This is a genomic window from Bradyrhizobium sp. 197 (genome assembly GCF_023073375.1).
Classification (GTDB): Bacteria; Pseudomonadota; Alphaproteobacteria; order Rhizobiales; family Xanthobacteraceae; genus Bradyrhizobium.
Genome location: NZ_JADPJJ010000129.1, coordinates 115,073 through 159,899 on the forward strand (window position 1 = coordinate 115,073; position 44,827 = coordinate 159,899).

A 44,827-nucleotide genomic window follows, 5' to 3' on the forward strand; every position below is an offset into this window, starting at 1 on the left:
TTCGCCCCCCACAGCTAGCGACTTTTTGGGGCCGGGCCACCGGTTTTGCATTCCGGGTGGGGAGGACCCGCGCTCACCTCCGCCACTCGATCCTTTGCACGTCATCGTTTCGTACGAAATTCAATGCGTCGCCCTCCGGCAGATAAATGAGAACGCCTCGATCACCCGCCATCAACAAAAATCCCTTGATGGACGCAGCGGACTTAAGAAAAACTTCCTGTCGAAAGTCACTGAGAGATCCGTCCTTCATTGCGTTTATCGTTCGCCGCGACTGATCCACCGAAGCCGCCATCGCAAAAACAATCGCCGTTCCTGCGAGCAACGAAAGTATCGAACTGCTCGCGACCGGTCGCTTAAACACAAACTGGTTGGCCAACACGATCGTGACCAGGGCGGCGATAGGAATGATGGAGAAGGAGACCGTGCTGATGTGTTTGACAATGTAATAGATCATCGCGCAAAGCGCCGCGATCAACGCAACGAGCGAGACGACAGCAATCGTACTCCAGACTCCGATGTGCCCGCCGACCTTTTCTTTCGTGAAATCAACAGATGTTCTTGCCGCCACACGGACCTTCGGAAGAACTATCACAATACCTACGAAGTAGACCGTGAAAGCCAACGCAATAGGCAGTGCGTTCATGGCGGCTAGCATGTGCTCGGAAAACGTGAATAAAAGAAAGCCGCCAAATGGTAGAAACCGACCGACTTCCCAGGCAATGGCCAGTGAACTGGCCATAAGTGGCACCAAAACTACAGCGTCCTTCAGCGGCACCTTCTCAGCATCCGTCATAATAACCACTTCCTAGAGGCGGAAGAATGACCGCTTACAACCGCAACAACATCTCAGCCTGATAGCTCCGGAGTGTTAGCCAGAATTGCGATCTCTTCCGGGCTTTCTACCACTGTCATCGTCTGCTGATTGATGAATTCGATCATTGTAATGTGGCCGTATTGGCCACCGTCGGTTCTTCGCATTTTGAGTATGTGACTGAGGTTGACCCAGACGACCGGTCCTTCCGGTGTTGTAAGCTGCTGCAGCACGGCTTTCCTTTCTCGGTGAACCTTCGTGGCGGCCGAAGGACGCCATCGCGCTAATCGACTCAATTTCCGCGGTACGCCTCGAAACGGCCAGGCTGGGCAACTCCTCTTATATGATTGCGGGGAGTTGTTCACTCCCTTACTAGTTGTTTCCCCACATTCTGGAGTCCGATAAGAGCCCTTAACGGACTCCAGCACTTCCTCGAGAATGCCAGATTAAGCGGCGAGCCCGGATGACAGACCGTCCCCATCTAACTAAGGAAGAACTTGAACTGCTAGCAACGCCGAGCAGCGAGCTCGCGACAAAGCACTTCGTGTTCTCTTTCGACCGCCCGAAGTTCGAGGGCCGCATATCTACCGGAGAGCGTTGGCAGCAACTTCTGCAAGCTCATCTATATTACGACCACGTCGTGACTCAGATATTGCTAGACGCGCTTCCGAACCCCGAGGCCGTTAATCTTCGTCGAATGGGTTTCGCGCAGAAGCTTCAACTCATTTCAGCGATGGCTCTATTGCCTGAAGAGTTGATCGCTCCGATAGAAAGCATCAATGGGCTACGAAATAAGATCGCGCACGCTCTTGACTTCGAAATCCAGGACTCCGCCCTGACCGACTTGGCCAATTGCACTCCGAAGAAGCTACGGGGAATTGCGGAAACCGAGGATGGTCGGCCGGCCGGTCCGCTGTTGTTTCACGAACTGCTGCGCATCGTGCTGCTTCAGTGTGAAGTGTACCGACAGCGGAGCCAGCTCAACCGCGCGGAAGAGAGAAAAAGCATGCTTCGGCTCAGGGCGGTATTAGACCGGGCAAACATCCCGATGGCTGACTGACAAATCGTGGAGTCCGATAACAGCCCTTAGCGGACTCCAGCTAATTGTGGGATCACGCTCCGGCCGCCCGCTCAACTGCGGCGAGGCCCGGCATAGCCCGGACGGGGGGACGACAGCTGAACTTGCGGCACGAGCTTCTAGCCACACCAGCCTCAGTGCCCCATCATGGCAAAATGCTCCTGTTTTGCTCGACGAGTCAAACCGCTTCGCTGCCTGCGTAAGCCGTTGATTTTGCTGTCATCGGCTACTGTGCATGGGGTTGTTTTCGCCATTTTAGTTTGGGAGACCGTGTTCGCTGCTGTCACGGGCATTTCGGCGAGAGCGCCGGCACGTTTGGCCACGGCCAGTTCTTCCAGCTCCCGTCCTCTCCGACGCAGGCCGATGGCGCAGGGCCGTTCGTCGGAGCACTCGTCGTCTTGACCGGCGTGGTGAAGCGCTGGTCGACATAGGTCGTCGAGACATATCCGGCGACGATGACGCCCAGCAGGACCGAAGACCCCTTGGCCAGATCGCTCAGTTTCATCGGTCATCTCCATCCGCCTGCAATCGGCACAACGAATAGCTGGCGTCTTGGGATCCCGACGTGACGGGCGTCACGCCCGCCATGCCATCTTCAGCACCGGCCGGCCCGAGGTCGGGTTCACCTCGTCGCCGGCATGGGCAAAGCCGTTGCGTTCGTAGAAGCGGATGGCGCGGGTGTTGTCCTTGTTGACGAGCAGCGTCACGCCCGTCGGCGACAGGCGCTTGGCCTCATCCACCAGCAGCCTTGCGGCGTCCGAGCCCCAGTGACCGGGATCGACCACGAGCTGGTCAAGATAGCCGTCGCCGTCGATGGTGACGAAGCCGGTCAGCGCGCCATCCTGCTCCGCCACCACGATCGAGGCTTTCGGCACCAGATCCGTGCGCCAGCGCTCGCGCCACCATTCCAGGCGGGCGGCGAAGTCGATCTGCGGATAGGCCTGCTGCCAGGTGCGATGCCAGAGCTCGATCGAGGCTGCCTCGTCCTCGGGACGGTAAGGGCGGAGGTGGACGGCGCTCACTACCGCTCCGTCAGCTTCAGCTCGATGCGGCGGTTGCGCTTATAGGCTTCTTCCGTGTTGGCGGTGTCGAGCGGCTGGAATTCGCCGAAGCCGGCGGCGACCAGGCGCTGGGCGGGCACGCCGAGCGAGATCAGATACTGCACCACCGAGATGGAGCGGCCGGCCGAGAGGTCCCAGTTCGACTTGAAGTTCGGCCCGTTGACCGGACGCACGTCGGTATGGCCGTCGACGCGCAGCACCCAGGGGATCTCGTTCGGGATCTTCTTGTCGAGGTCGATCAGCGCGGTCGCCAGGGTGTCGAGCTCGGCGCGGCCTTCAGGCAACAGCACCGCCTGTCCGGTGTCGAAGAACACTTCGGACTGGAACACGAAGCGGTCGCCGACGATGCGGATGTCGGGGCGGTTGCCGAGGATGGCGCGCAAGCGGCCGAAGAATTCCGAGCGGTAGCGCGACAATTCCTGCACGCGCTGCGCCAGGGCAACATTCAGGCGAGACCCCAGATCGGCAATTCGATTTTGCGATTCCTTGTCACGCTTCTCGGAGACGTCGAGCGCTTCTTCCAGCGCCGCCAATTGCCGCCGTAGCGCGCTGATCTGCTGGTTCAGCACCTCGATCTGCGCCAGCGCCCGCGCCGAAACCGCCTTCTCCGAGTCCAACGCCTTGCCGAGTTCGGAGGACTTGCCTTGCGCGTCGTTGCCGGCGGCGGCTAAGCCCTCATAGAGGCCCTTGATGCGGTCGCGCTCGGACTCGGCCGAAGCAAGGCCGGCTTTCAGTGACGAGACCTGGTCGTCGAGCGTGAGCTTGCCGAGCTTTTCCAGCGACAGCAGCTCGTTGAGCTGCGCGATCTTGGCGTTGAGCAGCTCCAGCGCCTTGTCCTTGCCGGTGACCTCCTGCGACAGGAAGAATTGCACGACCAGGAACACCGACAGCAGGAACACGATCGACAGCACCAGCGTCGACAGCGCGTCGACGAAGCCGGGCCAATAGTTGAAAGAGGTGTCGCCGCGACGGCCGCGCGCCAGAGCCATGTTGCTAGCCCTTCTCGGGTTGACGCGCGATGCGCTCCAGCAGGCGCCGGATCTCGCGGTTCTGCTCGCCCTGGCCGTCGGCCCATTCGCGGATCATCTGCTGCTCGGTCCGCATGTGCGAGACCAGCGCCTGGATGGCTTCGGCAAGGCCTGCCATTGACGCGGTGGTGCTGCGGCTGGCCGTGCCCTCCTCGAGCACGATGCGCAGCCGCTCGACCGCGGCCTGAAGTTCGCCGCTGGCAACACCGCCGCCGCCGGAGGCCGCCGCGACCTCACCGCTTCCGTACTCGCGCACGGTGGTGGCGAGCCAGTCTTCGAGGTCGGTGTAGAAGCGGTTCTGCGCCTGGCTCGATTGCAGGTCGAGAAAGCCGAGGATCAGCGAGCCGGCGAGGCCGAACAGCGAGCTCGAGAACGAGATGCCCATGCCGCCGAGCGGCGCGGCGAGACCCTCCTTCAGCGTGTCGAACAGGGCGCCGGAATCGCCACCGACCTTGAGCCCGTCGATCACCTTGCCGACTGAGCCGACCGTCTCGATCAGGCCCCAGAAGGTGCCGAGCAGGCCGAGGAATACGAGAAGGCCGGTCATGTAGCGGGAGATGTCGCGGGCCTCGTCGAGGCGGGTCGCGATCGAATCGAGCAAGTGCCGCATGGTGGTCTGGGTGATCGACATCCGCCCGGAGCGCTCGCCGCCGAGGATCATCGCCATCGGCGCCAGCAGCTTGGGGTGGCGGGCGGGCGCCAGGCCGGGATCGGCGATGCGGAAATTGTTGACCCAGGAGACTTCAGGATAGAGCCGGATCACCTGGCGGAAGGCCAGGATGATGCCGATGAACATCACGCCGCCGATCAGCGCATTGAGGCCGGGATTGGCGAAGAAGGCCTGGATGATCTGCTTGTAGAGCACCACGCCGACCAGGGTGCAGAGCACCAGGAAGACCAGCATCCGCACCAGGAAAACGCTGGGCGAGGAGAGCTTGGTGTATTCGATGTCGATGGGGGAGCGAGGCGAGGCGCCTGACGGCATGGTCGGTATCATCCGTTACGAAACTTGCTTGCGGGCGCACTATGGCACAGCGCCAGCCCAAAAAAAGCGCCGGATGCGGCGATTTCGGGGAGGGTTGTGGAACCCAATGCCGAAACGGGGCTTTGATACCCGCGCATCTTGCAGAACTTCGGTATTCCACAGGCTTAGCTCGGATTTTTGGCCCCCTGCCGCCCAGAGACGGAGTGATCGCATGAGCGTCGTTTCCGCGATCATCGGGACTGCCGAACGGGTGCCGCTGCCCGATGTCGTGATCCGCGCGGCGATCCAGCGCCTGTGTTCGCGCACGGCGACGCGCCTGTCCGCGCTGGACGCGGCCGACGATGCCGCCTTCGCAGGAAGGATGATGCTGCGGCCGATCGCCGAGGACGCGGATGCCGGGCATGACGAGATGCCCGCTTCGTTCCTTGCGAAGGTGCTCGGTCCCAACCGCAAATACTCGTCCTGCTTCTACAAGACCGGCGCGACCACCTTGCGGGAGGCCGAGGAGGAGGCGCTGCGCCAGACCGTCGAGCATGCCGCTCTCGCCGACGGTCAGACCATCCTCGAACTCGGCTGCGGCGGGGGTTCGCTGTCGTTGTGGATGGCGCGTCAGTTTCCGCACGCGAAGGTGACGGCGGTGTCGAGCACGCAGGCGCAGCGCGCCTATGTCGAGGAAGAGGCGCGCCTGCGCGGTCTCCTCAACCTGTGCGTGGTCACTGCGGACATGAACGTGTTCGCGCCCGACGGGCAATTCGACCGCATCGTCTCGGTCGAGACCTTCGAGCACGTGATGAACTGGCGCAAGCTGATGACGCGCCTGCGCGCGTGGCTCGCGCCGGAGGGGCGGTTCTTCATGCACATCGTTGCCCATCGCTCCGGCTCACACCTGTTCGACCGGGCCAATCGCGAAGACTGGATTGCGCAGCATGTCTTCACGGGCGGGCTGATGCCGAGCCACCACCTCGTCAGGCAATTCGGCGACATCTTCACGATCGAGAAGGAATGGTGCTGGAGCGGCACGCATTATCAGCGCACCGCCAGCGACTGGCTCGCCAATTTCGACGCGCATCGCGGTTCCATCGAGACGGCCTTGCGCAACATCCATGGCGAGGAGACCGGCCTGTGGCTGCGACGCTGGCGCTGGCTCTTCCTCGCGACGTCGGGCCTGTTCGGCCACGCCGATGGAACCGAGTGGGGTGTCAGCCACTACCGGATGAAGGCCGCCGGGTAATTGCGATCTTCTGTCGCAGCACGCCGCGATGGAACCCGATTCACAATCGGGTGAGGCGTGAAAACCGCCATGACCTCAGCATGATAGGCCGTGTGACATTGAGCCGCCGCAACGTGCGTTGCGTCGCAGCAAGTCCCCTTTATGTTGACGACATCGGCCGCGCGGAATCACCCAGAACAGGCCCCGCGGAGCGTGATCGGTTTCAACAATATCGGGGCACCCCACTTCATGTCAGGACTTCGCGCGCGATCGGCATGCGTTGCAATGATGCTCGCGGCCTTTACGCCGCTGTTGGCAGGCTGCGACGAATCCAGCTCTGCCATTTCAGCCGCCCAGCCCAACGACCCCGACGTCAGCATTGTCATCGTCAAGCCGCAGCCGCGCGCCGTGGTGCGCGAACTGCCGGGCCGCATTGCGCCGACGCGCGTGTCCGACGTCCGGCCGCGCGTCTCCGGCATCGTGGTCGAGCGCCTGTTCCGACAGGGCAGCGAGGTGAAGGCGGGCGATGCACTGTACCGCATCGATCCGCGTCCGTTCGAGGTCGAAGTGATGGCCAACGACGCCGCGCTCGCCAAGGCCGAGGCTGCGTTGATGCAGACCCAGCAGCAGGCGCGCCGCATCGCCACGCTCACCGCCCAGCGCGCCGCGCCCGAAGCCGAGAACGAGAAGGCGATCGCGGCCGAGCGCCAGGCCCATGCCGAGGTCGAGGGCCGCAAGGCCGACCTCGCGCGCGCAAAGCTCAATCTCGACTATGCCACCGTGCGCGCGCCGATCGACGGCGTCGTCGGTGCTGCCCTGGTCAGCGAGGGCGCGCTCGCGGTCCAGAACGAGACCAACCTTGCCACGATCCAGCAGCTCGATCCGATCTATGCCGACTTCACCCAGTCGGTGAACGAGCTCAACCAGCTCCGCCGCGCCTTCGAGAGCGGCGACCTTGAGCGCATCGCGCCTGATGCCGCCAAGGTGCATCTCGTGCTCGACGACAACACCCTCTACTCGCTCGACGGCAAGTTGCTGTTCTCGGACGCCAAGGTTGATGCCAACACCGGTCAGGTGACCTTGCGCGGTGAGTTCCGCAATCCCAAGCGCGAGCTGCTGCCGGGCATGTATGTCCGGGTCCGCATCGACCAGGGCCTCGATAGCGACGCGATCGCGGTGCCGCAACAGGCGATCCAGCGCAACGGCGGCGGCGGCAGCGAGGTGTTCGTCGTCAAGGACGACAACCACATCGCGGTGCAGCCGGTGCGTACCGGCTCGGCACAGGACGGAATCTGGTTCGTTACCGACGGCCTGAAGGCGGGCGACAAGGTCGTGGTCGAAGGTTTCCAGAAATTCGCCGCCGGCGACAGGGTCAAGCCGCAATCCTGGTCGGAAGCGGATGCAACCGCGGACAATCGGCACGCCCAGAAGCTCACGCGGTAACAGGCCATGGCGAGTTTCTTCATCGACAGGCCGATCTTCGCCTGGGTGGTCGCGCTGTTCATCTGTCTGGTCGGCGCAATTTCGATTCCGCTGTTGCCGATCGCGCAGTATCCGATCATCGCCCCGCCCTCGATCTCGATCTCGACCAGCTATCCCGGCGCCTCGCCCGAAAACCTCTACAACAGCGTCACGCGGCTGATCGAGGAGGAGCTCAACGGCGCTTCCGGCATCCTCAATTTCGAATCCACCAGCGACTCGCTCGGCCAGGTCGAGATCATCGCCAATTTCCAGCCGGGCACCGACACCAGCGCCGCCTCGGTCGAGGTGCAGAACCGCATCAAGCGCGTCGAGGCGCGGCTGCCGCGCGCGGTGATGCAGCAAGGCATCCTGATCGAGGAAGCATCCAGCGCGGTGCTCCAGATCATCACGCTGAACTCGACCGACGGCAGCCTCGACGAGGTGGGCCTGGGCGACTTCATGATCCGCAACGTGCTCGGCGAGATCCGCCGCATCCCCGGCGTCGGCCGCGCCACGCTTTACTCGACCGAGCGTTCTTTGCGCGTCTGGGTCGATCCGGCAAAGCTGGTCGGCTATGGGCTGACCGCGGACGACGTCAACAAGGCGATCACCGCGCAGAACGCGCAGGTGGCATCGGGCAGCATCGGCGCCGAGCCGTCGACGTCGAGCCAGCGCACCTCCGCGCTGGTGCTGGTCAAGGGCCAGCTCTCGTCACCGGACGAATTCGGCTCCATCATCCTGCGCGCCAATGCCGATGGCTCGACCGTGCGTCTGCGCGACGTCGCGCGCATCGAGGTCGGCGGTCTCAGCTATCAGTTCAACACGCGTCTCGACGGCAAGCCGACCGCCGGTCTCTCGGTGCTGATGTCGCCGACCGGCAATGCGCTGGCGACTGCGAGCGCCGTCGAAGAGAAGATGAAGGAGCTGTCGCGCTTCTTCCCGGCCAATATCTCCTACGAGATTCCCTACAACATCACGCCGGTGGTCGAGGCCTCGATCAAGAAGGTGCTGACAACGCTGGTCGAAGCCATCGTGCTGGTGTTCGTGGTGATGTTCGTGTTCCTGCAGAACATCCGCTACACCATCATTCCGACCATCGTGGTGCCGGTGGCGTTGCTGGGCGCCTGTACCACGCTGCTGCTCGCCGGCTACTCCATCAACATGCTCTCGATGTTCGGCATGGTGCTCGCGGTCGGAATCCTCGTCGACGACGCCATCGTCGTGGTCGAGAACGTCGAGCGCATCATGGCCGAGGAAGGGTTGCCGCCGAAGGAGGCGACGCGGAAAGCGATGTCGCAGATCACCGGCGCCATCATCGGCATCACGCTGGTGCTGATGGCGGTGTTCGTGCCGATGGCGTTTTTCCCGGGCTCGGTCGGCATCATCTACCGCCAGTTCTCGGTGACCATGGTCGCCGCGATCGGCTTCTCCGCCTTCCTGGCGCTGTCGCTGACGCCGGCGCTGTGCGCGACCTTGCTCAAGCCCGTCGCGGCCGGCCACGGTCATGCCAAGAAGGGCGTGTTCGGCTGGTTCAACCGCATGCTCGACGGCAGCAAGGAGGGCTATTCGCGCACTGTCGGCTTCTCGCTGAAGCGCACCGGCCGCTTGATGCTGGTTTACGTCGCGCTGCTCGCCGGCCTGTCATGGGCCTTCGTCAACCTGCCCGGCGGCTTCCTGCCCGTCGACGACCAGGGCTTCGTCACCACCGACGTGCAGACACCGTCGGATTCGTCCTATGCCCGCACCGAGGCGGTGATCGAGAAGGTCGAGAAATATCTGGCGGAGCGGCCGGGCGTCGACAACGTCACCTTCCTCACCGGCTTCAGCTTCTCCGGCCAGGGCATGAACACCGCGCAGGCCTTCATTACCCTGAAGGACTGGTCGGAGCGCGGGCCGAAGGATTCGGCAGCGGCGATCGTCGCGGACATCAACCGCGATCTGTCGTCGTCAATCCGCGACGCAAAGATCGCCGCGCTGCAGCCACCGCCGATCGACAATCTCGGCAATTCCTCGGGCTTCTCGTTCCGCCTTCAGGACCGTGGCCAGAAGGGCTATCCGGCCCTGATGCGTGCCGCCGACCAGTTGATCGCGGAGGCCAACGCGAGTTCTGTGCTGCAGAAGGTCTATGTCGAGGGCCTGCCCGAGGCCGGCGTGGTCAATCTCGTGGTCGACCGCGAAAAGGCCGGCGCCTTCGGCGTCACCTTCGAGGACATCAACAACACGATCTCGACCAATCTCGGCTCGAACTACATCAACGACTTCCCGAACCGCGGCCGCATGCAGCGCGTCGTGGTGCAGGCCGATGCCCGCGACCGCATGCGGACCGAGGACATCCTCAACTACAATGTCAAGAACAGCCGCGGCCAGCTCGTGCCGTTCTCGTCCTTTACCACCGTGGAATGGGCACGCGGACCAACCCAGATCGCCGGCTTCAATTATTATCCGGCGGTGCGCATCTCGGGCGAGGCCAAGCCCGGCTTCACCTCGGGCGACGCCATCGCCGAGATGGAGCGGCTTTCCGGCAAGCTGCCGCGCGGCTTCGGCTATGAATGGACCGGACAATCGCTGCAGGAAAAGCTGTCCGGCTCGCAGGCGCCGTTCCTGCTGGCGCTGTCGGTGTTCGTGGTGTTCCTGTGCCTGGCCGCGCTGTACGAGAGCTGGACCATTCCGCTCGCGGTGCTGCTCACCGTGCCGCTCGGTATCGTCGGCGCCGTGATCGCGGCGATGCTGCGCGGCCTGCCGAACGACGTCTATTTCACCGTCGGCCTGATCACCATCATCGGACTAGCGGCAAAGGACGCGATCCTCATCATCGAATTCGCCAAGGATCTGCGGAAGGAAGGCAAGCCGCTGGTGGACGCCACCATCGAGGCCTGCCGCCTGCGCTTCCGCCCGATCCTGATGACCGGCCTCGCTTTCATCTGCGGCGTGCTGCCGATGGCCATCGCCCACGGCGCCGGCGGCGCCAGCCAGCAATCGCTCGGCTCCATCGTGATGGGCGGCATGATTGCGGTGGTGATCTTGGCCCTGCTGATGGTGCCGGTGTTCTTCGTCTCCGTGCAGCGCGTGCTGGGCGGGGATCGGGAGAAGGTGGCGGAGGAGGCCGAGATGTATGGGCCGCCCGCGCCGGCAAGGGCCGGCCACTGAACGCCAGATCGGTTTGCCTTCGGCTTGCTTTCTTGGGAGCATCAATCCAGACTGCATCCCTGGATTGAAAAAACCGTCATTCGCGCTGCACCGCGAATGCACGGTAGCCTGCCGATTGAGAGCATGCGATGCGTCCGATTGAAATTGCGATCTCGAACTATCGCTCCATTCGGCGGCTCTCCGTACCCATCCATCCCCTGTCGGTGTTTGTCGGCGAAAATGGAGTGGGCAAATCCAATCTCTACAAGTCCTTGTCGCTGTTGCGCGACGCGGCGACCGGTCAAATCACCCGCACGATCGCCGATGAAGGCGGATTGAATTCGGTCTGCTGGTCCGGCATTCGCAAGCGAGGCGAAGACGGGCGGCTGCGCCTCTCGGCCACATTCGACAGCATGAGGTATTCCATCGAGCTGGGGTTTCCAAGCCCGGCTCAGGCCGCGTTTTCCGGCGAGCCGATGATCAAGGCCGAAGGTATCGAGGCGACGCACGGCAAACGGACGGTCAAGCTGATGGAGCGGATTAATTCGCTCATCAGCGTCCGCGGCGAGAGCGGCGCCTGGAACGCTCACAAGGATGCGGTGCTGCCGTCAGAGACCGCGCTTGCGGCTTTTTCCAATGGCAAGCAATGCCCGGAAATCGACCTGATCAGAAATGCGATGCTGGGCTGGCGATTCTATCATGACTTTCGCACTGATCCGGCGTCACCGATACGAAAGCCTTGTCTGGCGATCGCAACGCCCTCACTCAGCGCCGATGGAACCGATTTGGCTGCCGCCCTCGCGACCCTTTATGTCATTCGGGAAGACGCCAACGACCTGCAGGACGCAATCCAGGATGCATTCCCGGGCGCCGAACTCCGCGCATGGGAGGAAAACGGCTTCTGTCAATTTGATCTGCAATTGGCGGATATGCCGCGGCCGTTCAGGGCTCATGAACTATCCGATGGCACGCTGAAATATATCTGCCTGCTCGCGGTGTTCATGGGTTACCGGCTGCCGCCGTTCATCGCGCTGAACGAACCCGAGACAAGCCTGCATCCGTCGCTGCTGGCACCGCTGGCCCGGCTGATCGCCAAGGCATCACGCCGCGCCGACATCTGGATTGTCACCCATTCGGAACAGCTGATGGAGGCGTTGCGAAGCGAGAGTTCGGTCCCACTTCGCCGGGTGATCAAGTCGAAAGGCGCCACGGCCATCGAGGGCCTGACCATCGGCGGTGAGTACCGCGACGAATCCGACGAGGATGACGCTTAGTTGGTTCAGATGAAGCCGCAGAGCTGCCACCCAGCGGCTTGGGAAGGAGCAGGCGATCCATGAGAATGGTGGCCGCCATAGCAATCGCTTATATACTTACGGGCGCTCTTTACATTTGGCGCGATTTCCGAAGGCCGGTCGATGAGCAGCCCAGCTATGTCAAGTGGGGCGGCATAAGGACCAAGCTGTTTATCGTGCTCTATTGGCTCCCCGGAACGTTGTCTGCGGCCTGCCGGGGCGGTGTCTTGCGAGACTTAGCCGTTCCATGGGCAATCTTTGCTGCTCTCATCGTCGCCGGGCTTTACTTCTCAAGTCGATAGCTTGCCGCAGGCGGAGCATCCAGTACGCCGCGGCCGTTCCATATCCAACTGAACTCTCTGGAATACTGGATCGTCCGCCTTCGCGGACGATGACAGAGGTGTGTAAGGCGCGACCTCGGCCTACGCCTACTTCCTCAACACCTTCACCAATTCCCCGTGCACGAACTCATTCCCGCACACGACATTGCCCGTCACCAGGGCATCGCCGGGCGTGTCGATGTCGGTGACCGTTCCGCCGGCCTCGCGCACCATGATCATACCCGCCGCGATGTCCCAGGATTGCAAATTGCGCTCCCAGTAGCCGTCGAGACGACCGGCGGCGACGAAGGCGAGATCGAGGGAGGCGGCGCCGAAGCGGCGGAGGCCGGCGACGCGGTCCTGGATCGCGCTCATCTCGCGGCGGAATTCCTCGTGGTCGCCGCGGCCGATATGGGGCAAGCCGCAGGCCACCACGCATTCGTTGAGCTGGCGCCGGCCGGCAACGCGCAGGCGCTGGTCGTTGAGGAAGGCGCCCTTGCCGCGCTCGGCGATATAGAGCTCGTCATTGGCGGGGTTGTAGATCACGCCTGCGATGATCGTGCCCTCGCGCGAAAGCCCGATCGAGATCGCGAATTGCGGGATGCCGTGCAGGAAGTTGGTGGTGCCGTCGAGCGGATCGACGATCCAGGTGTGGCTCTTGTCGGAGCCCTCGCGCGTTCCCCCTTCCTCGCCGATGAAGCCGTAGCCGGGGCGGGCCTTGGCGAGGTCCTGGTAGACGATTTCCTCAGCGCGCTTGTCCGCGAGCGAGACGTAATTCGCCGGTCCCTTCAGCGAGACCTGGAGATGCTCGATCTCGCCGAGATCGCGCTTGAGGCTGCGGCCGGCGCGGCGCGCGGCCTTGACCATGACGTTGATAGTTGCGGAATACAGCATGAGCTCTGGTCTTGAACGGGGGAAATGGCGCGAAATCGCGCCTGTTTGAGAGATTGGGTGCCCTGCGAGGGGCCCAACGTCAAGTCATTGCGTCAAGTCATTTGGTCCCGAGCCATTTCCTGGCGGCGGCCTCGACCTTGGCGCGCTCCTCGGCCGGCAAATCGGACAATTGCTTGTCCAGCTCCGGATCGCCCTTGCCGCCGGTCTTGGCCACGAGATGCCATTTAAAGCCTTCGACCTTGTCCACGGATGTACCCATGCCGTTGATCAGGACCCAGGCCAGCCGGTTCTGAGCGATCGCGCTGCCCTGGCGGGAGGCCTTGCGCAGCAGGGCCACGGCCGCCGGCTGGTTCTTCGGCGTACCGGTGCCGTTGAACAGCGCGATGGCGTATTCGACCTCGGCATCGACATTGTCCGTCAGCGTGGCGGCCTGGAGCAGACGCACCGCCCTTTCGGGGTCCTTGGGCACGCCGGTCCCTTCCTTGTAGAAGGTCGCGAGCGCGTATTGCGCCTCGGGCAGGCCGGCATCGGCGGCCTGGCGCAGCAGCTCGGCGGAGCGCTTGACGTCCTGCGGCAGGGTCTGGCCGTCGAGATAGAGCAGCGCGAGGTTATAGGCCGCCTTGGGCTCGCCGAGCTTGGCGGCGGAGGCCATCAGCTTGACCGCCTCGCCCTTATCGACCGCGCCGCCGCGGCCGGAAATCCTGAGCATGGCGAGCGCGAACATCGCCTCACGGTCGCCGGCATCGGCGGCGCGCTTGTACCATTGCAGCGCCTTGGCGTAGTCGCGCCGGATGCCCATCGCGTTGGAATAGAGTTCACCCAGCATGGTCATCGCCTTGGCATCGCCGGTCGCGGCACGGGCGGTGGCGAGATCGAGGGCGGTTTTGTACTGGCCGCGCTGATAGGCGCCGAACACCAGATCGACGTTGGAATTGTCGGTCGGAGGCGCCGGGATCACGGTTGCTGCCGGGGCCGGCTTGGGGGACGCCGAAGGTTTGGGAGCCGGCGCGGCCTCCTTTTTCTTGGCGACCGGGGGCGCCTTGGGCTTCTGTTTCTCGGCGGGCGGGCTCGGCGTCGCCGCAGGCGGCGTGATCTGGAGCTGCGCGGCCGCAGGCACCGTGAGCAGCAATGTGGCCAGGATGGTGATGCGCGGGAGCTTCATGTCGGGCGCTAGCCGTGCTCTCGACCCGCAGGCTTCCGGCCCGCAGTATCTTGGCCGGCAAGCGCTGTCGCATAGGCCTTCCTGATCGCAGCGTCGATCTCGATCAGCGCGGCCTTGGGTCCGCGCGGATCGGCCCAGATGAACTCGCCGACCAGCACGAAATCGGCGCCGCTGGCGGCGAATTCGTGGGCCTCTTCCAGCGACATGGCAAAGCCGACGCAGGGCGGCTCGAACAACTCGGCCCACCAATCCAGCCGCTCGGCAATCGCCTGAGACGACGGCCGCTGGCCTTTCTCGTCGGGCTCGCCGAACAGCACGTAGTCGGCGCCCAGCTCGCCCGCGCTCATGGAATCGTGGCGCGTCTCAAGCCCGCCGACGCCGGCGATACGATCGGGCTTGAGCGAGGGTGCAGCCTCTTCCAGCGCAGCGAGGCTCGCAAGATGCGCGCCGTCGGCGCCACCGCGCGCGACCAGTTCGGCATGGCCTTCAATGAGCAGCGCGGCGCCCGCTTTCTGAACCGGCGGCGCCAGAGCCTTGATCCGCGAGATCATGGTGCGTTGGTCGGTCTCCTTCAGCCGCAGCAGCACGGCCGCGACGTCGGCGGAAGCAAGCAGGCCGGGCAGCTCGGCCAGAAGCGAAGCGTGATCATCGACGACAGGCGTCGCGAGATAAAGGCGCGGCGCAGGGCGCGGCGGAGGAGATTTGTTCGACAAGATCTAGGCTGCCTTCTGTTCCAGGCTGCTTTGCCATTCGCCTCTGGAGGCGAGCCCATTCATACGCGCGCGGTGACTGAATGCGTTTTGTCCGGCTGCGACGTTCTCGGCCTTGCCCGACCAGGCCTTCTGCGGCGCGGCCTGGAGCGCGCGGCCGTAGGAGAAGGTCAGGGCCCAGGGCAGCGGACCGAGCTTGTGCATGGCGTTGAGATGCGCGGTCGCCTCTTCATCCGACTGGCCGCCGGAGAGGAAGGCGATGCCGGGCACCGCCGCGGGCACGCAGGCCTTGAGCAGCCGTATCGTCTTCTCCGCGACCTCCTCGACGGAAGCCTGCTTCGCGGACTTCTTGCCGGAGACTGCCATGTTCGGCTTCAGCACCATGCCATCGAGCGCGACCCGCTGCAGGCGCAATTCCTGGAAGGTCTTGTTGAGCACGCGGTTCGTCACCTCATAGCAGCGATCGATGTCGTGATCGCCGTCCATCAGCACTTCCGGCTCGACGATCGGTACGATCTGCGCAGCCTGGCACAGCGCCGCATAGCGCGCCAGCCCATGGGCGTTGACGCTGATCGCGGTCATCGAGGGAATACCGCTGCCGATGTCGATCACCGCGCGCCATTTGGCGAAGCGTGCGCCGCGCTCGTAATATCTCTTCAGCCGTTCGGCGAGCTTGTCGAGCCCGACGGTGACGAGCTCGCCCGGGCACATCGGCAGGGCTTGCGTGCCTTCGTCGACCTTGATGCCGGGAATGGCGCCGCTGCTCTCGATCAGCTTGACCAGGGGCGTGCCGTCCTTCGCGTCCTGCCAGATCGTCTCGTCATAGAGGATGACGCCGGAGATGTACCGGCTCATGGCTTCCTTCGAGCGGAACAGCATCTCGCGATAGTCGCGGCGGTTCTCTTCGGTCGATTCCACGCCGATCGCGTCGAAACGCTTCTTGATGGTGCCGGAGGATTCGTCGGCGGCAAGGATGCCCTTGCCGGGCGCGACCATGGCGGTCGCGATCCTGTTGAGCTCAGTCAGATTCATCGAGAGGTCCTCCCAAAACGATTCTGCCCTTGCCTGTGAAAATAGACCGTTCTCGGGCAAATGCCGAGTTAACGTTCGTCGCAGGGCAAGGGGGGAGGGGCTTTGGTACCGGCAACAAGGTCGCCATCCCGGGCTCGCCGGTTTGCGGGCGCCCGGAATGACGGAGAAAGTGGGGGCTGGTTACGCCACCGCGCGATCGCTACGCGACGCGGGGGGCGAGCTCGCCCTTGGCGTAGCGCTTGGCCATTTCGGCCGTCGTAAGCACCTTCTTGATCTTGGAAGCTTGCCCGGCGGTATTGAATTCCTGGAGCCGCTGCTTGCACAGCCTGGTCATCGCGTCCATCGCGGGCTTCAGGTACTTGCGCGGGTCGAACTCTTCCGGATTGTCCTTGAGCACTTTCCGGATCTGGCCGGTCATCGCCATGCGGTTGTCGGTGTCGATGTTGATCTTGCGAACGCCGTTCTTGATGCCGCGCTGGATCTCGGCGATCGGAACGCCCCAGGTCGGCTTCATCTTGCCGCCATAGGCGTTGATGATGTCCTGGAGGTCCTGCGGCACCGACGAGGAGCCGTGCATGACGAGATGGGTGTTCGGCAGCTTGCGGTGGATCTCCTCGATCACGTTCATGGCGAGGATGTCGCCGTCGGGCTTGCGGGTAAATTTGTAGGCGCCGTGAGAAGTCCCCATCGCGATCGCGAGCGCGTCGACCTGGGTCTCCTGGACGAACTTCACGGCTTCGTCCGGATTGGTCAGGAGCTGGTCGTGGCTTAGCTTGCCCTCGGCGCCGTGGCCGTCTTCCTTGTCGCCCATGCCGGTCTCGAGCGAGCCGAGCACGCCGAGCTCGCCCTCGACCGAGATGCCGCCGAGATGGGCCATGTCGGTCACAATCCTGGTGACGCCGACATTGTAGCCCCAGTCGCCGGGGGTCTTGCCGTCAGCCTTGAGCGAGCCGTCCATCATGACCGAGGTGAAGCCGGCCTGGATCGCGGTCATGCAGGTTGCGGCTTCATTGCCGTGGTCGAGATGCACGCAGACCGGGATGTGCGGATAGATCTCGGTCACCGCGTCCATCATGTGCTTGAGCATGATGTCGTTGGCGTAGGACCGCGCGCCGCGCGAGGCCTGGATGATGACGGGCGCGTCGACCTGATTGGCCGCGTCCATGATCGCCAGCGCCTGCTCCATATTGTTGATGTTGAAGGCCGGTACGCCGTAATCGTTCTCTGCCGCATGGTCGAGCAATTGACGCAACGTGATCCGAGCCATGTGTCTTCTTCTCCCGTTTGGGCCTGCAAGGCCACTTCTTGAAGGCCGCTAATTATTCGCGATTGATTATTTGGTGCGCAGAACTTCGACGCCGGGCAGGGGCTTGCCTTCCATCCATTCAAGAAATGCGCCACCGGCGGTCGAGACATAGGTGAACTGACCGGCCACATGGGCCTGGTTGAGGGCCGCGACGGTGTCACCACCGCCCGCGATCGAGATCAGCTTCTTGGCCTTGGTGCGCTCGGCGGCATGCTTGGCGGCCGCCATCGTGCCGCGATCGAAGGGTTGCATCTCGAAGGCACCGAGCGGTCCGTTCCAGACCAGCGTCGCCGCGTCGTCGATCGCGGCATGGACGCGAGCGATCGACTGCGGACCGACGTCGAGGATCATGCCGTCGGCCGGGATCGCGTCGAGGCCATAGGCATGCGACGGCGCGTTGGCGGCGAAATGATAGGCGACGACCGCGTCCACCGGCAGGATGATCGCGCAGTTGGCGGCTTCCGCCTTCTCCATGATGCGCAGCGCAGTCGCGGCGAGATCCTTCTCGGCCAGCGACTTGCCGATCCCGACGCCCTGGGCGTGCAGGAAGGTGTTGGCCATGCCGCCGCCGATCACGAGCGCGTCGACCTTGGTCACGAGGTTTTCGAGCAGGTCGATCTTGGTCGAGACCTTGGCACCGCCGATGATCGCGATGACGGGCTTGGCCGGTGAGCCCAGCGCCTTTTCCAGCGCAATCAGTTCGGCCTGCATGGTGCGGCCGGCATAGCCCGGCAGCTTGTGGCCGAGGCCTTCGGTCGAGGCGTGGGCGCGGTGCGCGGCCGAGAACGCGTCATTGACCCAGATGTCGCCGAGCTTGGCCAGTTCCGCGACGAAGGCGGGATCGTTCTGTTCCTCTTCCTTGTGGAAGCGGGTGTTTTCCAGGCAGAGGATGTCGCCGTCCTTCAAGCCGGCAACGGCCGAGGCCGCGGGCTCGCCGATGCAGTCGTCGGCGAAGGCGACGGGCTTCTTCACGACCTTGGCGAGCGCCTCGGCGACGGGCTTGAGCGAGTCCTTGGCATCGCGCCCTTTGGGTCGGCCGAAATGCGCGAGCAGGATGACCTTGCCGCCCTTGTCGGAGATTTCGGTGATGGTCGGCGCGACGCGCTCGAGCCGGGTCGCATCAGTGACGCGCCCGTTGTCCATGGGCACGTTGAGATCGACGCGCAGCAGCACGCGTTTGCCCTTCACGTCGACGTCGTCGAGGGTGCGGAATTTGTTGGTCATCTCTGGGCTCTCTTGTCCCGGGCGCACTGCGGCGCGAAGTGCCGCTGTGCAGAACCGGGACCTACGCGGGGAACATGGGTCCCGGCTCTGCGGAGCAGCGCGCGCGCTGCACCGCGTCCGGGACATGGGACCTACGTTCTTAGATCACCTTCGCCATCGCAACGGCGGTGTCCGCCATGCGGTTCGAGAAACCCCATTCGTTGTCGTACCAGGACATCACGCGTACCAGCGTGCCGTTCTGCACCTTGGTCTGGTCCTCGTGGAAGGTCGAGGAGTGCGGGTCGTGGTTGAAATCGATCGAGACGTTTGGCGCCGTGGTGTAGCCGAGAATGCCCTTGAGCTGCTGCTCGGAGGCGCGCTTCATCGCCGCGTTGATTTCCTTCGGATCGGTGGCGCGCTTGGCGACGATCTTGAGGTCGATGACCGAGACGTTCGGGGTCGGCACGCGGATCGCGACGCCGTCGAGCTTGCCCTTCAACTCCGGCAGCACGAGACCGATCGCCTTGGCGGCGCCGGTCGAGGTCGGGATCATCGACATCGCAGCGGCGCGGCCGCGGTAGAGATCCTTGTGCATGGTGTCGAGCGTCGGCTGGTCGCCGGTATAGGCGTGGATGGTGGTCATGAAGCCGGTCTCGATGCCGACGAGGTCGTTCAGCACCTTGACGACCGGAGCGAGGCAGTTGGTCGTGCAGGAGCCGTTGGAGACGACCAGATGATCCCTGGTCAGCGTGTCGTGGTTGACGCCGTAGACGATGGTGGCATCGGCGCCGTCGGCGGGCGCGGAGACCAGCACGCGCTTGGCGCCGGCGGTCAGATGCGCAGAGGCCTTGTCCTTCGAGGCGAAGATGCCGGTGCACTCCATCGCGATGTCGATGCCGAGGTCCTTCCACGGCAGCTTCGAGGGATCGCGCTCCGCGGTCACCTTGATCTTGTTGCCACCGAGGCTGATCGTGTCGCCCTCGACGGTCACCGCGCCGGGGAAGCGGCCATGGACGCTGTCGAAGCGAAGCAGATGGGCGTTGGTCTCGACCGGGCCGAGGTCGTTGATGCCGACGACCTCGATGTCCTTGCGGCCGGACTCAGCGATGGCCCGCAGGATGTTGCGGCCGATGCGGCCAAAACCGTTAATTCCGACGCGGACCACCATGTTTCGTCTCCTTATGACCGTTCAATGACGGTGTTCGATAACGCCGATCTTCCCGCACAACGCGCTTAGCGCGCCTGCGAGGGTTTTTTTAGGGCGGACGCCCGGTTCATCCGGGCGGTGCTTGATCATATGAGAACTTAGGTAATCCCTTTTTTTGGCAAGCTCAACTCTCACGAAACGCGCTTCAGCACGGCGTTCACCGCAGCCTCGGCGGTAATGCCGAAATGCTTGTAAAGCTCCTTCGCCGGACCGCTTTCGCCGAAGGAATGCATGCCGATGAATTCGCCGTCATGGCCGATCACGGCATCCCAGCCCCAGCGTACCGCCGCCTCGATCGCGACCTTCACCGGCGCGTTGCCGATGATGGCGGCACGCTTGGCCTCTGGTTGCGCTAACAACAGCTCGAGCGAGGGAACCGAGACCACCCGCGACGGGATGCCGCGTTCGGCGAGCTGCTTCTGGGCCGCGACCGCGATCTCGACCTCGGAGCCGGAGGCGAACAGCGTTGCCTTGGCTTCGCCCTGGGCGGCCACCAGTTCGTAGGCACCCTGAGCGCAAGGGCTGTCGTTCGGCGCGGTGGTGCGGAGCTGCGGCAGGTTCTGCCGCGTCAGCGCCAGCACGGTCGGGCCGTCGAGGCGATTCAGCGCGAGCTCCCAGCATTCGGCCACCTCGATGGAATCACAGGGGCGGAACACACGCATGTTCGGGATGGCGCGGAGCGCGGCGAGATGCTCGACCGGCTGATGGGTCGGGCCGTCTTCACCGAGGCCGATGGAGTCGTGCGTCATCACATAGACGACGCCGGCGCCCATCAACGCGGCAAGGCGCATCGCAGGGCGCGCATAGTCGGTGAACACCAGGAAGGTCGCGCCGTTCGGCGCGAAACCGCCGTGCAGGAAGATGCCGTTCATGGCCGCGCACATGCCGTGCTCGCGAATGCCGTAATGGATGAAGCGGCCCTTCGGCGTCTTGGCGGAGAAGGCGGTCGCCGACTTCGCCTTGTTGTTGTTGGACCCGGTGAGGTCGGCCGAACCTGCCAAAAATTCCATCGGCATGGCGCCGGCAATGACTTCGATCACCGCTTCCGAGGATTTGCGGGTCGCCGCTGTCATCGGCTTTTCCAGCAGCTCCTTCTTGTAGGCGCGCACTGCCTTCACGAGCGAGGCCGGACGCTCATGGCGCAGGCGGCGCTCGAACTCGGCGCGCTTGCGGTTGCCGAGTTCACCGAGACGGCCTTCCCATTCCTGGCGAACTGCCACGCCGCGGCTGCCGGCTGCACGCCACGCCTTCAGCACGTCGTCGGGGACCGCGAACGGCTCGAGCGAGATGCCGAGATTTTCCTTGGCGGCCTTGAGCTCGTCGGCGCCGAGCGCTTCGCCATGGGCCTTTGCCGTACCGGCTTTATGCGGCGCGCCGAAGCCGATGGTGGTGCGGCAGGCGATCAGCGTCGGCTTGCTCGACTTCTGCGCCCGCGTGATCGCGGCCGATATCGCGGCCTGGTCGTGGCCGTCGATCTTCTCGGCGGCCCAGCCCGCCGACTTGAAACGCTTCACCTGGTCCACGGAATCGGAAATCGAGGTCGGGCCGTCGATCGAGATGCCGTTGTCGTCGTAGAGAACGATCATCTTGTTGAGCTTCCAGTGCCCGGCCATCGCGATCGCTTCCTGCGACACGCCTTCCATCAGGTCGCCGTCCGAGGCGAGCACGTAGGTGTGGTGGTCGACGATCTTCTTGCCGAACTCGGCGGCGAGCATTTTTTCGGCGAGCGCCATACCGACGGCGGTGGAGATGCCCTGGCCCAGCGGGCCTGTGGTGGTCTCGATGCCCTTGGTGCGGAAATTTTCGGGATGTCCGGGGGTCAGCGAGTCGACCTGGCGGAATTGCTTGATCTGGTCCAGCGTCATGTCGGAATTGCCGGTCAGGTACAGCAGCGAATACAGCAGCATCGAGCCGTGGCCGGCCGAGAGCACGAAGCGGTCGCGATCCGGCCAGCTAGGTGCGGCGGCGTCGAATTTCAGGAACTGCGTGAACAGCACCGTGGCCATGTCGGCCGCGCCCATCGGCAAACCGGGATGGCCGGATTTCGCCTTCTCGACGGCGTCCATTGCGAGGCCGCGGATCGCGTTGGCCATACGGGTGTGGTCGACTTGCGTCATGTCTGAAATCCGTCTGAAATGAGGCGCTTGGCGGCGGGTGCGGGCCGTATGGGGGGAGCCTGGCGGCACTGAAGGTCGGGGGCTGAAATAGCACCTCGGTTCCGGGAGTCCAAGGCAATCAAACGTCGGTTTGGCCGTAAAAGTTGCTTAGCGGTGCATAGTTTCGCGGCGGCGTTGCGCTTCCCTGGCTTGCCACGTAAATTTCTGCTTCTAACCGCTTGCCGAACCGAGTCTTTTGCCGGGCGGCAAGCCCAGAAAAAGCCCAAGGAAAAGCCCATGGGCAAGGCCACAGGTTCCGCCGCTGACTGCATGAACGATCGCGTTTCCAACAGCTCTGCCATGACCGAGTCCTCTGCCGTCGAGATCGAGATCGCGACCCGCAGGCTCATGGCGGCGCTCGACTCGCTCGAAAACGCGGTGGAGCGGCGGCGCGATGCCGACCGCGACGAGAACGAGCTCGCGGCGCGGATCCAGGCGCTGGGCGCGGACCGCTCGCGGCTTGCAGACGAGCTCGACGGCGCGCTGGTGAAGGCGCGCAAGCTCGAGCGCTCCAGCCGCGAGATCTCCGACCGGCTGGATTCCGCGATCGTCACGATACGCTCGGTGCTCGATACCGGAGAGGACGGATGAGCCACATCAACGTCACCATCAACGGCCGGCAATACCGCATGGCCTGCGAGGAGGGCCAGGAGGTGCGGCTGCTCAAGCTCGCCGAAAGCCTGGAGACGCGGATCCAGTCCCTGCGCGGAAAATTCGGCGAGATCGGCGACGCGCGACTCACGGTGATGGCGGCGCTGACCGTCTGCGACGAGCTGGTCGACGCCGGCAACCGCATCCGCACCATGGAGCAGGAGTTGATCGAGCTGCGGGATTTCCGCAATGCCGCCGTCGAGCGCGCCCGGTTGACCCAGACCGCGGTCGTGACCGCACTGAACTCTGCGGCCGAGCGCATCGAGAAATCGACCCAGGTCCTGAACCGGACCGTCGGCAACGGGATCGCCATCGGCTGACCCCTCACCGGGCTGGCGATTTGTCAGCATCGTTGTTACATTGCCCAAGCGAGGCTGCGACGCGCGTCAGGAGCCATAATCCCCGGGGCCTTATCGATCCTTTAGGGAACTGTCCCTGGCCGGGCCCGTGGGCTCGGACATATGGTGCCCACCTACTTTCGTAGGGAACTCCGGGATCGAGTGCTTCAACGGCGTTCGCGGCTTCGCACTTTGTCTGCTCGATTTGTGCTTGTTGAAACGACTGCGGCTGGTTCAACAGATGTCATGCCCCGGCTTGACCGGGGCAACCAGTACGCCGCGGCCTTTGTGTGAATCACCACCGCCTCTGGAACGCTGGATCACCCGCTCCATTGCGCAAGGGCGCACAAGGCGGGTGATGACGTGGGGACCCTGCGCATGTCGAATTCGAAAGCCGAACTCCGTGCCAAGGCCCTCGCGGCGCGCGATGCGCTGAGCGAAAAGAAACGCACCGCCGCCGCCGCCAAGCTCGCCAAGCGCGGGCTGCCGTTCCAGCTCCTGCCTGGCAGCATCGTCTCCGGCTATTCGCCGATCCGCAGCGAGATCGATCCGATGCCGCTGATGAAGAAGCTCGTCGAGGAGGGCGCCAGGCTCGCGCTGCCCTGTGTCACCGCGCGCGGCCAGTCGCTGATCTTCCGCATCTTCCATCCGAACGATCGGCTGATGCTCGGTCCGCTCGGCATTCCCGAGCCGTCGCCCGGGGCCGCTGAAGTCATTCCGGACATCATGCTGACGCCGCTCGCTGCCTTCGACCGTCTCGGCCATCGCATCGGCTATGGCGCCGGGCACTACGACCACACCTTCGCGCATTTGCGAAAAGCCAACAACATCATCGCTGTCGGGCTCGCTTTTGCGGCGCAGGAGATCAAGGCGGTTCCGGCACTATCCCACGACGTCGCGCTGGATTATGTGCTAACGGAATCCGACGTATTCGATTTCCGGAGTTCTGAAGTTGCGCATTCTCTTCGTGGGTGATGTCGTCGGCCGTGCGGGGCGCAACGCCATCGCCGAATATCTGCCCGGCATGGTCAAGGACTGGTCGCTCGATTTCGTCGTCGTCAATGGCGAGAACTCTGCCGGCGGCTTCGGCATCACGGAAGCGATCTATCACGAATTTCTCGACGCCGGCGCCGACGCCGTGACGCTCGGCAATCACTCCTGGGACCAGCGTGAAGCCCTGGTGTTCATCGAGCGCGCCGAGCGTTTGGTGCGGCCGGCGAACTATCCGCGCGGCACGCCCGGCCGCGGCGCCGCGCTGGTCGAGACCAAGAACGGCAAGCACGCGCTGGTCGTCAACGCGCTCGGCCGCGTCTTCATGACCCCGTTTGACGATCCCTTTGCAGCCCTGGAGCGCGAGCTCGGCGCCTGCCCTCTCGGCGTTGCCGCGGACGCCATCGTCGTCGATTTCCATTGCGAGGCGAGTAGCGAGAAGCAGGGCATCGGCTTCTTTTGCGACGGCCGCGCCAGCCTCGTCGTCGGCACGCACACCCATGTGCCGACCGCCGACCACCAGATCCTGTCCGGCGGCACCGCCTACATGACCGATGCCGGCATGACCGGCGACTACGACTCCATCATCGGCATGCAGAAGGAGGAACCGCTGCGGAGGTTCACGTCGGGCATTCCGTCGGGCCGGTTCGAGCCGGCAGCAGGGGCGGCGACGCTCAGCGGCGTCGCGGTGGAGACGGATGACGCGACGGGGCTTGCACTACGGATTGCACCGGTGCGCGCGGGCGGAAGGCTGGAGCCGACGACGCCGAGATTCTGGTTGAGCTGAAGCGACAAATTCAGGGTCGTCCCGGCGAAGGCCGGGACCCATACCGCGTGATCTCGCGATTGCGGTCGGTCGCAGTACCAACGAAGAGTCTTCGCCAAACTACGGCCTGTGGTTATGGGTCCCGGCCTTCGCCGGGACGACCCTGGAGAGTGATGCGCTGACCGTACCTACTCCGCCGTCTGCTCCCTCAACTCCGCCACATCCTTCGCCGTCAGCTTCGAGCCCTTCGTGCCGAACCGTGCCGTAACGTAATTCGCCACCGCCGCGATCTCGTCGTCGCTATACGCGTTGCCGAACGCGGGCATCGACAGCGCCCCGTCCGGGGTGTGGCGCTTGGTGCCTGACAGCACGATCTGCGCGACGTTGGTGGCGGCGGGATCGTTGACGGCCCAGCTGCCGGTCAGCGTTGCCATCGGCGAGACCGGGCTCTCGCCGCTCCAGCCGTGGCAACTGGCGCAGGCGCTGGCGAACATTTGCTTGCCGCGAGCATCCGCCGTGACGCCGTCCTTGTGCGAGGCGGGTGCGACGGGCGCCGTTGTTGCGGGCAGGTCGGGCGAGGGCACCGGCGGCACGCTACGCAAGTAAGCAACAACGGCGCGGATGTCTTCGGGGGCGAACTGGCTAAAGCTGTGATCGACCGCTTCACCCATCGGCCCCGACGCCGAGCCGTGGCCTGGCGCGTGACCAAGCGAGAGATAGGAGATCAGGTCCTCGTCGCGCCAGTTGCCGAGGCCGGTGGCCTTGTCGGAGGTGATGTTGAAGGCGCGCCAACCAGCCGTGATCGCGCCTGCAAATTTCTTGCGGTTGTCCAGCGCGAAGCCGAGATTGCGCGGGGTGTGGCACTCACCGCAATGCGCGAGCGCCTCCGCGAGATACGCACCTCTGTTCCACTCCGGGCTCTTGGAGGTGTCGGGCGCAAAGCGCGTGTCCGGATTGAACACGGCTGACCAGAAGATCATGGCCCAGCGCTGGTTGAACGGGAACGAAAGCGTATTCTCCGGCGGCTTCGCGCGCACCGCCGGCAGGCTGAACAGATACGCCTTCACCGCCAGCACGTCCTCGTCGGTCATGGTGGTGTAGGACGTGTACGGCATCGCCGGATAGAGCCGGGCGCCGTCATGGCGCTTGCCGCGCTGGACGGCGTTGAGAAAATCCTGGTCGCTGTAATTGCCGATGCCGGTGTCCTTGTCCGGCGTGATGTTGGTGGAATAGAGGGTGCCGAACGGCAGCTTGAAGCCGAGCCCGCCGGAATAGTCCTTCTCGCCGGGCTTGGAGTGGCAGACCATGCAGTCGGCCGCCTTCGCAAGATATTCGCCGCGCTCGACCAGACTCGCGTTCTCGAGCCTCGCCGGCACGCCGGTCGGCTTGCCGGCGCGGTAGTCCGCCAGCGCCACCTTGGGGCCGCCAGCGAAGTCGAGCGGGCCGGGCCCGCGGATGATCCAGACGCCGAGCGCCACCACGACAATGGCGATCACGACTAGGCTCGTGAGGATACGCATCTTGCCGCTCATGCCTTTTTCCCCGCAGCCAGCAGTTTCCGGTCGATCGGCAGGCGCCGCAGCGCGATGCCGGTTGCCGCGTAAATGGCGTTGCGCAGCGCGGGCGGTCCGGCGTTGACGCCGGCCTCACCGATGCCGCCGGGCGCCTCGCCGCTCTTGACCACGATGACCTCGATCTTCGGTGTCTCGTTGATGCGCATCATGCGGTAGTCGTGGAAGTTCGACTGCTGCACGCGGCCTTTCTCGATGGTGATCTCGCCGTAAAGCGCGGCGGTGAGGCCGAACACCAGGCCGCCCTCGATCTGCGCTTTCACCGTGTCGGGATTGACCGCGATGCCGGTGTCGACCACCGAAATGATGCGGCGTAGCGTGATTTCGCCGATATCGTCGATCTCCGCTTCCACCACGGTCGCAATGAAGCTTGCGAACGACGGCTGCACGCAAACGCCGCGGCCGACGCGCGGTGGCAGTGGTCGCCCCCAGCCCGATTTTTCAGCGACGTGGTTGAGTACCGCAAGCATGCGCGGGTTCTTGGTCAGCATGGACCTTCGGAATTCAATCGGATCCTTGCCGGCCTTGCGCGCGAGCTCATCCATCGCGCATTCGACCGCGAACACGTTGTTGTTCGGGCCGACGCCGCGCCAGAAACCAGTCGGCACCGACAGCGGTTCGGCGCGGACATATTCAACATGGAAGTTGGCGAAGTCGTACGGCGTATCGATCGCCGCGTCGACGGCGTCTATGTCGACCCCCTTCTGGAACGCCGGCGGAAACCAGCGTGCCATTACCGAGGAGCCCGCGACCTTGTACTTCCACGCCGCGACCTTGCCGTCGACCAGCGATGCCGTGATCTGGTCGCGATAGACCGGGCGGTAAACGTCGTGCTGGATGTCCTCCTCGCGGGTCCACACCACCTTCACGGGGTAGTCGACCTGCTTGGCGATCTTGACCGCCGCGATCACCATGTCCGGCTCGAGCTTGCGGCCGAAGCCGCCGCCGAGCAGATGATTGTTGACGATCACCTTGTCGATGGGAAGGCCCGCGGCCTTCGCCGCTTCGGACTGCACGCGCGTCATGATCTGCGTGCCGGTCCATATCTCGCAAGAGTCTGGCTTGACGTGGACGGTGGCGTTGATCGGCTCCATCGAGGCATGCGCCAGGAACGGCAGCTCGTAGGCCGCCTCGAACTTGTCGCCGCTCGCGAGCGCTTTGACGATATCGCCGTCGGACTTCGCGATCGCACCGTCCTTCTCGCTGGCCTTGCGCAGATCCTGCCAGATGTCCTTGGTGGTGATTTTGGCGTTCGGGCCCTCGTTCCACTCGATCTGGAGCGCTTCGAGGCCCTTCTTCGCCGCCCACATATGATCGCCGATCACGGCGACCATGTCGTCGAGCACGACGACCTTGCGCACGCCGGGAGTTTGACCGCGGCGCTGTCGTCGACCTTGCCGACCTTGCCGCCGAACACCGGGCAGGCAGCGACGGTTGCGAACTTCATGCCGGGCAGGATCGCGTCGATGCCGTAGACGGCCTTGCCGTTGACCTTGTCAGGTGTGTCGAGCCGCTTCAGGGGCTGGCCGATGATGACGAAGTCCTTGGGGTCCTTGACCACGACATCCTTCGGCGGCGTCTGGCCCTGCGCGGCGAGCGCCACCGCGCCATAGCCGAGCTTGCGGCCGCTCGCGGCATGCGCGACCTCGCCCTTCGCGGCCGAGCAGCTTGCGGGCTCGACACCCCATTGGCTGGCCGCGGCCTGCACCAGCATCGCGCGCGCGGCGGCGCCGGCCTTGCGCAGCGGTGTCCACCAGGCTCGGATCGAGTTGGAGTTGCCGGTCGCCTGCAGGCCGAAAGCCGGATTGCCGTAGAGCTTGTCGTCCGGCGGCGCGTGCTGGACCTCGACCTTGCTCCAGTCGGCGTCGAGCTCTTCGGCGAGCACCGCCGAGATCGAGGTGTAGGTGCCCTGGCCCATCTCGACCTGCGGCATGATCAGGATCGTGCGGCCGGTCTCGTCGATGCGGATGAAGGCGTTCGGTGCGAACTTGCCGTCGGTCGTGTCAACCGGCTGCACCGGCTCGTTGACGGCGGCGCGCAGCGGCAGATGGAAGGCGAGCAGGAAACCGGTGGCGAGACCGCCAGTTAGCAGCGAGCGGCGGGAGAGGCGCGGGAGAGACTTGTCTGTGATCATGGCGAACCTCACGACTGCCGGCCGGAGGCGGCCTGCTTGATGGCCTCGCGGATGCGCACATAGGTGCCGCAGCGACAGATATTGCCGGCCATCGCGGCGTCGATGTCGGAGTCGTCGGGGTTTGGCGTTGCCGCCAGCAGCGCCGCGGCCGCCATGATCTGGCCGGACTGGCAGTAACCGCACTGGATCACTTCGAGATCGAGCCAGGCCTTCTGCACCTTTGCGCCCGCTGGCGTGCTTCCGACATGCTCGATCGTGGTGATGGCGCGGTTCGCGACCGCGCTGACCGACAATACGCAGGAGCGCACTGCCTTGCCGTCGACGTGCACGGTGCAGGCGCCGCACTGCGCGATGCCGCAGCCGAACTTGGTGCCGGTCATTCCGAGGACGTCGCGCAGTACCCATAGCAGCGGCATTTCAGGTGGCGCGTCGAACGATTTCGTTTCGCCGTTGATGGTGAGAATAGTTGCCATATGCATCCCCTTGCTCGCTCGATCGCTTACGGCGATCTAGTCAGCGAATTTGCGCGCGACAATAATCATATCGATGCGAAACGATGAAGCGTCGACATTTCCGGCAATGCATATTTGCGCAACGAGCGCGTCAGGCCATGACGTTCACGAATTTGTGCGGCGATCGCTGCAGTGATTTTGGGCTAATTGATATGATAAGCGTCATTGTTCTGACGCGTTTTCGTCGCGTGCGTCATCGATCGCCGCAGATGATCGTGCAAATGCGCAAAATCATGCGATGACGAAAGTCGTGCGATTGTGGAAGTCGATCGACGGCGAGCACGGTGCAGTTCTGACGCGATCGATCGCAACGGCCAGCCGCCGGATCAACGATGCGATAGCCAACATGCGCGATGATGCCATCGTGCGCCTGTTTTGCCCGACGGCGCAACGACTTCACCAGGCGGGCGCCTAACCCACGGTTTCGTCAGACGCTTAAGCCATTGATTCCGCTTGCCCCGGCTACTGTGCATCGGGTTGTTTTCGAGGTTTTCGATTCAGGAACGCCAGAGCGCCGTCGCGGCAGGCGCGTCGCGAGAACCGTCAGCTCTGCCGAAAGCCCATCCGGAAGGCGCCCCAGTGCTTGCCGCGGATCATGATCGGTGAGGACAGATCCTTCATCAGCACGAACTGCCCGCCGCCCATGTCGCGGCGATAGGTCTGCAGCAGGAACGGCTTGGTGTTGGCCGCGACCTTCTGCACCGCGCGATCGGTGAACAGGCGGCGGTTGCGGCAATTGGCGTTATTCCAGACCGGGTCCTTGCCCTGCGGCAGGCGGTAGTTCGGGTTGTGCGTCGGCAGATAGCCGCCCTTGGCCCAGGCGACGCAGAACACGATCCGGGAATCGGATTTCTGGATCGGGTCCTGGATCGCGGGCAGCAGGCGGTCGGTGAACTCGACATAGCTGGTATTGTACTGCTTGGGATCGGTGCCGGAGATTTCCCGGTAGTTCTCGTCCATGAACCGATCGAGCGTCATCTCGCCGCGGCCGATTGCGGCTTCGAATTCATCCGAGATCCGCTTTGCGGTCTCGACGACGACGCGGATCAGCGGCGCATCCGATGTCTCGACGCCGCTGTCGGCGATCATTGCGATCAGGCCTTCGGACGTGTCGAGCAGTTTGGTCACGCGCTGATCGGCGTTCTTGAGATCGCGCGAGGACAGGTCAACGCCCTTGGCAAGCTCGTTGAGCTCGCTGATGACGGTGTCGCAGTGTCCGAGATTGGAGGTCGCCGCGCGCGTGACGCTGCCGATTTCCGCTTCCACGGAGGCGAAGCCCTGCTGGACCCGCGAGATGATGCCGGAGATCTGCTGGGCGCCTTCGCCGGCAGTCTTTGCGCGCTGCGAGGCGTCGCTGCTCTCCCCGATCAGGCCTTCGATCTGGCCGTTGAGATCGCGCACGGTCTCGGAGATCTGGTGCGTGGCCTGGCGGGTGGCTTCCGCGAGGTTCTTCACCTCGCTTGCGACCACCGCGAAGCCGCGGCCGGCATTGCCGGCGCGTGCCGCCTCGATGGTGGCGTTGAGCGCGAGCAGATTGGTCTGCTTCGCGATCGCCTCGATCGAGCCGGACACTTTTGCGACTTGTGCCAGCGCGGAGCCGACCGCGCTGAGCCGCGCCTCGATGCGTTCGACGGCTGCGACGAGCTCGGAAATGTGGTTGACCGCAGTGTCGACGGCATTGCGCGACTGCGCGATCTCGCCGACCGCCGCTGACGTGGTCGTTTGCACCGCCTGTGACGCATTTGCGATGTCGTGGTTGGCCGACACCATCGTCTCGGCGGTTTCCTGGAGGTGATGGAATCGTTCCGACTGGTTCGCGACGCGGTGTGCGACTTCCTGGACGTTGCCGGCAATGTCGGCGAGTTCCACGCCGAGGCCGCCGATGCGGTCGGCGAGCTGATCGATCAGCCGTTCGGCAAGCGTTCGGTTGGAGCCGGTGTCCAGTACTGCAAATTGTACGACGGACATGTCTTGAGAGTCCTCCAGTCAGAGCCGTTCGCCGGCTCTCCGCGGCATTCCCATTCCAATTTCGATCTTAAGAGGTGATTCGCGCTTTGATGTCTTGCCTGAGCGCGCACTAGAGCTTGTAGGCCGTCCTGAATCCGCCCCAGTGCCGGCCCTGCACGCGGATCGGGACGTCGATCTCGCGCATCATCACCGTATTTCCGTTGCCCATGTCGCGCGCATAGCTCTGGACCAGATACGAGCGCAGGTTGTGCGCGGCGGCCAACCCCGCCGGATCGTTGAAGATCCGCCGGTTGCGGCTGTTGGCGGTGTTCCAGGCGACATCGCCCGGTCGCTGCAGATGCGAATAGATTTTGTTGTGCACCGGCAGGAAGCCGTTGCGATCGACCATGGCGCAGAACGCCAAACGCGGGTCCTTTGTGAGAAAAGCTTCCTGGAACGGCGGCAGCGCGCGATCGGCCCAGTCCAGATATTTGGTGCGGTACTGCTGCGGATCGGTCCCGGCGATTTCGGCATAATCGGTGTCGAAGAGGTCGTGGATCCCGACATCGCCACGTGCAACCGCCTGCTCGAAGATTGCGGTCAGCGCGTTACCCGCCTCCATGGCGCGGGTGACGAACTCCGTGTTTTCTTCGTGGATCGACCAGAGCCGGTCCTCGATCTTTTCGTTGAGCGCGGCGTTGGGAGCAAGGAATTGCGCGCGGGCGCCGGCCTTGGATTGTTCGACCACGCGCAGGCGGCAGGCCCCGACGTCTTCGAGGGTGCCTTCAATCATTGCTTGCGGTGCAAGGCTGCCCGCGTCCGCGCCGCCGATCAGCACGCTGTCCATCGATAGCTCGTAGACCGGCAGCACCCCGCGAGCGGTTTCGAGCTTAAGATGGCAGGGCAGCCGCTCGGTCTTGCGGCGGTCGTCATGCTCGCTCTGGCGGAGCAGCACGGCGCAACGCGATTTCAGTTTCTGTGCGAAGGCGGTCACGGCCTTGCCGGCGCTGGCGACGTTCTCGCCGTGGGTCTCGGCCGCCTTGGTCGCAGCATCGATCTCGGCCGCGCTTTCGCCGACCGAGACGATGAACTCCGACGCACTTGTCGCGTTGCCGGAGACTTCGCTGGTGGTGGCGTTCTGTTCGGCGACCGCGCCGTTGACCGTCTCGAATACCGGGCGGATAGCCTCGATCGCCTGTGCGATGCGGTGCACCGCATCCGCGGAGCCGGCGGCGTCGCGCTGCAGCGCGTCGATCTTTTTGGTGATCTCCTCCGTCGCGCCCTGGGTCTGTACCGCGAGAGCCTTGACCTCGGTGGCGACGACAGCAAAGCCTTTTCCCGCAGCGCCCGCGCGGGCGGCCTCGATGGTCGAGTTGAGGGCGAGCAGCGTCGTCTGCCGCGCGATCTGTGCGATCAGATTGACCACGTTGCCGATGGCGGCCGAGGACTCGCGCAAGCGATCGACATTGGCGCGGGCTTCCTGAGCCGCGGCGCTGGCCTCGTCGGCGAGCTTGCCGGCTTCGCGAACCTGCGCGCCGATTCCGTGCGCAGACTGGGTGAATTTGTCGGCGGCATGGGCGAAGGTCGAGGCGTTCGATTGCGCGGCGTTGGTCCGGCCGGTCAGGGCGTCGGTGCGGTCGCGAATGGCGGCAAGCGTCGTAGCGGTCGCCCCGGCACCGTCGGCCACCGAATTGGCGGCGCGCTCGAGCTGGCGAATCATCGCTCCCAGCTCGAGTTCCAGCAGTTCCAGGATTTCCTTGGCGGAATCGCCCTCAACGGCCGGAGCGGGCTCGGAATTGACCGGCTGCGCAGCCTGCGGGGTTGCCGCAGGCGCAGCCATGTCCGGCAGACGCTTCCGAAATAGTCCGAACACCATCAGGTCTCTCTTGTCGGGGAACGGTCGGACGCTATTTTCGCAGGCTGGAATGAAATCAGGGTTAACGATGCCTGACATCTAGGCAGGGGCCACTACGCTATTACCTTAAAGTCGTAGAGCCTCTTTCATTCCAGTGGGGTGGCGGCCTATAAGGCCGCGCTTCCCACGCTCATCTTGGCGGACGATTCCCTAGAGAAGATCACGCATGGCCGGACATTCCCAATTCAAGAACATCATGCACCGCAAGGGGCGGCAGGATGCCCAGAAGTCGAAATTATTCGGCAAGCTGGCGCGGGAAATCACCGTCGCGGCCAAGCTGGGGACGCCAGACCCCAACATGAACCCGCGCCTGCGTGCGGCCATCATCGCGGCGCGCCAGGAGAACATGCCGAAGGACAATATCGAGCGCGCCGTCAAGAAGGCGCTCGGCAATGACGGCGAGCATTATGACGAGATCCGCTACGAGGGTTACGGCCCCGGCGGCGTCGCCGTCGTCGTCGAGGCGCTGACCGACAACCGCAACCGTGCCGCTTCCGACATCCGCTCCTTCTTCACCAAGTCCGGCGGCAATCTCGGCGAAACCGGCTCGGTGTCCTTCATGTTCGACCGCACCGGCATCATCGAATACGACCGCAGCGTCGCCTCCGACGATGCGGTGCTGGATGCCGCCATCGAAGCCGGCGCCGACGACGTGATATCGAGCGAAGGCGGCCACGAGATTTACGCCTCGACCGAAGGCTATCGCGACGTCGCCAAGGCGCTCGAAGCCAAGTTCGGCGAGCCGCGCAAGGCGGCGCTGATCTGGAAGCCGCAGAACACGATCGCGGTGGACGACGAGACCGGCGAGAAGCTGATCAAGCTGATGGATTTGCTCAACGAGCATGACGACGTCCAGCACGTCTACGCCAATTTCGAGGTGTCGGACGCGCTGCTGGCGAAGATGGGCGGGTAGGGCCCACTTCCCCTGTTACTTCCGTTCTGTTTCTGTTTCCCCCACGGCAGCCAGCCGCTATCAATGGCCCATGACTGCGCTCCCGATTCGCGTCCCCGTTCGCATCATCGGCATCGACCCCGGCCTGCGCCGCACCGGCTGGGGCGTGATCGAGGCCGAGGGCAACCGCCTGATCTACGTCGCCTGCGGCTCGGTGGAACCGCCGGACGATTTGCCGCTCGCAAGCCGGCTGCTCGCGATCCATGAAGGGCTCGCGGCGGTCCTGTCCGTTCACAAGCCGATGGAAGCGGCGGTCGAACAGACCTTCATCAACAAGGACGGCGCTGCGACACTGAAGCTTGGTCAGGCCCGCGGCGTTGCCATGCTGGCGCCCGCAATATTCGGCATCAGCGTTGCCGAATACGCGCCGAACCAGGTGAAAAAGACGGTGGTCGGCGCCGGCCATGCCGACAAGCACCAGATCGCGATGATGCTCAAGATCTTGCTGCCCAAGTCCGATCCGCCGTCCGCGGACGCCGCCGACGCGCTCGCCATCGCCATCACCCACGCCCATCATCGCACGAGCACGGCGCTCAGGCTGAAGGTGGTGGGGTTATGATCGGCAAGCTCAAGGGCCTGATCGATTCCTACGGCGAGGATTTCGTCATTCTCGATGTCGGCGGTGTCGGTTATCAGGTGCATTGCTCGTCGCGCACGCTGCAGCATCTACCGTCGCCGGGCGAGGCCGCCGTGCTGTCGATCGAGACCTATGTCCGCGAGGACCAGATCAAACTGTTCGGCTTCCGCAGCGACCACGAGCGCGAATGGTTTCGCCTGCTCCAGACCGTGCAGGGCGTCGGCGCCAAGGTCGCGCTCGCCGTGCTCGGCACGCTACAGCCTTCCGAGCTTGCCAACGCGATCGCGTTGCGCGACAAGACCGCGGTGGTGCGCACGCCCGGCGTCGGCCCCAAGGTTGCCGAGCGCATCGTCACCGAACTGAAGGACAAGGCGCCGGCCTTCGCAACTATTGACCCGGCCGTGGTGCATCTTGCCGGTGCCGTTGACGACCAGCGCGCGCCGCGGCCCGTCGCGGATGCGATCTCCGCGCTGGTCAATCTCGGCTACGGCCAGCCGCAGGCGGCTGCGGCCATTGCATCGGCATCGCGCAGCGCCGGCGAGAGCGCCGAGACCGCGCAGCTCATCCGGCTAGGCCTGAAGGAGCTGTCGAAGTGAGCGACCCGAAGGCCAACCGCATGGTCACGCCCGAGCGCCGCAGCGATGATGTCGGCGATACCGCGCTGCGCCCGCAATCGCTGTCTGACTTCGTCGGCCAGCAGCAGGCGCGCAAGAACCTCTCGATCTTCATCGAGGCGGCACGCAAGCGCGGCGAGGCGCTGGATCATGTGCTGTTCGTCGGCCCGCCCGGCCTCGGCAAGACCACGCTGGCGCAGATCGTGGCCAAGGAGCTCGGCGTCGGCTTTCGCGCGACGTCGGGCCCGGTGATCGCCAAGGCCGGCGATCTCGCAGCACTCCTCACTAATCTCGAAGAGCGCGACGTGCTCTTCATCGACGAGATTCATCGCCTGAGCCCGGCGGTGGAAGAAGTGCTCTATCCCGCGATGGAGGACTTTCAGCTCGACCTCATTATCGGCGAGGGCCCGGCGGCGCGCTCGGTGAAGATCGAACTGTCGAAATTCACCCTTGTGGGCGCCACCACGCGTGCCGGCCTTCTAACCAATCCCTTGCGCGACCGCTTCGGCATTCCGATCCGGTTGAATTTCTACACGATCGAAGAGCTCGAGAGCATCGTCACCCGTGGTGCGCGCGTGCTCAATGTCGGCATGAGCGCGGATGGCGCCAACGAGATCGCGCGCCGCGCCCGCGGCACGCCGCGCATCGCCGGCCGGCTGTTGCGCCGCGTACGCGATTTCGCCTCGGCGGCCGATGCCGACAGGATCGATCGCAAGATTGCCGACCACGCGCTGAGCGCGCTCGAGGTCGACGCCGCGGGCCTCGACGCCATGGACCGCCGCTACCTCACGACCATCGCGCAGAACTATGGCGGCGGCCCGGTCGGCGTGGAGACGATGGCAGCCGCTCTGTCCGAGCCGCGCGATGCGATCGAAGACATCATCGAGCCCTATCTGATCCAGTGCGGCTATCTGCAGCGCACCCCGCGCGGCCGCCTGCTCACTTCGCACGCCTTCCGCCATCTCGGCATCAGCGAGCCCTCGCGCGATGCGGCGGCACAGTTCGGCCTGTTCGGCACCGACGAAAGCGACGACTGACCTGCGCAAGTGCTGAGTGCTCGGGCCATCATGAATTTCCGGTAATCTCGTGCAGAGGGTCTGCACAAACGCACCCCATTTTCGCTCCAATCGGATCGCATCAAGAAGCTGCATCACGATCGGGCTTCCATGATCACGCGTCGTCACCTCATCCGTTCCATCGGTGGTCTGTCCGCCCTCGGCCTCTCGACCGCTGCCTATGGCTTTGCCGTCGAACCGGTGGTGCGACTTAGCGTCACCCGCTATCATCCAACCCCGCGGCAATGGCCTGCGGATTTTCCGCTGAAGATCGCCGTGATCGCCGACATCCATGCCTGCGATCCCTGGATGTCGCTGGAGCGGATCGAGGCCATCGTCGATCGCACCAACGCCCTGAACGCGGATATTATCGTGCTGCTCGGCGACTATGTCGCCGGTCTGCACCAGGTCACGCGCATCATTCCGGCGAGCGAATGGGCCAAGGTACTGGCCGGCCTCAGGGCGCCGCTCGGCGTCCATGCCGTCATGGGCAATCATGACTATTGGGCCGACAGGACCGTGCAGCAGGCCGGGCAGGGGCCGACGGTCGCGCATCGCGCGTTGGAGGCGGCCGGCATTCCCGTCTACGAGAACGACGCCGTGCGGATCACCAAGGACGGCCGCGCGTTCTGGCTCGCGGGGCTGGGCGATCAACTCGCTTTTCTGCCGGCGCGACGCTTCCGGAGCACGGGACACTTCGGCGCCGACGATCTCGCCGCGACGCTTGCCAAGGTCACCGACGACGCGCCGATCATCCTGCTCGCGCATGAGCCTAACGTCGCGCTGCGCGTGCCCGCCCGCGTCGCGTTGCAACTGTCCGGCCACACCCATGGCGGCCAGGTCCGTCTGCTCGGCTGGTCGCCGGCTGTTCCGCCGCAGCATGGCCTCCGGCTCGCCTATGGTCATGTCCGGCTGAAATGCGACGTCATCATCTCCGGCGGCCTCGGTTGCAGCATCCTGCCGCTCCGCGTCGGCGTGCCGCCTGAGATCGTCGAGGTGACGCTGGGGCGGACGGGCGCGGTTGTGTCCTAGCCGCGCTTGCGTGTCCGGCCGTTTTTGCGCAAAACGGGCCTCTATCTGAAACAAGAGACTCGCGACGTGACAGCTCATCTCGACGGCGAGATCCGCGACGGCCGCCATCATATGCAGGTCCGGGTCTATTACGAGGACACGGATTTCCCTGACTTGCCATTGTCGTAGTAGGCAAACGTGCTGATTTCTCGCGCCTTGCTGCGGTTTTCTGGGAAAAGGTTCTTGCCGTAAAGCGCGGAGCTGTTCAGGTAGGGCGTATATTCGTAGGGCATCCGCTTGCGAACCGGATGCACTACTATGCATTCGATCAAGTTGCGGAAGGCTACGCGAGTTTCGATCGCCTTCGGATTGGCCTTGAGCGCGGTGACCAGTCTTCTAACCTCCGAACGGTATCGGTCACCGAATTTCGGGTGATCGAAGCCAATGACATTTTCGCCGCCAGCGCCCAGCAGCCGCAAGCGCTCTTCAACGCTTTCCCGCTCCAGGTCGCACTCATCGATGCGCTTGAGCAACTCGTCCGGCTTCCGGCGGCTATTTGCGATGGCATATGACAGGCGTTCCATCTCGGTAGTCAACACGCGGCGTCGCCGCTCTAGCTTAGAGTGTTCGCTGCCCTTGTTCCGATCGTTTTTGCGCTCCTCCTTCCAGGCACACATCGCCTCTTCAATGGCTTTCGGCGAAAGCAATTTCAGTTGGATTTTGTCGGAGGCATCCTCGAGCAGAACGTCCATGTCGAAGCTACGGGTGTGCTCGCACGTGCCCCGCTGATGCGCGCTCGCGCATGCCGCGCGCGGTGCACCGTTACGCGAGGATTGAGCGATTCGCATGTGGCCATTGCAGACGCCGCACCGGAGCACACCGGCAAGCGGGTGCTCGTTGTTGCGCGGGATCACGGCGCGACGCCGCGGCTTGCCAGTCGGTCCGAACATAGATACGGCGCGCGCGCTACGAACCTCATGCGCTCGATTCCAGAGCGCTTGCGGCACGATCCGTAGCTCCGGCTTCTTAACTATGATGTGGCGCTCTTCTGGATTGCGGCGCTTCTGTTTCTTCTGGGTCTCCGGGTTGAGAATTGTCGAGCGAACGTTCCAATGTATCTCGCCTATATATAGATCGTTGCCGATAATACCGCGACCATGCCGGCCGCCTGTAATGCACTGGTGATTCCAGGTGGTACGATCAGCCTTGTTCTTGTGACGAGTTGCCCCTGGTGAGGGCACGCCTTCGCGGGTGAGATCAGCGGCGATAGTTCGGGTCGAGCGGCCCGCTGCATATTCGCTGAAGATGCGGAGCACAATCTTTGCTTCGTTGTCATCGATCACGCGTTCGCCCGGCGCGCCCGGCCTCGGTCGATAACCATAGGCGCATGAGCCAGGAATTCTTCCGTTGGCAACAGCGTTGTCATGGCCGCGCCGAACCTTTTCGGCGAGCTGCGGCTTGTAAATCGTGTTGTAGAGACTTGCGATGCTGATGTCAGTGGCGGTCGCATAGACCCCCTTCTGATCCATCAGCTCAACGCCGTTGAACTCGAAAACCTGCTTGAGACGCTGGATGGTTGCGGGATCGCGCGACAAGCGGTCGAAATGCTCAACCACGACTACGTCAAAGTCCCGGTTTCTCACACCGTTGAGTAAACGCTGATAGCCGTCCCGCGCACCTTCGGTAAGACCAGATTTTGCGGCATCGACAAACTCGCCGATGACATCGAGGTCGTTGCGCAATGCGACCTTCCGGCAGAGCAATAGCTGACCATCAATCGAGGTCGCCTTTTGCATGTCGCTGGAATAACGGGCGTATAGTACGGCCGTTTTCTTCGATGACGCTGTCGTCATGTCGGTCCTTTATCGGCTGCCCCGAGCCGTGATTTTCATCCCGTGCGACCTGACGTCCGATAGCGCGCGCCAACTCAAACCAGATTTCCTCATTGTCCGGATTATCCCAGCTCTGAGGATGTGAGGGGGCGAGCGGTCGAATGATCGCTCGTTGTCTTCGGAGAGATCGGGTGCGGGTACGCATTTGCAAACTCGCGAGCAGAAGCTAGCCTAAATTTCTGCGCTGCGCTACAGCCAAGCCGCAGCGATTACTCGCAACGCTTCTCGCATGCTGACTTCGGCAGCGTCGAATGAAAATGAAATTGTTGAAGTGCCGCGGCGCGCGTGAGGGCATTCCTAGCGATGAGGCGCGTAGTCGAGAGCAGATACGCTAAGCAAAGCGGAGTAAAAATACTTGCGGGTGACGGCGACGAAGTCCGTGGCTGCGTGAGCTGTGCCTAGCGGACCCGTTCTCGGTTCATGAGGCTTCTCGTACAGTCGTACAGATGTGTAGTGGCCGGCGCGGAGCGCCGGCTCGTCCATCAACCGCTGGCGGACGGATTGTCGCGCACAGCCCAGACGCCGTGGTTCGACCCAAGGAACCGTCGCTGGTTGGGGCTTTCTTATTCCGTTGGTTCGATGACCCTTGCGTCGAGCCTCCAAGAGCAAGCACTCGCGTGTGGGTGAGCTCCGCAAGCGCGCGTCGAAAAAGCACTGTCAGAAAAACGCTTACTTCTGACAGAGTCCTCCCGTTCCGGCATCCAAGCAGTTCAAAACTGAACTCGCTTCAGCTCCCGTCCGGCGTCTGGATCCCCGCGGATTTCCTCCCTGTCGGCTGGCGAGACACCGTCGATGATGCTCCGTGGCGCCTCACCAGCGCTGGCGATATACGCGACCCGCTGGCCTGTGGTGGGAAGAGCACGCGGAGTCTGCCGTCTCGGCCAAGATCGGGTTGGACAGGATACCTTCGCCGTTTTCCACGAGGAATCAGCCAGCCCGCAACGGGAATCGCGGCTCCGTCGAGGCATTAGGATGGCCGCCTCGGTGCGTCGGAGTGGTGTAATTATGTTTTGTCCTATTTTATTGAACGTCTTCGCGTTTATGCGTCCATGTTTTGTGGGAACGGAGACCACGATGCCAAAGCATCAGACCTCGCTTGAAAAGATCGAGCGCAAGAAGGATGACGCTGTCTTCCTAGTGTGTGAGTTCACCAAGCTCGGCGGTGAAGATCAGGCCTTGCGCGCGCTTCGCACCCCTCTGGGCAAGGGCCGTCTTGTACGGCTCGGCCACGCCCCATGGCCGTGCCAGTCCCTCGAGGCTGACGCCGGATGGCTTCACCGGCGCGGCGCGTCAAGCGCTCGACGAGCGTGGCGTGGAAGGGCAACCTACCGAAGCCGAAAGTGCCCTATGATGAGGGCCTTCTCGACTCAGATTCCCGTCAAACCCGGTCGTCCCTCAAGGCCGCCTCTCGCGTAAAGGTCCTGATCATCATCCATGCAGGCACATACACCAGGTCGTCGCGGGAGGCATAAATCGGCTCAACCCAGGCAATTGGTCCGGCGGGCTTCGGAGGCCTACGGCTGCCGCATTTGCTGATGAAGGCGGCGGCTCATGGCGCTGTCGATGGCTGCCTCGCGCTCCTTGAGATCCTAGCCTTGCAGGGCGCCGTCGTCTGACCTCCCGCGAGATCCAAAGGGCCTCCCGTGAGCGAGGGAATCTGCCCGCGGATCGGGCCGATGAGGAGCCGAAGCGCAGATCGTCGGTTTCGGAGCCGAAGAAGGACAGGCGCGCCGCATCAATACAGCCCAAAATGAGCGCGGAATTCAGCGATCGGGCCCCTCATATTCGGCCCAACAATCTGTCGTCTCGTACACCCTCACGCTCGAGAGTTGCGCAAGGCGCGGTTTCGCGTGCTGCCAGATCCAGATGGCGATATTTTCCGCCGTCGGATTTTCGAGTCCCGGGACTTCGTTCAGGCAATGGTGATCGAGCTTCTTTAGAAGAAGACCGAACGCTTCTTCCATGCTGAAGAAATCCATTACGAACCCGGTGTGCGGATCGACGGGCCCGTTCAGCACGACCTCGACGCGATAGGAATGACCGTGCGTCCGATGACAACGATGTGTCTGCGGGACGGTTGGAAGTCGGTGCGCTGCCTCGAACTTAAATACCTGGGATATCTTCATCTGATGCCGGGATGTTTGTGACATTGCACGCTGATTCGCCATTTCCGATGAGTCAGGCGTTGCGCGACGGCCTGCCGCATGTGGTCGACGGCGCCAGGGCCGTCTGTGGGCCGAAGCAGAAATCGTCCGAGCCCTCTCATCGAACCGCCGGCACACGGCTGCGGCTACACGAATTTTGAGTTCGTGTCCGCGAGCGATGGCCAGTGCGGCGCGATTTGCTGCCGCAAACCCAGTTACCACGCCGGCCGGGACCAGCAGCCTGCCGTTCGTCTCGATCGCGACAAGGAACCCGAGATCATGGAGCGCTTGCACGACATCGTCGCCGAACCTAACACTGGTTCTGGGCACGTTCATTGCGTGTGCCATGCAGACGATGGAGCGTCTACTACAAGATCCGGTAGATGCCAAAGCCAAGTTGAGGCTCTAGGGTCCGGCCGCGTTCCCCCGCCGATCATCATCGAGGAAAAACGCAACGGATGAGAAGTCAACAAAGGGCAGAACGGCACAATATGACTGGCAGAACCTAGGTGGCTACGCACGGACACCTCAATCAGGATCCTCGTTGTTCTACTTAAGAGCCGCAGAAGCCTGCGATTGGCGGGAGGCGTATGCCTAGGGAAAATCGACCAAGGCAAAAATCAGCTTGTGAAACGTCAAACGGGTCCACCCGATCACGACGATCGATCGGCGCAGATAAACTTATGTACCGCTGTGCAAGAGCGGATCGGAAAAGCTTGCGCTGAGTGCGCGATCAGCGAATTTGGAAAGTAGCGACACGTTCATGCATGAATGAGCCGGATACGGAATTCGCGCTCGAGAGCGAGCCAAGTTTGATGCCACAGAAGAAACAGCACATCGATCTATCGGACCCGAATCTCTCGAGCCTTATCCTGCGGCTCGCCATTCCATCTGTTGTTGGGTTATCGATCCATGCTTTACAGCAGGTCGTCAATGCGATCTTTGTTGGCGCACTTGGCGCGCAGGCGACCGCAGCTGTGAGCATGACCTTGCCGATCATGGTCCTGCTCGCGGCAGCCGCACAGGGAATCGGTGTTGGAACGGCGTCCTTCATATCTCGTCATCTGGGCGCTCGTGAGTACCTAGAGGCGAGTCGAGGCGCAAGTACAGCTCTCGCGCTCACCGCTCCGATTGGCATCATAGTTACCGTCGCTCTGCTTCCTAGTCTGCCAGCGATATTCGCAATCCTCGGAGCGACTCCAACCATCATGCCCGTGGCGCTCGACTACGCGGGAACGCTTTTGTTCGGGAACACCCTGATGCTTCTAAACATCGTTAGCGGGTTCATTGTCAGAGCCGAAGGCGATACGCGATTCAGCATGTGGGCGATGCTTACCGCGTTTCTACTGAACGCTGTGCTTGACCCTGTCTTCATATTCTTGTTTGACCTTGGCGTGCGTGGCGCAGCCCTCGCAACGCTGGTATCGCAGATCGCCGCTATTGGACTTTATATTGCGTATTTTGCGAAGCTTGGCGGGACAGTTCTCGTCAGGATATCTCACATATCATTGCGAGCAGATCGCATCAGACAGCTCGCGTTGGTGGGCGCGCCAGCGACAATGACGAGTATCTTATCGGCTCTTGCGGTTATGCTCTTGTACGGAGCTGCCGCACCGTTCGGCGATGATTCCATCGCTGCAGTTGGAATAGCTGTGCGAATCTTGATGGTCGGCGCACTGCCTATCACCGGGTTCTGCATAGGCGCTCAAGCTATCCTGGGTTTCGGTTGGGGCGCACGCGACTATGTTCGTATTCTGAAGGCTGCGAAGTTCATGCTCTTCGTGACGGTCGCATTCTCCATCGCGTATTCTGCGGCCGTTGTTGTTTTTGCAAGGCCTTTGGTGAGTCTATTTAGCGATAACGAGAATGTCACGGAAATAGCCGTCTCGTCCTGCATCGTGTTCCATCTCTTCTTTGGGCTGTTTGGGGTTCAGAGTTTCGTGACGGCAATGCTTCAGGCGTTTGGGAGAGCACGCCTCAGTGCAATTGTGGCCCTGGCGAGGCAGGGCTATCTCTTCATACCGGCCGTACTGTTATTCCCGGTGGTTGCGGGTTTCGATGGGCTGTTAGCCAGTCAAGCAATCGCTGAGCTGGGCGCCGGAATGATCGCTCTGTTCGTCATGTTCCATCAGTTCGGTGAGCTCAGACGAGCGCTCCGGCACCGTGGCTCAAGAGCGATCGGGATAGCGGGTTGACCTTAGAATGGATGTCATCGAACCCAGAGCATTGGGCGCAAGCCTCCCGAGAAGCTCGCGGCAAGACCGGCTGCCAGTGGGCACGGATTTTGCGGGCTCGCGGGCGTGCGATCCGCGCGGTCCTTCCTCCAGCCGTGCTCCTCGCACTCGCGGATCGCACCGGCTCGCCTAGCGGACGGATCGGGCAGTTCGGCGAGCGATAGCCGATGTGCTCCCGCTCGCCAGGCGGGGTGGCAAGGGCTCTACGCGCGGTCGAAAGGCTCGGCTTTAGCAGAGTGGGTGGTTTCTGCGCTTATGCAGGTTTGTCTCTTAACCCGCGTCTTTGGAGCTGACTTGAATGCCGCCGCTTTGGGTCGACACTTCGCAGGACGCTCTTGAATTTTCGCCTGCCACGATTTGCTGTTGGGCCGTCGTGGCCGCCTCGGTCAATCTCGCTTTCATCGCATTGGTGATATTTCTGGCGTGACCGCGAGACGCAATCTTGCTGATTGGACTAGTTGTCTCACCCGCGTCTGAAACGCGCAACACGCACCAGGGAGCTCGGTGCTCTGAAGCACAAGCATTCCGACGTTTCATATCCAGGCTCAGGAGCTATCGTGACTGTCTGCACTGGGCAAGTGTTTGAGATGGCCGTAAAGCAATTCGAACTGATCGCGAATTATCCCGAGGATACCAGACGACCTAAGAACCCGCCTGCTGATGCCGAAGGAATCTGTCACGGTATTGTTCAAGGCTTTGGAGATGTCGGTTCGATCACCGCACTCGAGCTACACAATATGCGAGCGAAAGTGATCGGAGTCAGAGATCACACGGGCGCGCTTTATCGACCTCGGCGCTCGATATACCACAGCTGGTCGGACATGCTGCCTCCTAGGTAGCCTGGATGGCCACTCCAGCGAGCTTGCTCTAGACCCAGGCGAGCTGCTGACGATCCCGTGTGACGTGCTTGTTCCGGCTGCCCGGAATGGGGCATCGACCGCGAAATAGCCAGTAGCAAGGCCATCAGGAGCAGATCTTTCTCATCCCCATATTCTCCGCAACTCGGGCGGTGTCGTGGTCAGCTACTTTGAATGGGGTGCAGGGCTTCCAACGACTATTCTGGGAGGAGGAGGAAGTCACGAGTAGGGAGTATCAACTTTGGATCGTGCTTTCGAGCGCGGCTTGGCGCGAAGCAAACGTGAAAACAATCGCACGGCAGCCATCGCGATAGGTGTCGAGCGCGTTCGTGGAGCAAAAGAAACACGCGGACGGTTTCCCCATTAGTGTGATCTCGCTGAATGTCTTTGTTATCCAGTTCGATATGCCGGGCCGATGACGGACCGGAGTTTCTGCACCGTAGGCCTAGGTGGGTCACCGCCGAAGTTCACGGCGGCGGCCCCTTCTTTACTAGGGTCTGTTGGGATTCATCTGGAGTTTATCGCGGCCGCGGCCAGATAGATCATTGAAGTGAAGCTCTGGTCGGTCTTGTCGGCGCGCATTGCGATGCGCTTGAATTCCTTGAGCTTGCCGAAGAAGTTCTCG

38 protein-coding genes, 1 other RNA gene and 2 pseudogenes are annotated in these 44,827 nt (G+C 63.2%); 19 read left to right on the forward strand and 22 right to left on the reverse strand.

Annotation, left to right across the window (positions count from 1 at the left end):
- Positions 1-73: 73 nt before the first annotated feature.
- Together IVB27_RS28920 and IVB27_RS28925 are read right to left on the reverse strand one after the other, a co-directional pair.
- Entirely contained in the window at positions 74-793 is a 720-nt protein-coding gene (locus IVB27_RS28920; RefSeq protein ID WP_247446328.1) for a hypothetical protein, read from the reverse strand.
- A gap of 53 nt (positions 794-846) precedes the next feature.
- Positions 847-1,044 carry a hypothetical protein gene (locus tag IVB27_RS28925; RefSeq protein ID WP_247446329.1) on the reverse strand — a complete coding sequence of 66 codons (198 nt, stop codon included), beginning with the start codon at positions 1,042-1,044 and terminating at the stop codon, positions 847-849.
- 230 nt (positions 1,045-1,274) lie between these two features.
- Between IVB27_RS28925 and IVB27_RS28930 the strand changes: the two genes are divergently transcribed.
- Entirely contained in the window at positions 1,275-1,871 is a 597-nt protein-coding gene (locus IVB27_RS28930) for a hypothetical protein (protein WP_247446330.1), read from the forward strand.
- 301 nt (positions 1,872-2,172) lie between these two features.
- Here the strand turns inward: IVB27_RS28930 and IVB27_RS28935 are convergent, their stop codons facing one another.
- From IVB27_RS28935 to IVB27_RS28950, 4 genes are all read right to left on the reverse strand, one after another.
- A complete protein-coding gene (locus IVB27_RS28935) occupies positions 2,173-2,394 on the reverse strand; it encodes a hypothetical protein (protein ID WP_247446331.1) in 222 nt (73 codons plus the stop codon).
- 70 nt (positions 2,395-2,464) lie between these two features.
- Positions 2,465-2,911 (reverse strand): GNAT family N-acetyltransferase, encoded by a 447-nt coding sequence (locus IVB27_RS28940; protein WP_247446332.1) that lies wholly within the window; start codon positions 2,909-2,911, stop codon positions 2,465-2,467.
- Positions 2,911-3,939 carry a peptidoglycan -binding protein gene (locus IVB27_RS28945; RefSeq protein WP_247446333.1) on the reverse strand — a complete coding sequence of 343 codons (1,029 nt, stop codon included), beginning with the start codon at positions 3,937-3,939 and terminating at the stop codon, positions 2,911-2,913. Before IVB27_RS28945 ends, IVB27_RS28940 begins: the two co-directional genes overlap by 1 nt.
- 4 nt (positions 3,940-3,943) lie before the next feature.
- On the reverse strand, positions 3,944-4,963 hold the full coding sequence (locus IVB27_RS28950; protein ID WP_247341821.1) for a flagellar motor protein MotA: 1,020 nt from the start codon (positions 4,961-4,963) through the stop codon (positions 3,944-3,946).
- Positions 4,964-5,174: 211 nt separating this feature from the next.
- On the opposite strand from IVB27_RS28950, the gene IVB27_RS28955 reads away from it, so the two are divergent.
- The 4 genes from IVB27_RS28955 (at position 5,175) to IVB27_RS28970 (ending at position 12,034) form a co-directional block, all read left to right on the forward strand.
- The gene (locus tag IVB27_RS28955; protein ID WP_247446334.1) at positions 5,175-6,194 is read left to right on the forward strand and encodes an SAM-dependent methyltransferase; all 1,020 of its coding nucleotides are present in this window, start codon (positions 5,175-5,177) and stop codon (positions 6,192-6,194) included.
- A 228-nt stretch (positions 6,195-6,422) separates the two neighbouring features.
- On the forward strand, positions 6,423-7,616 hold the full coding sequence (locus tag IVB27_RS28960; RefSeq protein WP_247341815.1) for an efflux RND transporter periplasmic adaptor subunit: 1,194 nt from the start codon (positions 6,423-6,425) through the stop codon (positions 7,614-7,616).
- Positions 7,617-7,622: 6 nt separating this feature from the next.
- Positions 7,623-10,781, forward strand: a complete 3,159-nt coding sequence (locus IVB27_RS28965; RefSeq protein WP_247341812.1) for a multidrug efflux RND transporter permease subunit — start codon at positions 7,623-7,625, stop codon at positions 10,779-10,781.
- 128 nt (positions 10,782-10,909) lie between these two features.
- Positions 10,910-12,034, forward strand: coding sequence for an AAA family ATPase (locus tag IVB27_RS28970; RefSeq protein WP_247446335.1), 1,125 nt, complete (start codon positions 10,910-10,912; stop codon positions 12,032-12,034).
- Between the two features lie 446 nt (positions 12,035-12,480).
- On the opposite strand, the gene IVB27_RS28975 is transcribed toward IVB27_RS28970, so the two are convergent.
- The 8 genes from IVB27_RS28975 to tkt all read right to left on the reverse strand — a co-directional run bounded on the left by IVB27_RS28975 (position 12,481) and on the right by tkt (position 22,003).
- Positions 12,481-13,266 (reverse strand): inositol monophosphatase family protein, encoded by a 786-nt coding sequence (locus tag IVB27_RS28975; RefSeq protein ID WP_247446336.1) that lies wholly within the window; start codon positions 13,264-13,266, stop codon positions 12,481-12,483.
- 97 nt (positions 13,267-13,363) lie between these two features.
- Positions 13,364-14,428: a tetratricopeptide repeat protein gene (locus tag IVB27_RS28980; protein WP_247446337.1), complete on the reverse strand. Its 1,065-nt coding sequence runs from the start codon at positions 14,426-14,428 to the stop codon at positions 13,364-13,366.
- An 8-nt stretch (positions 14,429-14,436) separates the two neighbouring features.
- Positions 14,437-15,141, reverse strand: coding sequence for a thiamine phosphate synthase (locus tag IVB27_RS28985; protein WP_247446338.1), 705 nt, complete (start codon positions 15,139-15,141; stop codon positions 14,437-14,439).
- Positions 15,142-15,144: 3 nt separating this feature from the next.
- A complete protein-coding gene (locus tag IVB27_RS28990; protein ID WP_247446339.1) occupies positions 15,145-16,170 on the reverse strand; it encodes a class I fructose-bisphosphate aldolase in 1,026 nt (341 codons plus the stop codon).
- A gap of 199 nt (positions 16,171-16,369) precedes the next feature.
- On the reverse strand, positions 16,370-17,437 hold the full coding sequence (gene fba / locus IVB27_RS28995) for a class II fructose-bisphosphate aldolase (RefSeq protein WP_247446340.1): 1,068 nt from the start codon (positions 17,435-17,437) through the stop codon (positions 16,370-16,372).
- A gap of 66 nt (positions 17,438-17,503) precedes the next feature.
- Positions 17,504-18,700 carry a phosphoglycerate kinase gene (locus IVB27_RS29000; protein ID WP_247446341.1) on the reverse strand — a complete coding sequence of 399 codons (1,197 nt, stop codon included), beginning with the start codon at positions 18,698-18,700 and terminating at the stop codon, positions 17,504-17,506.
- Positions 18,701-18,839: 139 nt separating this feature from the next.
- Positions 18,840-19,847: a type I glyceraldehyde-3-phosphate dehydrogenase gene (gene gap / locus IVB27_RS29005; protein ID WP_247341786.1), complete on the reverse strand. Its 1,008-nt coding sequence runs from the start codon at positions 19,845-19,847 to the stop codon at positions 18,840-18,842.
- Between the two features lie 170 nt (positions 19,848-20,017).
- The gene (gene tkt / locus IVB27_RS29010; protein ID WP_247446342.1) at positions 20,018-22,003 is read right to left on the reverse strand and encodes a transketolase; all 1,986 of its coding nucleotides are present in this window, start codon (positions 22,001-22,003) and stop codon (positions 20,018-20,020) included.
- A 309-nt stretch (positions 22,004-22,312) separates the two neighbouring features.
- On the opposite strand from tkt, the gene IVB27_RS29015 reads away from it, so the two are divergent.
- The 5 genes from IVB27_RS29015 (at position 22,313) to IVB27_RS29035 (ending at position 24,808) form a co-directional block, all read left to right on the forward strand.
- Positions 22,313-22,633, forward strand: a complete 321-nt coding sequence (locus IVB27_RS29015; protein WP_247341857.1) for a DUF4164 domain-containing protein — start codon at positions 22,313-22,315, stop codon at positions 22,631-22,633.
- Positions 22,630-23,013 (forward strand): cell division protein ZapA, encoded by a 384-nt coding sequence (locus IVB27_RS29020; protein WP_247446343.1) that lies wholly within the window; start codon positions 22,630-22,632, stop codon positions 23,011-23,013. Before IVB27_RS29015 ends, IVB27_RS29020 begins: the two co-directional genes overlap by 4 nt.
- A gap of 48 nt (positions 23,014-23,061) precedes the next feature.
- A non-coding RNA gene (gene ssrS, locus IVB27_RS29025) (6S RNA) lies at positions 23,062-23,221 on the forward strand.
- Positions 23,222-23,409: 188 nt separating this feature from the next.
- Positions 23,410-24,006, forward strand: a complete 597-nt coding sequence (locus tag IVB27_RS29030) for a 5-formyltetrahydrofolate cyclo-ligase (RefSeq protein WP_247446344.1) — start codon at positions 23,410-23,412, stop codon at positions 24,004-24,006.
- Positions 23,984-24,808, forward strand: coding sequence for a TIGR00282 family metallophosphoesterase (locus IVB27_RS29035; RefSeq protein WP_247446345.1), 825 nt, complete (start codon positions 23,984-23,986; stop codon positions 24,806-24,808). Before IVB27_RS29030 ends, IVB27_RS29035 begins: the two co-directional genes overlap by 23 nt.
- Before the next feature lie 167 nt (positions 24,809-24,975).
- On the opposite strand, the gene IVB27_RS29040 is transcribed toward IVB27_RS29035, so the two are convergent.
- The 3 genes and pseudogenes from IVB27_RS29040 to IVB27_RS29050 form a co-directional block, all read right to left on the reverse strand.
- Positions 24,976-26,319 carry a c-type cytochrome gene (locus tag IVB27_RS29040; RefSeq protein ID WP_247446346.1) on the reverse strand — a complete coding sequence of 448 codons (1,344 nt, stop codon included), beginning with the start codon at positions 26,317-26,319 and terminating at the stop codon, positions 24,976-24,978.
- A pseudogene (locus IVB27_RS29045) lies at positions 26,316-28,492 on the reverse strand (xanthine dehydrogenase family protein molybdopterin-binding subunit). Before IVB27_RS29045 ends, IVB27_RS29040 begins: the two are co-directional and overlap by 4 nt.
- Positions 28,493-28,500: 8 nt before the next feature.
- A complete protein-coding gene (locus IVB27_RS29050) occupies positions 28,501-28,965 on the reverse strand; it encodes a (2Fe-2S)-binding protein (RefSeq protein ID WP_247446347.1) in 465 nt (154 codons plus the stop codon).
- A gap of 295 nt (positions 28,966-29,260) precedes the next feature.
- Between IVB27_RS29050 and IVB27_RS29055 the strand changes: the two genes are divergently transcribed.
- Positions 29,261-29,419, forward strand: a complete 159-nt coding sequence (locus IVB27_RS29055; RefSeq protein ID WP_247446348.1) for a hypothetical protein — start codon at positions 29,261-29,263, stop codon at positions 29,417-29,419.
- Positions 29,420-29,547: 128 nt separating this feature from the next.
- Here IVB27_RS29055 and IVB27_RS29060 read toward each other — a convergent pair whose 3' ends face one another.
- Complete coding sequence (locus IVB27_RS29060; protein ID WP_247446349.1) at positions 29,548-30,972, reverse strand: methyl-accepting chemotaxis protein; 1,425 nt, start codon at positions 30,970-30,972, stop codon at positions 29,548-29,550.
- 109 nt (positions 30,973-31,081) lie between these two features.
- The gene (locus IVB27_RS29065; RefSeq protein WP_247446350.1) at positions 31,082-32,827 is read right to left on the reverse strand and encodes a methyl-accepting chemotaxis protein; all 1,746 of its coding nucleotides are present in this window, start codon (positions 32,825-32,827) and stop codon (positions 31,082-31,084) included.
- Between the two features lie 205 nt (positions 32,828-33,032).
- On the opposite strand from IVB27_RS29065, the gene IVB27_RS29070 reads away from it, so the two are divergent.
- The 6 genes and pseudogenes from IVB27_RS29070 to IVB27_RS29095 all read left to right on the forward strand — a co-directional run.
- Positions 33,033-33,779 (forward strand): YebC/PmpR family DNA-binding transcriptional regulator, encoded by a 747-nt coding sequence (locus IVB27_RS29070; protein WP_247341753.1) that lies wholly within the window; start codon positions 33,033-33,035, stop codon positions 33,777-33,779.
- 70 nt (positions 33,780-33,849) lie between these two features.
- A complete protein-coding gene (gene ruvC, locus IVB27_RS29075) occupies positions 33,850-34,377 on the forward strand; it encodes a crossover junction endodeoxyribonuclease RuvC (protein ID WP_247446351.1) in 528 nt (175 codons plus the stop codon).
- Entirely contained in the window at positions 34,374-34,991 is a 618-nt protein-coding gene (ruvA, locus tag IVB27_RS29080) for a Holliday junction branch migration protein RuvA (RefSeq protein WP_247446352.1), read from the forward strand. Before ruvC ends, ruvA begins: the two co-directional genes overlap by 4 nt.
- A 20-nt stretch (positions 34,992-35,011) precedes the next feature.
- Positions 35,012-36,046, forward strand: coding sequence for a Holliday junction branch migration DNA helicase RuvB (ruvB, locus tag IVB27_RS29085; protein WP_247446360.1), 1,035 nt, complete (start codon positions 35,012-35,014; stop codon positions 36,044-36,046).
- Between the two features lie 129 nt (positions 36,047-36,175).
- Positions 36,176-37,096 (forward strand): metallophosphoesterase, encoded by a 921-nt coding sequence (locus IVB27_RS29090; RefSeq protein WP_247341740.1) that lies wholly within the window; start codon positions 36,176-36,178, stop codon positions 37,094-37,096.
- 66 nt (positions 37,097-37,162) lie between these two features.
- Positions 37,163-37,243, forward strand: a pseudogene (locus IVB27_RS29095) (acyl-CoA thioester hydrolase); the annotation flags it as partial.
- On the opposite strand, the gene IVB27_RS29100 reads toward IVB27_RS29095, so the two are convergent.
- From IVB27_RS29100 to queD, 3 genes are all read right to left on the reverse strand, one after another.
- Positions 37,225-38,928 (reverse strand): recombinase family protein, encoded by a 1,704-nt coding sequence (locus IVB27_RS29100; protein ID WP_018454587.1) that lies wholly within the window; start codon positions 38,926-38,928, stop codon positions 37,225-37,227. The pseudogene IVB27_RS29095 and the gene IVB27_RS29100 sit on opposite strands and share 19 nt — an antisense overlap.
- Positions 38,929-40,101: 1,173 nt before the next feature.
- On the reverse strand, positions 40,102-40,245 hold the full coding sequence (locus tag IVB27_RS29105) for a hypothetical protein (RefSeq protein ID WP_247406398.1): 144 nt from the start codon (positions 40,243-40,245) through the stop codon (positions 40,102-40,104).
- A 485-nt stretch (positions 40,246-40,730) separates the two neighbouring features.
- Positions 40,731-41,093 (reverse strand): 6-carboxytetrahydropterin synthase QueD, encoded by a 363-nt coding sequence (gene queD, locus IVB27_RS29110; protein ID WP_018454585.1) that lies wholly within the window; start codon positions 41,091-41,093, stop codon positions 40,731-40,733.
- Between the two features lie 785 nt (positions 41,094-41,878).
- On the opposite strand from queD, the gene IVB27_RS29115 reads away from it, so the two are divergent.
- Positions 41,879-43,306 carry an MATE family efflux transporter gene (locus tag IVB27_RS29115; protein WP_247341737.1) on the forward strand — a complete coding sequence of 476 codons (1,428 nt, stop codon included), beginning with the start codon at positions 41,879-41,881 and terminating at the stop codon, positions 43,304-43,306.
- A gap of 626 nt (positions 43,307-43,932) precedes the next feature.
- The gene (locus tag IVB27_RS29120) at positions 43,933-44,184 is read left to right on the forward strand and encodes a hypothetical protein (RefSeq protein ID WP_245288394.1); all 252 of its coding nucleotides are present in this window, start codon (positions 43,933-43,935) and stop codon (positions 44,182-44,184) included.
- Positions 44,185-44,827: the final 643 nt, after the last annotated feature.

What these genes read in the sequence shown, in the direction of transcription:
- IVB27_RS28920 (WP_247446328.1), bottom strand. Translation starts at nt 793, where the DNA reads ATGACGGATGCTGAGAAGGTGCCGCTGAAGGACGCTGTAGTTTTGGTG.
- IVB27_RS28930 (WP_247446330.1), top strand. Translation starts at nt 1,275, where the DNA reads ATGACAGACCGTCCCCATCTAACTAAGGAAGAACTTGAACTGCTAGCA.
- IVB27_RS28935 (WP_247446331.1), bottom strand. Translation starts at nt 2,394, where the DNA reads ATGAAACTGAGCGATCTGGCCAAGGGGTCTTCGGTCCTGCTGGGCGTC.
- IVB27_RS28945 (WP_247446333.1), bottom strand. Translation starts at nt 3,939, where the DNA reads ATGGCTCTGGCGCGCGGCCGTCGCGGCGACACCTCTTTCAACTATTGG.
- IVB27_RS28950 (WP_247341821.1), bottom strand. Translation starts at nt 4,963, where the DNA reads ATGCCGTCAGGCGCCTCGCCTCGCTCCCCCATCGACATCGAATACACC.
- IVB27_RS28955 (WP_247446334.1), top strand. Translation starts at nt 5,175, where the DNA reads ATGAGCGTCGTTTCCGCGATCATCGGGACTGCCGAACGGGTGCCGCTG.
- IVB27_RS28960 (WP_247341815.1), top strand. Translation starts at nt 6,423, where the DNA reads ATGTCAGGACTTCGCGCGCGATCGGCATGCGTTGCAATGATGCTCGCG.
- IVB27_RS28965 (WP_247341812.1), top strand. Translation starts at nt 7,623, where the DNA reads ATGGCGAGTTTCTTCATCGACAGGCCGATCTTCGCCTGGGTGGTCGCG.
- IVB27_RS28970 (WP_247446335.1), top strand. Translation starts at nt 10,910, where the DNA reads ATGCGTCCGATTGAAATTGCGATCTCGAACTATCGCTCCATTCGGCGG.
- IVB27_RS28975 (WP_247446336.1), bottom strand. Translation starts at nt 13,266, where the DNA reads ATGCTGTATTCCGCAACTATCAACGTCATGGTCAAGGCCGCGCGCCGC.
- IVB27_RS28980 (WP_247446337.1), bottom strand. Translation starts at nt 14,428, where the DNA reads ATGAAGCTCCCGCGCATCACCATCCTGGCCACATTGCTGCTCACGGTG.
- IVB27_RS28990 (WP_247446339.1), bottom strand. Translation starts at nt 16,170, where the DNA reads ATGAATCTGACTGAGCTCAACAGGATCGCGACCGCCATGGTCGCGCCC.
- fba (WP_247446340.1), bottom strand. Translation starts at nt 17,437, where the DNA reads ATGGCTCGGATCACGTTGCGTCAATTGCTCGACCATGCGGCAGAGAAC.
- IVB27_RS29000 (WP_247446341.1), bottom strand. Translation starts at nt 18,700, where the DNA reads ATGACCAACAAATTCCGCACCCTCGACGACGTCGACGTGAAGGGCAAA.
- gap (WP_247341786.1), bottom strand. Translation starts at nt 19,847, where the DNA reads ATGGTGGTCCGCGTCGGAATTAACGGTTTTGGCCGCATCGGCCGCAAC.
- tkt (WP_247446342.1), bottom strand. Translation starts at nt 22,003, where the DNA reads ATGACGCAAGTCGACCACACCCGTATGGCCAACGCGATCCGCGGCCTC.
- IVB27_RS29015 (WP_247341857.1), top strand. Translation starts at nt 22,313, where the DNA reads ATGAACGATCGCGTTTCCAACAGCTCTGCCATGACCGAGTCCTCTGCC.
- IVB27_RS29020 (WP_247446343.1), top strand. Translation starts at nt 22,630, where the DNA reads ATGAGCCACATCAACGTCACCATCAACGGCCGGCAATACCGCATGGCC.
- IVB27_RS29030 (WP_247446344.1), top strand. Translation starts at nt 23,410, where the DNA reads ATGTCGAATTCGAAAGCCGAACTCCGTGCCAAGGCCCTCGCGGCGCGC.
- IVB27_RS29040 (WP_247446346.1), bottom strand. Translation starts at nt 26,319, where the DNA reads ATGAGCGGCAAGATGCGTATCCTCACGAGCCTAGTCGTGATCGCCATT.
- IVB27_RS29050 (WP_247446347.1), bottom strand. Translation starts at nt 28,965, where the DNA reads ATGGCAACTATTCTCACCATCAACGGCGAAACGAAATCGTTCGACGCG.
- IVB27_RS29060 (WP_247446349.1), bottom strand. Translation starts at nt 30,972, where the DNA reads ATGTCCGTCGTACAATTTGCAGTACTGGACACCGGCTCCAACCGAACG.
- IVB27_RS29065 (WP_247446350.1), bottom strand. Translation starts at nt 32,827, where the DNA reads ATGGTGTTCGGACTATTTCGGAAGCGTCTGCCGGACATGGCTGCGCCT.
- IVB27_RS29070 (WP_247341753.1), top strand. Translation starts at nt 33,033, where the DNA reads ATGGCCGGACATTCCCAATTCAAGAACATCATGCACCGCAAGGGGCGG.
- ruvC (WP_247446351.1), top strand. Translation starts at nt 33,850, where the DNA reads ATGACTGCGCTCCCGATTCGCGTCCCCGTTCGCATCATCGGCATCGAC.
- ruvA (WP_247446352.1), top strand. Translation starts at nt 34,374, where the DNA reads ATGATCGGCAAGCTCAAGGGCCTGATCGATTCCTACGGCGAGGATTTC.
- ruvB (WP_247446360.1), top strand. Translation starts at nt 35,012, where the DNA reads ATGGTCACGCCCGAGCGCCGCAGCGATGATGTCGGCGATACCGCGCTG.
- IVB27_RS29090 (WP_247341740.1), top strand. Translation starts at nt 36,176, where the DNA reads ATGATCACGCGTCGTCACCTCATCCGTTCCATCGGTGGTCTGTCCGCC.
- IVB27_RS29100 (WP_018454587.1), bottom strand. Translation starts at nt 38,928, where the DNA reads ATGACGACAGCGTCATCGAAGAAAACGGCCGTACTATACGCCCGTTAT.
- queD (WP_018454585.1), bottom strand. Translation starts at nt 41,093, where the DNA reads ATGAAGATATCCCAGGTATTTAAGTTCGAGGCAGCGCACCGACTTCCA.
- IVB27_RS29115 (WP_247341737.1), top strand. Translation starts at nt 41,879, where the DNA reads ATGAATGAGCCGGATACGGAATTCGCGCTCGAGAGCGAGCCAAGTTTG.
- IVB27_RS29120 (WP_245288394.1), top strand. Translation starts at nt 43,933, where the DNA reads ATGGCCGTAAAGCAATTCGAACTGATCGCGAATTATCCCGAGGATACC.